Here is a 57671-nt window from a genome sequence, read left to right on the forward strand (position 1 = left end):
GAGGTGGACCCCGCCGACGGGGTGTCCACCGACGTCGCGCGGGCCGCCATGGAGTCGGTGCTCACCCGCTATCCGACGGTCAACCTGCTGGACCAGGCGGCCTACAAGAAGATGCTCACCGGCACGGTGGACCTGGTGCTCGGCTTCGTCACCGCGCTGCTCGGCCTGGCCGTGGTGATCGCGCTGGTCGGCGTGGCGAACACGCTCACCCTGTCGGTGGTGGAGCGGACCCGGGAGAACGCGGTGCTGCGCGCCGTGGGCCTGACCCGCGGCGGGATGCGGGCGGTGCTCGCCGTCGAGGCGGTGCTCACCGCGCTGGTCGGCACGCTGCTCGGCGTCGCCCTGGGCACCGGGGTGGCCGCCGGCGGGATGGCCGTGCTGGCCCGCATCGGCGGGGATTTCACCCTGGTGCTGCCGTGGGGGCGGCTCGGCCTGATCGTCGCGGTGGCGGTGGTCGCCGCGCTGGCCGCCTCGATCCTGCCGGCCCGGCGGGCGCTGTCCCGACCGGTGGTGGCGGCCCTCGGCGCGGAGTGAGCGCCGGGCGCCCGAGAGTCGGCCGAGCCGGTCCCGCGACAGCCGCGGGGCCGGCTCGGCCGACTCCGGGTGCCGCCGGGTCGGGCGTTACGGTCCTGGTGCCGTTGGGTCAGCGGCGCGACGCCGGCTGCGCCCCGCCGCCCTCGCCCCCGCCGTCGCCACCGTCCGGAGGGGCGGTCGTGGTCGACGTCGTCTCGGTCGGCGCCGTGGTTTCCACCGGCGGCGAGCTGGTGGTCGGGGCCGTGCTCGGCGCGGTCGGCAGGGTCGACGGGACGCCGGACGGGCTCGGCTGGGCCGATCCGCTCGCGGAGGGGCTCGGGCTCGCCGAGCCGGAGGTCGACGGCCGGCCGGTGGGGCCCACCGGGCGGTAGCTGTGGCCGCCCTCGTCCGTCGGCGGCCCGTCGGTGACCGCGACGTCCGCGACCGAGTTGCTCGGGGCGATCGCCGGCGCGGTCGTGTCGAGCCGGGTGGCCGGAGCATCGGCATTCTTCGCCGCGCCCAGGGCCGCGCCCAGCGCGGTCAGCGCCACCAGCACCGCGGCCGCCGCACCGACCAGCGTGCCGCGCCGGCGCGGCCGGCGGGCCGGGGCCACCAGGGCGCCCGGCGTGGCGGCCAGGTCGTCCCGGGTGTGGCTCGACCCGGTGGCGCCGCGCAGCGTCACCGGCACCATGGCGGTGGGCGACTCGGAGCCGGCCGCGCGGGCCGCCTCGGCCATCGCGGCGGCAGTGGGGAAGCGGTCCGCCGGGTCCTTGGCCAGGGCCCGGGCCACCAGGTCCCGCACCGGCTGCGGGATGTCCTCCGGCAGCTCCGGCGGCTCGTCGTCGAGGTGCCGGACGGCCACCTGCAGCGGGTTGTCCCCGGTGAACGGCGGGCTCCCGGTGAGGCAGCAGTAGGCCACCGCGCCAAGTGCGTAGACGTCGGTGGCGCCGGAGACCGGCCGCCCGGCGGCCTGCTCGGGAGCCATGTAGAGGGCGGTGCCGGGCACCGCGTTGGTGCTGGTGATGCTGGTCACGTTTGTCGACCGGGCGACCCCGAAGTCGACCAGGACCACGGTCCCGTCGTCCTGCACGAGCAGGTTGCTCGGCTTCACGTCGCGGTGAACGATGCCCCGGGCGTGCGCCCCGTGCAGGGCCTGGGCCACCTGCGCCACGATCGACATGGTCTCGCCGACCCCGAGCTGCCCGGCGGCCTCGATGCGCCGGGAGAGGGGCTCGCCCGCCACGAACTCCATGACCAGGTAGTCGGCCCGGCTCCCGTCGGGCAGCTCGTCCTCCCCGCAGTCGAAGACCTGGACCACGCCCGGGTGGCGCAGCGAGGCCATGATCCGTGCCTCGGAGCGGAAGCGGGCGATGAAGTCGGGATCGGAGACCAGCGCGGGCAGCAGGACCTTCACCGCGACCGGACGGCCGAGCACCAGGTCCGTGGCACGCCAGACGTCGCCCATGCCGCCGGTGGCGACACGGTCATCAAGGCGGTACCGACCGCTGAGTACGACGTCGGAAGTCAACACGTCAATACCGTACCCAGAGTGGCCGCGGAGTATTTCCCGCGATATCTCCCGTCACGACCGGCGGGCGGCCGGAGGCGTCTGGGCCGAACGGTCAGGCGGGCCCGCGCCGATCGGCTGACCGTGACGAATCGCGTACGATCGGGCAGGAAAATGTGCCCGGAGGTTCGGGTGTCCGGCTCCGACCTGGTGTTTCGTCCCGATTCACCGACCCCGCAGCGCGCGACGGCTGGCATTCGTTACGCCGACGCGCCGTCCCGAGCCGTAGACAAATATCACTCTTTCCCCTGCGGGTGGCACCTTGTCGAACCCGCCGGCCGCTCCTAGCGTTGGCCCGGCTCCCGGCCGCCCCACGCCGCCGGTACGGTATGTCCGCCGACGGCCGTCCTCACTCCCGGCGGTGTCCATACGCGCGCCCGCACCCGCCCGGTGCCGGCGCCGATCAGGCCAGCGGGGGGCTGATGGTGCGGGTGGAGGTCCGGTCGACCGATCGGGCGGGCGTCGGGCACGCCGGCACCGGTGGCCGCCGGCGCGGGCAGTCGGCACGGCGGGAACGGCGGATTCATGACCGGTGAGCTGAGCGAGGCGGTCGCCGGCGCGCAGGCGGGCGACGAGGAGGCGTTCCGCTTCCTCTACCGCAGCCTGCAGCCCGGCCTGCTGCGCTACCTCACCGCCCTGGTCGGCGCCGACGCCGAGGACGTGGCCTCGGAGACGTGGCTGCAGATCTCCCGCGACCTGCCCCGCTTCACCGGCGGCGAGTTCCGCGCCTGGACCGTCACGATCGCCCGCAACCGGGCCATGGACCACCTGCGCCGGCAGCGCCGGCGGCCCGCCCTGCCGGTGCCCGTTCAGGCACTCAGCGAGCTGGCCGGGGACGCGGACACCGCCGAGCGGGCCGGCGAGACCATCGGCACCGAGAGTGCCCTCGCGCTGATCGCCAGCCTGCCGCCCCGTGAGGCGGAAGCGGTGCTGCTGCGGGCCGTGATCGGGCTTGACGCGGAGACCGCCGGCCGGGTGCTCGGGCGGCGGGCCGGCGCGGTGCGCACCGCCGCGCACCGGGGGCTGCGGCGCCTGGCCGGGCTGCTGGAGCGCGCCGACCAGGATCAACCGGCGGACCGGGCCGGGGAAGCGACGCCGCCCCGCGCCCGTGACGGCCGGGGGCGGCAGGCGCCGCAGGCGCCCAAGGCCGAGCCGGCGGACGGTTGACGTGGAGGGAAACGGGATGAGTTCTGGCCGGTCCGACTGGCCCGCCGACCGGGCGGAGTCGGAGCGCCTCCTCGACGCGGCCCGTGCCGCGGCGCCTCCGGCGGCGCCGGCCGACCGGCTGGCGCACCTGCTCGCCGCGGCTGCCGCCCCGGGCACCGCGGCCGAACTGGCCGGCGAGGAGCAGGCGCTCGCCGCGTTCCGTGCCGCCCGGGCCAACCCGGCCCCGGCCGCGGCGCCGCCGCGCCACCGCTTCCGGGTCGGCGCCGTCCTGGCCGGGCTCGCCGCCACCGCGACCGCCGGGGTCGCCTTCGCCGCGGTGACCATCGACCGGGCCCGGGAGCCGGCGCCGCCGCCCGCCCCGACCACGCCGGGCGGGAGCACCGGCGGCGCGAGCGACCCGGGTTCCGCGACGCCCTCCGGGGGCGCCACCCCGACCGGCGGGGCCTCCGGCGGCGTCCCGTCCACCGCCCCGACGCCCGGCGGGTCCGGCAAGCCGGCGAGCGCCGGGCAATTCGCCGGGCAGTGCCGGGCCTACCTGGCCAAGTCCGACCAGCAGCGGGCCACGGCGCTGGAGAGCCCCGGCTTCGCCGATCTGGTGACCGCGGCCGGCGGCGCCGACCGGGTGGAGAGCTACTGCCTGGCGCTGGTGCCGGAGAAGTCCCCGGAGCCGAAGTCGACGCCGACGTCGGAGCCGAGGCCGAAGTCGACGCCAAAATCGGAGCCGAAGTCGACGCCAAAGTCGGAGCCGACGCCGAAGTCGACGCCGAAGCGGACGACCGGGCCGAGATCCGAGCGCGGGTCGACGGCGAGGCCGTAGTCCCCGACCGGCGCGCGGGACGCGGTGCCGGCCGTGCCCGCCGCGTCGCCCCGCCGTCCGGACGGCCCGGCGCCGCCCACGCCGCAACCGGATTCCGGACAAAAATTCATCTCCCCGGGCGCGCGGATTCCGTCTGCTAGACAGAAGATGGTGGGACCCGCCGACGCTCGGCCGCCACGGCACGGGCGCCGGCCGACAGCGTCGTCGCCCACCCCGGGGAGAGGAGCCGTCTCTTGGTGATGTCGCCGGAGCTGGACCGGACCACCGTGCTGGGGGACGAGGCGGCGGCCCGCGGGCACCTCGCCAGGATCTGCTTCAAGACCGGGCCACCCAGCCTGACCGGCGTCGAGCTGGAATGGACGGTGCACGACGCTGCGGACCCGACCCGCCCGGTCGACCGCGAGCGACTGCGCCGGGCGTTGGGACGGCACAGCCCCGTCACCCTCGACCCCACCAGCCCGGCCGCCGGGCTCCGGCGCGGTGGCACCGTGACCGTGGAGCCGGGCGGGCAGGTGGAGATCTCCTCCGCGCCGCGACCGTCGGTCGCCGCGCTCATCCTGGCCACCGAGGCCGACCTCGCCGAGTTGCGGGCCCTCCTGGACGCCGCCGGCCTCGTCCTGGGCCGCACCGGCATGGACCCCTGGCGCCCCCCGAGCCCCGTCGTGGACACGCCGCGCTACCGGGCCATGCGCGCCGTCTTCGACCGGCACGGGTCGGCCGGCCGGGCGATGATGTACAGCACCGCCGGGCTCCAGGTCTGCCTGGACGCGGGCGACCCGGACCGGCTGGCCGAGCGGTGGGCCGCCGCGCACGCCGTCGGGCCGCCGCTGCTGGCCGCCTTCGCCACCGCCGACCGGCACGCCGGACGCTCCACCGGCTGGGCCTCCACCCGGATGGCCGCCTGGCTGGCCATCGACCCGGCGCGCACCCGACCGGTCTGGTCACCGGCCCGCGCCCACCTCGACCCGCTCGCCGCCTGGACCGAGTACGCGCTCGCCGCGCCGCTGCTCTGCGTGCGCGACGACGGTCCGGATTGGACGCCGCCGCCGGGCGTCACCTTCGCCGACTGGCTGGCCGGGGCGCTGCCGCGCCCGCCGACCGCCGACGACCTGGAATACCACCTCAGCACGCTCTTCCCGCCGGTCCGCCCGCGCGGCTACCTGGAGGTCCGCTACCTGGACGCCCAGCCCGGTCGGGAGTGGACCGTGCCGCTGGCGGTGCTGGCGGCGCTCTTCGCCGACCCCGCCACCACCCGCGACGCCCTCGCCGTCGCCGCCCCGGTCGCCGGCGAATGGGTCGCGGCGGCCCGGCGCGGGCTGGCCGAGCGACCGCTGGCGACCGCCGCGGCGGCCCTGTTCGACCTGGCCCTGGCGGCCCTGCCCCGGCTGGAGCTGCCGGCCGGGATCCACGACGAGACGAGCCGAGCGATCCGGCGGCGCCGCGCCGCCGCGGAGAGGGGACACCGGTGACCACGACCGAGCGGCCGGCGATCGAGGGCGAGCGGCTGCGCGCCCGGATCGCGGCCGAGCTGGAGCGCACCCGCGCCCGCACCGCCCTGCTCACCGACGCGGTGGACGACGACGACCTGGTGCGGCAGCACTCCACGCTGATGTCCCCGCTGGTCTGGGACCTGGCGCACGTCGGCAACCAGGAGGAGCTGTGGCTGGTCCGCGACGTCGGCGGGCGCGACCCGGTGCGCCGCGACATCGACGACCTGTACGACGCGTTCAAGCAGCCCCGCAAGGACCGGCCCGCACTGCCGCTGCTGCCGCCGGCCGAGGCGCGGGCGTACGTGCGCACCGTCCGGGAGAAGGTCCACGACCTGCTGGACGGGATCCGATTTACCGACCGGAAGCTGGTCGAGGACGGTTTCGCGTTCGGCATGATCGTCCAGCACGAGCAGCAGCACGACGAGACGATGCTCGCCACCCACCAGCTGCGCGCCGGCGGCCCGGTGCTGGACGCCCCGCCGCCGCCCGAGCCGCGGGTCCGGGTGGGCGGCGAGGTGCTGGTGCCGGCCGGGCCGTTCACCATGGGCACCTCCACCGACCCGTGGGCGCTGGACAACGAGCGCCCCGCGCACACCGTCGAGCTGCCGGCGTACGCCATCGACGCGGCGCCGGTCACCAACGGGCAGTACCGCGCGTTCATCGCCGACGGGGGCTACGACGAGCCGCGCTGGTGGAGCGTGGCCGGCTGGCGGCACCGGGTCGAGGCCGGGCTGAGCGCGCCGATGCACTGGCGGCGCGACGGCGACGGCTGGGCGTACCGCCGGTTCGGGCGCTGGTCGCCGGTGCGCGACGACGAGCCGGTGGTGCACGTCTGCTTCCACGAGGCGGAGGCGTACGCGGCCTGGGCCGGCCGGCGGCTGCCCACCGAGGCGGAGTGGGAGAAGGCGGCCCGCTGGGATCCGGCGACCGGCCGGTCACGCCGCTACCCGTGGGGCGACGCGGACCCGACGAGCGCGCACGCCAACCTGGGGCAGCGGCACCTGTGGCCGGCCCCGGTGGGCGCGTACCCGGACGGGGCCTCGCCGCTCGGCGTGCACCAGCTCATCGGGGACGTCTGGGAGTGGACCTCGTCCGCCTTCCGCGGCCACCCGGGCTTCGCGGCGTTCCCCTACCGCGAATACTCGGAGGTCTTCTTCGGCGACGACCACCGGGTGCTGCGCGGCGGCTCGTTCGGCACCGACCGGTCGGCCTGCCGGGGCACCTTCCGCAACTGGGATTACCCGATCCGGCGGCAGATCTTCAGCGGTTTCCGCTGCGCCCGCGACGCCCGCCCCGAGGAGTCGCACGCGTGATCGGCGGCCTCGCCTGATGTGCCGTCACCTGGCGTACCTCGGTCCGCCGGTCAGCCTGCGGAGCCTGCTCTTCGACCCGCCGTACGGGCTGCTGCGGCAGTCCTGGGCGCCCCGCGACATGCGCGGCGGCGGCACGATCAACGCCGACGGCTTCGGCGTCGGCTGGTATCCGGACGGCGGGGAACCGGTCCGCTACCGGCGGGCACAGCCGATGTGGAGCGACACCACCCTGCCGGAGCTGGCCGCGGTGACCACCGCGGGCGGGGTGCTGGCCGCCGTCCGATCTGCCACGGTCGGCATGCCGCTGCACGAGACGGCGGCCGCGCCGTTCGCCGAGGGGCGTTGGTTGTTCAGCCACAACGGGGTGGTGCGTGGCTGGCCGGACAGCCTGGTCCCGCTGGCCGGCGGGCTGCCCCTCCGCGATCTGCTGACCCTGGAGGTGCCGACCGACTCGGCGCTGCTCTGGGCGCTGGTCCGGCACCGGCTGCGGGCCGGCGCCACGCCCGGCGACGCGGTGGCCGGGACCGTCGCGGCGGTCGCCGCCGCCGCCCCCGGATCACGGCTGAACCTCCTGCTCACCGACGGCGTCACGGTGGCCGCCAGCGTGGCCGGGCACGCGCTGTCGGTACGCCGTACCCCGGAATCGGTGCTGCTCGCCTCCGAACCCTCCGACGACGACCCCGGCTGGCGGCCGGTGCCGGACGGCCGGCTGGTGGTGGCGACCGCCGCCGGGCTGGACGTCCGGGAGCTGACGGTCGCCTGACATCCCGTTTCCCACACCCGTAGGAACAGGAAGGACAGCTGATGAGCGCGGAGCCACTGGAGATCCACCTGGAGGAGCAGGACCTCGACCGCGGCCTGCGGGAGGACGTCCGGGTCGGTCTGACCGCGACGCCGAAGTGGCTGCCACCGAAGTGGTTCTACGACGCCCGCGGCAGCGAGCTGTTCGAGGAGATCACCCGGCTGCCGGAGTACTACCCGACCCGGGCCGAGCGGGCGGTGCTGGCCGCGCACGCCGGCGACATCGCCGCGCTGACCGGTGCGAAGACCCTGATCGAGCTGGGCTCCGGCTCGTCGGAGAAGACCCGGCTGCTGCTGGACGCCTTCACCCGCCACGGCGACCTGGGCAGCTTCGTGCCGCTGGACGTCTCGGTCAGCGCGCTGCGCAGGTCCACCGAGCAGATCGCGGCCGCGTACCCCGGGCTGCGGGTGCGCGGCATCGTCGGCGACTTCACCCGGCACCTGGACCGGCTGCCCACCGGCGGCCGGCGGTTGGTGCTGTTCCTCGGCGGGACCATCGGCAACCTGCTGCCCGCGGAGCGGGCCGAGTTCCTCACCGCGACGCGCGCGGCGCTGGAGGCCGGCGACTGGCTGCTGGTCGGCACCGACCTGGTGAAGGACCCGTCGGTGCTCGTCCCCGCCTACGACGACGCGGCCGGGGTGACCGCCGAGTTCAACCGCAACGTGCTGCGGGTGATCAACCGGGAGCTGGGGGCCACCTTCGACCCGGCGGCGTTCCGGCACGTGGCGATCTGGGATCCGCGGCACGAGTGGATCGAGATGCGGCTGCGGGCCGAGCGCCCGGTCCGGGTGCGCGTGCTCGACCTGGACGTCGAGTTCGCCGCCGGGGAGGAGCTGCGGACGGAGGTCTCGGCCAAGTTCCGGCCGGAGGGGATCGCCCGGGAGCTGGTCGCGGCCGGGTTCGACCGGCAGGCGTTCTGGACCGACCCGGAGGGGCTGTTCGGCGTCAGCCTGGCCCGGGCCGACTGAGCCCTCCGTGAGCCTGTTCACCCGGCGCGGCCCGCCCGCTGGTGATCGGCTAGGCTGAGCGGCGCGAAGGGGAGTAGCCCCCAATGTCGTGGTCGACATACTGATGCGTTCCGCATCCGGCCACGCAGCCCCGGTTCCCGGGGCGGGCGAGACCTTCGACTCAGGCTGTCGCAGCCGGGTCGAGGGCGCCCCGTACCTCCTCCCGGCTTGATCGGGAAGGTTCACATGGACGGTTTCCTCGTGGCGCTGGTGATCAGCTTCGGCGTCATCTTCGTCGCCGAGCTGGGCGACAAGTCCCAGCTCATGGCCCTGACGTTCGCCACCCGCTTCCGGCCGCTGCCGGTGCTCATCGGCATCACCGTCGCCACCGCGGTCGTGCACCTGGCGTCGGTCGCCATCGGCTACGGCCTCAACGCGGCGCTGCCCACCGACTGGATCTCGCTCGTCGCCGGTCTGGCGTTCCTGGGCTTCGGGGCCTGGACCCTGCGCGGCGACAAGCTGACCGAGGAGGAGAAGCGCAAGGCGGAGAAGAGCAGCCGCAACGCGATCGTCGCCGTCGGTGTGGCGTTCTTCCTGGCCGAGCTGGGCGACAAGACGATGCTCGCCACCATCACCCTGGCCACCAAGTACGGCTGGTTCGGCACCTGGCTCGGCTCGACCCTGGGCATGGTCGCCGCGGACGCCCTGGCGATCCTGGTGGGCCGCCTGCTCGGCCGGCACCTGCCGGAGAAGGCCATCCGGTACGGCGCGGCCGTGCTTTTCGCCATCTCCGGCCTCTGGCTGATCCTGGAGGCGGTCGCCGAGCTGACCTGAGGCGGCGGCCGGTTCCGCCGGGCACGTCGACGGCGGAACCGGCCGCGGATGATCGAGGGCCGGGTCACCTGGGTATGAACATCCGGGCGACGCTGCGGCGGGTGACGACCACCGCCTAGCGTGAGCCACGAGAGGAAACCCGACGACCGGGAGGTCCCGCGCATGAGCAGGCACGACGAGCCCAACGAGTACGGCTTCGCCGGGGGCGCCACCGCTCCGGAGCCGCCGCCCGGCGGGCGCTCCGACGAGCAGGACCGGGTCGAGGCGATCGCGGTCCCGGGCGACGACCTCACCGAGCCGGTCGCGGACGCGCTGGAGGAGGAGACCGAGGAGCGCGGCGAGGAGCACCCGGCCGACCGCCGCCGCTGAACCGACGCGCGCCGGCCGCCACGGCGGCCGGCGCGCGCGTCCGCACCTACGCGGGCCGCTCCTGGTAGACGTCCGGGATGCCGTCGCCGTCGGAATCCCGGCTCTCCCGCTCGCTGATCCGCCGGTAGACCCGGTTGCGCCGGATCAGCACCGCCGAGGCCAGGCCGGCGGAGACCAGCGAGCCGAGCAGCACGGCCGCCTTCACCCGCTCGTCCTCGGGGCTGCCCGGCCCGAACGCCAGCTCGCCGATGAGCAGCGACACGGTGAAGCCGATGCCGGCCAGCAGCGCCAGCCCCGCCAGGTCCGCCCAGGTGATCTCCTCGTCGAGTTCGGCCCGGGTGAACCGGGCCAGCAGGAACGTCGAGCCGAACACCCCGACCGCCTTGCCCAGCACGAGCCCGGCCGCCACGCCGAGGACCACCGGGTCGGCGAGGACCGCGGACAGGTCGACGTCGACCAGGGACACCCCGGCGGCGAAGAACGCGAAGACCGGCACCGCGAGGCCCGCGGAGACCGGCCGCCACCGGTGCTCCAGCCGCTCGGCCAGCCCCGGCCCGCCACCCGCGCCGGGGCCTACGGGGACGGTGAAGCCGAGCAGCACCCCGGCCACCGTGGCGTGCACACCGGAGGCGTGCACCAGCGCCCAGGCGGTCACCGCGAGCGGGAGCAGCGCCCACCACCAGGTGTGCCGGCGCCGCACCAGCAGGGCGAAGGCGGCGACCGGCAGCACCGCGCCGAGCAGGGGCAGCGGGTGGAAGTCGGCGGTGTAGAAGACCGCGATGATGACGATCGCGAAGAGGTCGTCGACCACCGCGAGGGTGAGCAGGAAGGCCCGCAGCCCCTGCGGCAGGTGTGAGCTGACCACCGCGAGCACGGCGAGCGCGAAGGCGATGTCGGTGGCCGTGGGGATGGCCCAGCCGCGCAGTCCTTCGCCGCCGGCCGCGAGCGTCACCGTGAGGTAGACCAGTGCCGGCACGACCATCCCGCCCAGCGCGGCCACCACCGGCAGTGCCGCGCGGCGCGGGTCGCGCAGGTCGCCGGCCACGAACTCCCGCTTGAGCTCCAGCCCGGCCACGAAGAAGAAGATCGCCAGCAGGCCGTCGGCGGCCCAGGCGGCGAGGCTGAGGTCCAGGTGCAGCCCGGCGCCATCCGGCCAGGGCACCCACTCGCCGAGGCCGGCGTACGCGGCCCGCCAGGGGGAGTTGGCCCAGACCAGGGCGACCAGCGCGCCGAGCAGGAGCAGTCCGCCGCCGACCGTCTCGGTGCGCAGCACGTCGGCCAGGAAGCGGGCCTCCGGCCAGGAGCGGCGGGACAGCAGGCGGGGGGACGGTGGGCGGCGTTCGGTCATGCGGCGTCCGTTCGGAAGAAGGGTCGGCGGAGTCGTCGCCGACCAGACTTCCCGGCACACCGGTTCCGACCCTATCCGGCCGGCCGGCCGACCGGCCGCACCACGTGGCCGGGTCCGGCGTTAACAGGAGGAGGGCCGCCACACCGGCGGCCTGACGATCCATGGGTTGCCCGGATATGTGCTCCGAAATGGAAGGATCCGAACCGTCTGTGCGGTTCTGATCGTTTACATTCGCTGAGTCGCTTACCGTCGTGTATAGGCGTTTTTGATCCTGGCACGCGTACTGGGGTTTCTAGGGGGGCTTTCGTGCAGTTTCATCGGCAGACCGGCGTGTGGCGAGGGGGAGCGTGATGGACGTTCTCGGTTATCTGCGTCTGGTCCGACGCCACTGGTGGATCGTGCTGGTCACGGTGATGGTCGCCCTGGGCACCGCCGCTCTGGTGACGGTCCGGACGGCACCGCGTTACGAGGCCACGGTGACCTTCTTCGTCACCACGCCGAGCCAGGGCGTCACCGACGCCTACCAGGGCGGCCTCTTCCTCCAGCAGCGGGTGAAGTCCTACGGTGACCTGCTCACCAGTGACCGGCTGGCGCAGAGCGTCGTCGCCGAGGCCCCGCTCGGGCTCACCGCCGACCAGGTGCAGCGCCGGATCACCACCTCCACGGAGGCCGGCACCGTGCTGCTGAAGGCCACCGTCACCGACACCGACCAGACCCGGGCCCTGAAGACCACCGAGACGCTCTCGGCCAAGTTCATCGAGCTGGTGCAGAAGGTGGAGACCCCGCCGGACGGCAAGGCGCCGCCGATCAAGCTCGAGGTGGTCAGCGGTCCCCGGGTGACCTCGAACCCGGTCTCGCCGCAGCCGGTGCGGAACCTGGTCCTCGGCGGCCTGCTGGGCCTGCTGCTCGGGGCGGGGCTGGCCGTGCTGCGGGGGCTGGCCGACGTCCGGATGCGGGACGCGGCCGCGCTCCAGCGGGTCACCGGCAGCCCGCTGCTCGGCGAGATACCGTTCGAGTCCGGGGCCAAGTCGGCTCCGCTGATCGTCGGCGAGGCGGCCAACTCGCGGCGCGCCGAAGCGGTCCGGAAGCTGCGGACCAACCTGCGCTTCGTCGACGTGCACGAGCCCGCCCGGGTCATCGCGGTCACCAGCGCGCTGCAGGGCGAGGGCAAGACCACGATGGCCTGCAACACCGCCATCGCCCTGGCCGAGGCCGGTTGGCGGGTGCTGCTCATCGACGCCGACCTGCGCCGTCCTAAGGTCGCCGACTACCTCGGCGTGGACGGCGGGGTGGGCCTCACCGACGTGCTGGTCGGAGACGTGCAGGTCGGCGACGTGGTGCAGCGGTGGGGCGACAAGTCGCTGCTCGTGCTGCCCAGCGGCGCGACCCCGCCCAATCCCAGCGAGCTGCTCGGCTCCAAGGCGATGGCGGACCTGCTGGTGGCGCTGCGCGAGTCGGCGGACATCGTGGTCATCGACACCGCGCCGCTGCTCGCGGTCACCGACGGCGTGGTGGTGGCCGTGCAGGCCGACGGCGCGCTGCTGGTCACCCAGCAGGGGCGGACCTCGCGCAGCCAGGTCGCCGCCGCGGCCCACGCCCTGCACTCGGTCTCGGTGCGCCTGCTCGGCTGCGTGCTGAACATGGCCAAGGTGGCCAAGGCGGACGCCTACCAGTACGAGGCGTACAAGGTGGCCGTGCCGGCCGCCGGGCCGTCCGTACCCGCCGACCGGGCCGGCGTGGCCCGGCGCGGGGAGCAGGTCCCCGCGGGCGATCACACCCAGGAACTCACCCGGCTGTCCCGATGAGCGCGAGCACCGGTCGAATCGACCGCTCGATCTCCTCGGCGCAGCGCCGGAAGTCGGCGGGGGAGCCGCCGATCGGGTCGCGCAGGTCGTCCGCGTCGAGGGTGGCGGGTTGCAACCGCCCCCGGGCGCGGGCGGCCGCCGCCACGGCGGTCCGCAACGGCGAGTCCTCGCCCGGGGCGGCCGGCGCGATCGGCTCGGCCGGCTCGGTCACCTCGGTCGCCTCGACCGAGGCGGCCGCGGCCAGCCGGGCGAACTGGCGGAGCGTGAAGGTCCGGTGCAGCGCGGCCGGGGCCAGCGCGGTGCAGACCGAGCGTTGCCGCCGGGTCGCCGTCAGCACCAGGGCGGCCCGGGTCAGGTGCTCCGGTCGGAGCCGGCGGGTGCGGAACGCCGCCGGGTCGGCGCCGGTCCGGGCGGCGACCTCGACCGCGTACGGGTGCATGGCCGCCCCGTCGAGCGCGTCGGTGCCCGCGCTGGTCACCACGACCGGCAGGTCCCGCAGCAGCCGGCGGGCGATGAACTCCGCCATCGGTGACCGGCACATGTTGGCGTGGCAGACGAAGAGCACCCCGTCGACCATCTGCACCCCTCTCGTCGGCACGGTCGCGGGACGCGGCGCCGCGACGGCGGTGTTCCGGCGATCGCGGCCGGTCGCAGAGGGGATGCCGGCATCCTACGGGGTGCCGGGGCCTGCGCGTCGGGAAGCCGCGCCGGGAGCGCGGCCATGAAGATCGGCATCCTGTCGTACCACTTCCCGCCCGAGCCCGCGTTCATCCCGGGGAGCCTGGCCGAGGAGTTGGCCGCCCGCGGCCACGAGGTACGCGTGCTCACCGGCTTCCCGGACTATCCCGGCGGCCACGTGTATCCGGGCTGGCGGCAGCGCTGGCGGCACCAGACGCACAGCGACCGGCTGACCGTTCGCCGGGTGCCCCGGTACGGGGCCGGCGAGGGCTCGGCGCGGATGGCGAGCTGGCTCTCCTTCGCCGGGAGCGTGGCGCTGACCGGCCGGCGCTACCTCGGCGACGTCGACGCCCTGTACGTCTTCCAGCTCCCGGCGGTCACCTTCGCCGCGGCCGGCCTGCTGCGGATGCTCGGCCGGGTGCCGACCGTGCTGCACGTGCAGGACGTCTGGCCGGAGGAGGAGCCGTCCCGGGCGGGGGAGACCCGCCGGTGGTCGGGCCGGCTTGACGCCACCCTGCGCCGGATCTACCAGGAGGCGGGGGCCGTCGCAGTCACCGCACCCTCCATGCGGGACGTGGTCGTCGCCGGGGGCGCCGACCCGGACCGGGTGCGGGTGGTGCTGAACTGGACCGACGAGCGGATCTTCCGCCCGACCGAGCCCAGCCGGGCGGCCCGGAACCTGATCCGCCGGGACGACCGTTCCGTGGTGATGCACGCCGGCACGATCGGCGTACGGCAGGGGCTGGAGACCGCGGTGCGCGCGGCGGCCGCGCTGGGCGACCGGATGGACCTGGTCCTGGTCGGCTCGGGGGCCGAGGAGCGGCGGGTGCGGGGGCTCGCCGCCCAGCTGCGGGCCGACAACGTGCGGTTCGTCGACCGGCGGTCCCCACTGGACATGCCGGAGCTGTACGCGGCGGCCGACTACCAGCTGGTCATGCTGCGGGACCTGCCGGAGCTGCGGGGCATGGTGCCCGGCAAGCTCCAGGCCGCGCTGTCCTGCGGCGCGCCCGTGGTGGCGTCGGCGGGTGGCGACACGGTGGCGCTGGTGGAACGGGCGCGGGCCGGGCTGTCCTGCCCGCCGGAGGACTGGGCGGCGCTGGCGGACCGGTTCTGGCTCGCCTCGGCGATCCCACCGCCGGCCCGGGCGGACATGGGTCGCCGGGGGCGGGAGGCCTACCTGCGGGAGATGTCCCTGCGGGCCGGCGTCGACCGGATCGAGGGGCTGCTGCGCGAGGTCTCGTCGCGAGCCGGGGGCGTTCGCCGCTGATCGGAGCGGTTCTCACAAAAAGCACACAACGGCTAAGTGCACGATAACGCCCTGAACCGGTGGAAATTCGTGCTAGAAAGCGATCAATCGTCAACGGTGTCCGGTTTCTAGCAGGGAGAGTGGAGTGACGGAAAGCGGTGGGCTGCCCCGCCGGCGGCGGCGCTCCCGGCGCCGCAGCCGGGCCCGCGTACGCCGGGTCCTGCTCGTCGGACTGGTCGTGGTCTCGGTGCTGCTCGCCGCCGGCGGGTGGGTCGGGTTCCGCGGCTGGCAGGCCCGGGCGCACCTGCTCAACGCTGCCGGCCTGGCCCAGGAGCTGAGCACCCAGGTGGTCGGCGGCGACGTGGCCCGGGCCCAGCGCACGCTGGCCGCGCTCCAGGAGCAGGCCGCCTCGGCCCGGACCGCCACCGGCGACCCGGCCTGGTGGCTCGGCCAGCAGGCTCCCTACGCGGGCGACGATCTGGCCGCGGTGCGTCAGATCGCGGTCGCCGTGGACGACCTGGCCCGGCTCGCCTTCCCCACCCTGCTCCGGGTCGACCTCGCGTCGCTGGTGCCGAAGGAGGGAAAGCTCGACCTGGGCCGGCTGCGTGCCGTCTCGGCCGAGGTCTCCGCCGCCGACCGGGCGGTGCGGCAGACCGAGGAGCGGTTGCGGGCGGTGTCCACCGACGACCTGGTCGGGCAGGTGCGGGACGCGGTCTCCGGGTTGCGGGCCGAGCTGGAGCGGCTGGGCGAACTCACCTCCGCCGCGGACCAGGGCGCCAAGCTGCTGCCGTCGCTGCTCGGCGCCGATGGTCCCCGCAGCTACCTGCTCGTCTCGCAGAATCCGGCCGAGCTGCGCGCCACCGGGGGCATGTTCGGCGCGTACGCCGTGCTGCAGGCCGAGGGTGGCCGGATCCGGATGTCCGGCCAGAAGAGCGCGAGCAGCCTCGCGTCGTTCACGCCGCCGCTGCCGGTGAGCCGGGAGCTGCGCAATCTCTGGAAGGACCTCCCCGGGACGTACCCGGCGGACGTCAACCTCAGCCCGGACTTCCCGACGGCGGCGGCCCTGTACCGGGAGATGGTCCGCCGGCGCACCGGCACCGAGGTGGACGGCGTGCTCGCGGTGGATCCGCTGGTGCTGTCGTATCTCCTCGGCGTGCTCGGACCGGTTACCGTGCCGGACCAGCCGAGCCTGGCCGGCAGCACCGTGGTCCGGACCCTGCTCAGCGACGCCTACCGGACGCTGGACACCAAGGCGCAGGACGCCTTCTTCGCGCGGGCGGCGTCCGCGGTGTTCGACGCCCTCTTCACGAAAGCCGTCAACCCTCGGTCCCTTTTGACCGTTTTCAACCGTTCTATTGCCGAACGTCGGATATTGTTCTGGAGTGCCCATCCCGCGGAGCAGCGCGTCCTCGGCGACAGCCGGTTGGCCGGGAAGCTTCGCGAGAAGGACATCGTGCCGACCGTCGGCGTGTTCCTCAACGACGGCAGCGGCGCGAAGCTCGGCTACTACCTGAGGTTCTCGGCAACCGTGACGGTCGGCGACTGCCAGCCGGAAGGGCGCCGCGAGTTGCGGCTACGGGTCACGGTCCACTCGACCGTCCCGCGGTCGGGCCTGTCCGAGTCGGTCACCGGCCTCGCCCTCTCCGGCGATCCGTACACCGCCCGAACCCTGGTGTCGGTGTACACCCCGACCGGAGGGGCGGTGCTCGCCGGCCGGCTGGACGGCAAGGACACCGCGATGGGCAGCGGGACCGCCGGTAGCCGCCAGGTGACCGTGGCGACCGTGGAGGTCAAGCCGGGCAAGACCCGGACCCTCGACGTCACCCTGCTCACCGGAAAGACGAGCGCCGGCACTGCCGAGCTGGTGCTCACACCCACCGTCACCCCATGGACCACCCAAGTTGTTTCCGCACCAAGCTGTGATCAGTAGGAGGGAATCCATCATGCGGCTATCCCGCATCATCATGGCGTTCACGGTCGGCCTGGCCGTGGCGGCCGTGCCGACCGCGGCCGGCGCGGCACAGCCGCAGCCACCCGTGTACCCGCCGACAGTGTCGCTGACCATCGAGCCGCCGGCCATCCGTCTCGGCGACGGAAGCTTCACGCTCCATGGCGAGGGCTTCGTGGCCGGCGCGGTCAGGATCGACGTGGAGATCAGCGGCAACCCCAACGCTGCACCCGCCCAGGGGACGGTTCGCCGCAGCGACGGCAGCGCCGTCGCGATGAGCGCGGTGGCCTACCAGCAGCCGCAGCCGGCGCCGACCACGTTCAGCGCGACGGCGGCCGGTGACGGCACGTTCACCATCACCTACAAGCCCAGCCGGACCGGGCGGCACCACTTCACCGCCACGCAGGGGAATCAGGCGGACGATGCCACGGGCATCGTCCTGCCGGCTCGACCGGGGCGGCCGGGCGGCGGCAACCTGCCGGTGACCGGTGACAGCCTCGGCACCCCGCTGAAGCTCGGCGGTGGCCTGGCCGGTGCGGGTGCGGTGCTGGTGCTGCTCTCGCTGGCCTGGCGTCGGCGCGGTCGCTTCGGGATCGGCTCCCGCTGATCCTGCCGCACCCCGGGCGACGCCCGGACCGTTCCCGAAGGTGCCCGCCGGACCACGTCCGGCGGGCACCTTCGCGTCTGCCGATCCCCGGTGCCGCACAATGACCGGATGGACCCGACGCAGCCGTGGACGGACCGTACCGGCCTGCTGGTGCTGCCCGGAGGCGCCACCGTACGCGGGCGGCGGATCGCCGCCCCCGCCGCGCCCGCCGACTTCGCCCTGCTGCTGGCGCCCGGTCCGGAGCCGGCCTGGCCGGCCCGCCGGATCCGCTGGCCCGACTTCTGGCTGCCGCGCGACCGCGCCGACGCGCTCGACACGCTGCGGGAGGCGTGGCGCCGCGCGTACGCGGGCGAGCGGGTCGAGGTCGCCTGCCACGGCGGCGTCGGACGAACCGGCACGGCCCTCGCCGCCCTGGCCGTCCTCGACGGGCTCGGCCCCGAGCAGGCGGTGACCTGGGTCCGGGCGGGCTACCACCGGCGCGCGGTGGAGACCCCGTGGCAGCGCCGATGGCTGCGCGGCGTCAGCTGAGCCGCTCGATAGGGTGCCTCTTCATGAGAGTCCGGGCCCTGGCCGCCACCACCGTCCTCGCCCTGCTCGTCACCGGGGCGCCGGCCCCGGCGCAGGCGGCGCCGCCGGCGACCGCCGCCCCCGCGGCGGCGGTGCCCTGCCCGCGGCTCCCGGCGCCGAAGGTGACCCGCCCGCCGCGCCCCACTCCGCCGCCGCCCGTGCCCGGGGACCAGACCGTCGGCGGCGAGGCGCTGGCCTCGGCGGGCCTGGTGACGGCGCCCGGCAGCCCGGCGCCCCCAGCGGTCACGGCCACCACCTGGCTGGTCGCCGACCTGGACACCGGCGCCGTCCTCGGCGCCTGCGGCCCGCACGAGCACGGCATCCCGGCGAGCACCCAGAAGCTGCTGCTCGCGGCCACCCTGCTCAACCGGCTCGACCCGAAGCAGACGGCCATCGCGACCAGGGCCGACCTGGACATCGAGCGGGGCAGCTCCGCCGTCGGCCTGCTCGTCGGCGGGCGCTACTCGGTGGAGACGCTCTGGCTGGGGCTGCTGCTCCAGTCCGGCAACGACGCGGCGAACATGCTGGCCCGGCTCGGCGCCGGCAGCGCCCGTGCCGGTGTCGCCGAGATGAACGCCGAGGCGCGCCGGCTGGGCGCCCGCCAGACCCACGCCGTGACCCCGTCCGGGTTGGACGGTCCCGGGCAGTTCACCAGCGCGTACGACCTGGCCCTGATCGCCCGGGCCTGCTTCGCCGACGCGGCGTTCCGCCGCTACGCGCTCACCGAGCGGACCCAGATCCCCGCCCAGCGGGCGCTGAAGGCGGGCGGCTTCCAGATCCAGAACGAGAACCAGCTGATCTACCGCTACCCGGGTGCCCTCGGCGGCAAGACCGGCTTCACCGAGCTGGCCCGGCACAGCTTCGTCGGCGCGGCCCAGCGCGGCGGCCGGCGGCTCGTGGTCACTTTGCTGGGCGCCGAGTCCCGCCCGGTACGCGGCTGGCAGCAGGGCGCCCAACTGCTCGACTGGGGCTTCTCGCTGCCCCGGGACGCCTCGGTCGGCCGGCTGGTCGACCCGGGCGAGCTGGACGCCGAGCGGGCCGCCCCGAGCGGTTCACCGGCGGCGGCCCGCCCGACCCCGCCGCCGGAGTGGCGCGGGCCGGCCGGGACCGCGCTGCGCCGGATGGCCGACGGTGACTGGCAGGTCATCGTGCCCGCCGCCGGCCTGCTCGCGCTCGTCGTCGGCGGGCTGGCGGCGGTGCTGGCCGCCCGCCGGGGCCGGTCCCGCGGGGCCGGCCGCCGCCGCGCCTGACCCGCGGCCGGGTCCGCCCGACGGGGCGGATCGCGGCGTTGCCGTCCGCCCCGGCCGGGGGCGACCATATGGTCGTCCCATGTGCGACACCGGGGCAGCCGTCAGGACGATTGACCCGGCCGCGCGCCCGGCCGCCGGTCGCCCGCCCGCCATTCGCTGACGCCGGCGATGCCCCGGACCCACCGTCCGTCACCGGCGCTGGTCCTCGGCCTGGTCCTGTCCGGGGGACTCTTCGCGCTGGTCAGCGCCTGGGCGCGGCACCGGCCCCCCGGCCGCTGGGAGCGGGACCTGTTCACGCTGGTCAACCAGATCCCCGGCCCGGTCGGCCCGGTGCTGGTGCCGATCATGCAGCTCGGCGCGTACCCGGCGATCCTGGTCGCGGCGGCGGTCGCGGCGGCGGCCCGGCAGTGGCGGCTCGCCCGCGACCTTCTGCTCGCCGGAAACCTGGCCTACTGGGGGGCCGTACTGGCCAAGCTCGTGGTGGGCCGGGTCCGGCCGGCCGCCTTCCTGGCCGACATCCGGCTGCACGAGACCGTCACCGGGCGCTACGGCTACCCGTCCGGGCACCTGGCGGTGGCGACGGCACTCGTGGCGGTCCTCGCCCCGGTGCTGCCCCGGCGGGTCCGCCCGCTCGCCTGGCTCGCGGTGGCCGCCGTCGGGACGGCCCGGGTCTACGTGGGTGCCCACCTGCCGGTCGACGTGCTGGGCGGGTTCCTGGTCGGCTGGTTCATGGCGAGCCTCACCCGGATGATCGTCGGTGACGTGGGGCCGGGCGGCACGGTGGGGCGGCTGCGGCAGGTGCTCCTCGGTCGCGGCATCGAGGCGGTCGAGCTGACCCCGGTCCGGGGCGACGCCCGGGGCTCCCGACCGTTGCGGGTCACCACCGCGGACGGCCGGCGCCTCTTCGTCAAGGTCACCGGGGGCAGCCAGCGGGACGCCGACTGGCTCTACAAGCTCTACCGCCGGCTGCGCTACCGCGGCATCGTCGACGAACCGCCGTACGTGACCGCGAAGCAGAAGAGCGAGCACGAGGCGTACCTCCTGCTGCGCGCGGAGCGGGCCGGGGTACGTACGCCGCGCCTGGTCGCCACCGCCACCGACCCGGCCGGGGACGCGCTGCTGGTGCAGGAGTTCGTTCCGGGCCGGCCGCTCGACGCGCTGGAGCCGGCCGAACTCGGCCCGGACCTGCTCGACGACGTCTGCCGGCAGGTGGCCCGCCTGCACCGGGCCGGCCTGGCCCACCGGGACCTGCGGGCGGCCAACGTGCTGGTCGCGGACTCCACCGCCTGGCTGGTCGACCTCGGCTCCGGCACCGACGAGGCATCCGCCGACCAGCAGGCCCGCGACCTGGTGGAACTCCTGGTCACGCTGGCGGCGCTGGCCGGCGTGCGCCCGGCGGTGGCGGCCGCCGTCGGGCAGCTCGGCGCCGGTGCGGTCGCGGACAGCCTGCCGTGGCTCCAGCCGGCGCTGCTGTCCCGCGCCGGCCGGGCGCTCGCCGACCGCCGGCCCGGGCTGCTCGACGACCTGCACGACGAGATCGCCCGCCGCTGCCCCGGGCGCCCCGACCACCTCGCCCGGGTCGTCCGGATCACCCGCCGGGACGTGTTCCTGCTCGTCATGCTCGGCCTGCTGGTGCACTTCCTGCTGCCGCAGATCGGCCAGGTCCGCGCCGCCCTGCACGCGGTGGTCCACGCCGCCCCCCTGGCGGTGATCGGGGTTCTGCTCGCCTCGGCCGCCACCTACCTGCTGAGCGCGATGGCGCTGCGGCTCGCCACCGCCGGGCGGGTGCCGCTCGGCCGGACGATCGCGGTCCAGGTGGCCGCCTCGTTCGTCAACCGGCTCGCGCCGGGCGCGCTCGGCGGCGCCGCGCTGAGCATCCGCTACCTGCGCCAGCAGGGCCTGCCCGTACCGGCGGCGGCGACCGCGGTCGCCGTGGACCGGGTCGCCGGCGTGCTCGGCGTCCTGCTCCTGCTGCCGGTCCTGCTGCCGTTCGCCCGGGGCACCCGTCGGCACCTGATGAACGCCGCCACCGGGCGGGGCCTGACGGTGCTGCTGATCGTGCTCGGCGTGCTGCTGGTCGTCGCCGTGGCCTTCGCCGTACCACGGTGGCGGGCCTGGCTGCGGACGGCCCGGCGGCAGGCCGCGGACGCCCTGCGCGCGCTGGTCCGCGGTGGCCGGATCCTGCCGCTGCTGAGCGTCAGCGTGGCGCTCACCATCGCCTACGGGGCCGCGCTGTACCTGGCGCTGCTCGCCGTCGGCCTGCCGACCGACCCGGTGCTGATCGCGCCGGTGGTGCTGGTGTGCGTGGTGGGGGAGGGGGTGTCGTCGGCCGCGCCGACCCCGGGCGGGTTGGGCGCCACCGAGGCGGCCCTGGTTTCCGGCCTGCTGCTCTACGGCGTCGCGGTGGACACCGCCGTCGCCGGGGTGCTGGTCTACCGGCTCGCCACGTTCTGGCTGCCGGTGCTGCCCGGGTACGCGGCGTTGCGCCTGCTCGTCCGCCGCGGCGCGGTGTGATCGCGGCGTGGACGGCGTGGCCGTGGGTATGCGCCGCGACATGGAGGGGCCCGGACGGATCGTGGTGGTCTCCGCGGACATCGGCGCCGGGCACGACGCGGCCGCCGCCGAGCTGGTCCGGCGGCTGCGCGGCCGGGCCTCGTGGTGGACCGGCTGAACGGCCTGACCTGCCGGGAGGGGCTGGCGTGTGCGGTGCCGGTGGTGACGTACCGGCCGATCCCGGGCACAGGCGGGCGAACGCCACGATCCTGGCGAGGACCGGCCTCACCCGGTGGGTGCCCGGGCCGGACCAGCTCGGACCGGTGCTGGCCGCGCTGTTAAGCGAGGCGGACGGTGGAGCCTCGGACCGCGACGGCGACCCGGGCGCCGCCCCGAACCGGCGGCGGCCGGCCGCACGCCGGGCCCCGATCTCGCAGGCCCGACCGCCGACCCGGCGGGCGTGGTCGCCGAGGCGGCCGGCCGGGCCGGCAGCGCGGGCGTCGAGGAGCGCGGTCGCCGGACCCTCGGCGACTCGCTCGGTGACGCGGTGGCGGCACCGGGACCTGTCCCGCTGACCTCCACGGTGCCGGCCGGCGCCTGCCCGTCCCGACCGGGACGGCCGATGGTCAGGCGACCGGCTGTCCGGCGGACTCCGGGAGGACCGGTTCGCCGCGGGCCGGGCCCGGTTCGGGCACCCGCAGCCCGACCCGGGCGCCTCCGTCCGGCCCGGCGCCGATGGTGAGCCGGCCGCCGAGCGCACCGACCACCGCCCGCACGCTGGCCAGGCCGAGCCCGGTGCCGGTGGCGGTCGGGCACCCCGGCCGCCCGACGAGCAGGTCGGCGATCGCCTCCGGCCGGATGCCCGTCCCCGAGTCGACCACCTCCACCGTCCACCCGGTGGCGTCCCGGTGGCCCAGCAGCGCGATCCGGTCCCCGGGGCCGGTGAACTTCACCGCGTTCTCGATCAGGCAGTCCAGCGCGGTCTCCAGCCGCTCCGGGCTGACCCGGGTCAGCCCGATCGCGGACCGGCAGGACCAGTCCCGGTCCGCCGCGGGCTCCCAGCGTCGCGCGATCCGGGTCAGCTCGGCGTCCAGGTCGACCGGACGGACCGGGTGCTGCTCCTCCAGCTGCATCAGGGTGACCAGCCGGTGCGCGATCCGGGTCGCCTTGTCCAGCTCGTCCAGGACCACCGCGGTGTCCTCCACGATGGTCGGGTCGTCATGGGTGCTGCGCAGCAGCTCGGTGTAGCCGCGGGCGATGGTCAGCGGCGTCCGCAACTCGTGCGAGGCGAGCCGCACCAGCAGTTCCTGCCGGTGCGCCCGGTCCCGCTCGGCGGCACCGATGCGGCGCATCTCCTGCAGCAGCACGTGCCGACGGTGCACGTGCCAGGCCATCACGATGAAGATCAACGCCATCAGCGGCTCCTCCGCGGTCTCCTCCCAGCGGATCTCGCCGGCCGCCGCGTGGTGGGCCAGGATCACGCCCGTGGTGGTGGTCACCGCGAGCAGCGCGGCCACCATCCAGGACAACCGCCAGGTGGTGAAGCCGTAGACCAGGGCCAGGCTGATCCAGACCAGGTGGAACGGCACCGTCTCCTGCCCGGGCAGGAACCACATCAACGCCACGTTGACCGTGGCGAAGAGAATCCAGACCAGGGCCAGCAGCCGCTCACTCGACGGTGTACGCATAGCCCACGCCGCGTACGGTCTCGATCCGGTCGGGCTGGCCCAGCCGGCCGCGCAGCCGGCGGACGGACACGTCGACCACGTTGCTGCCCGGGTCGAAGTGCAGGCCCCACACGTCGGCCAGCAGCTCCTCCCGGCTGCACGGCCGGCCCGCCCGGCTCATCAGGTGCTGCAACAGCAGGAACTCCCGCAGCGGCAGGTCCACGTGCACCCCGCGCACGGTGGTCCGTCGCCGGTGCAGGTCCAGTTGCACCGGACCGACCCGCAGCCACCGCGCGGCGTCGCCGCCCGGCGCCCCGCGCATCCGGGCGCGTACCCGGGCCACCAGTTCGGCGACCGCGAACGGCTTGCCCAGGAAGTCCGCCGCGCCCGCCTCCAGCACCGCGACCCGGGTGCTGATCTCGGGCACCGCGGACAGCACCAGCACCCGCTGGTCGGGCCGCTGCTCCAGCAGCCGGTCCAGCACCTGGCGACCGTCCAGGCCGGGCAGCATGAGATCCAGCACGACCAGGTCGAAGTCCCGGCGCAGCGCGGCGTCCAGGCCGGCCGACCCGGACGCGGCGCGTTCGGTCAGCAGGCCACCGCCCTCGAGCGCGCGGGTGACCAGCCGGCCGATCCGTTCATCGTCCTCGATCACCAGTACTCGTCCCACCGTGCCCCCACAGACCTCGGCGACTTTCTGGTGCCTTTATGAAGCCCGTTCCTCCTGATTCACGCCACAGCCGAACGGGGTGCATTGCTGTCGCCGTTCCGACACGGCGGGTGGCCGCCCGGATGACGGTCGGATGACGGCGTCGTCATAAACGGTCGTCAGCGGCCCGGCGCCACCCATGCTCGGCACACCAGCCCGGCTGCGTACCGCACGCGGCCGTTCTCCGCTGACCGAGGGGGTGAGGGCATGCCGCGTCGTTCCGTCTGGCCGCGCTGGTTCGTGTCCGCCAGTTGCCTGCTGCTCGTCGGGTTCGTGGTGCCACCGGGCCCGGCCGCCGCCGACCCGACCACGGGCGCCGTCACCCTGGCGGTGGTCAGCGCCCGCACCGTCGGTCCGGCGCCGCAGATACAGCAGGGCGACCCGGTGACCGACTACCGCTGGATGATCACCGCGGACGACACCGGCGACCCGCACGACGGGCTCGAACACTGCCTGCCCGCCCGGGCCGGGGTGGCCAGCGCGCCCGACTTCGCCGACCACTGCCGCTGGCCGTCCATCCGCAACACCCCGGGCGCGGTCCCGGTGGTCGCCCAGGGCGACCAGGACACCCTCTCCCCGGGTACGGCCCTGGACGGCCTGCCCGCCGGCCGCTACCTGATCTCGGTGACCGCCGACGGCTACAAGATCGACGGCGAGCACTTCACGGTCACCGCGGACCGGACCAGCGCGGTGACCGTCGGCATGCAGCCGTACCCGCTGCCGCTCGGCACGGTCCGGCTCCGGATCTTCGAGGACAGCGTGCCGGTCGACGGCACCTACGAGGTGGGCGCCGAACGCGGGCTCGCCGGCTTCACCGCCCACCTGGCCGACGTGATGGGCGAGGTGACCGTCGACTACTACGGCAACCCGCTCTGCACCGAGTACCGGCACACCGCGCCGGACGCCACCCACCCGGCCGGTCAGGTCGTCTTCGCCGACGGCCGGCCGGTCGTCGCCCGGGAGTCCACCGGCTGCCGCAGCGACGCGGCGGGCGACATCGTCATCCCCAATCTCGGCCCCGACCGGTACGCGGCCTCGGTGGTCGCACCCAGCGGACAGACCTGGGTGCAGACCACCACCCTGGAAGGCGGCCACGACTGGGACGTCTGGGTGCAGGAGGCCGACACCGGCTACGACACCGAGCAGAGCCTGGGCGGCGAGCCGGTGCCGTACGTCGACTTTGGTTTCGTCGCCCCGAAGCCGATCACCGGCACCGCCGCCGGCGCGGTCACCGGCACGGTCGTGCAGGCGTACACCTACGTGGGCGGCCAGGGCGGCGTGACGCTGCCGGCCGACGGCGTGGCCGGCGCGAAGATCGCCGGCCCGGTCGCCCGGCCCTGGGTGGCCCTCTCCGACCTGGGCGACGGCGACCGGATGATCTACCTGGACCGGGGCGCCGCCGACGGCTCGTTCCGGATCCCGCACGTCCCCGACGGCGACTACCAGCTGACCCTCTGGGACGGCCCGCAGGAGATGCTGCTCGACTCGTTCAACGTCACGGTCAGCGGCGGGAAGACCGTCGACATCGGCGCGAAGCCGCTGGTCGGCTGGTTCACCGAGATCACCGGCACGGTCTTCGTCGACACCAACGGCAACGGCCGGCAGGACCCGGGGGAGAGCGGCGTGCCGCGTTTCCCGGTGGTGCTCAAGGAACGTGACAACTCCCTGATGGACCAGGGCACCAACAGCGTGGTCACCGACAGCGCCGGCCACTACGCCATCAAGGAGGCGTACCCGCTGACCAAGTGGCTGGTGCTGGAGGCGTTCAACACCCGCTACAAGACGACCGGCATCACCTACCAGGCGCCGAACGAGCCCGAGCCCACCACCCTGCTCGGCGCGGCCGTCGACGTGGACGTGCTGCCCATCATCGGGCTCTCCGGCCGGGTGGACTGGGGGGTGCAGTCCTATCAGGGCGCGGAGAACGGCGGCATCGCGGGCACCGTCACCTACGACACCACCCGCAACGAGCTGGACCCCGCGAACGCGGCTACCGAGCCGTACCAGCCGGGCATCCCCGGCATCAAGGTCCACCTGTACGCGGTGGTCCGGGACGCCGGCGGCGATCCGGTACGCGAGGCGGACGGCTCGCTGAAGAAGGGCCCAGAACTCAACGACGCGTACACCTCGGAGACCTGGCAGCCGGGGCGGGGCTGCACCGCCCGGATGTTCGACGGGCGCCCGCTCACCGATCAGCTCGCCCTGCCGGACTTCGGCACGGAGGCGGACCAGACGTGCGTCGAGGCCCCGATGATGGGCTTCCAGGCCGCGCCGACCGACAACGACCCGACCAACTTCGGGCAGACCGTCAACGGCAACTACGCGTTCGCCGACTCCAAGCGCAACCTGATCCCGCCAGGTGACCCGGCGAACCCCGGCGCGGACCACGACCTGCCGCTGTACGCCCCGCTGCCGGACGATCAGCCCCAGCCGTTGGTGCCGGACGACTACCTGGTCAGCGTGGAGAGCCCGACCAACCCGGTCGGCGGCGGCCCGATCTACCAGCCCACCCGCGAGGAGGACGTCAACGTCTTCGACGGCGACGGCTTCCTGCCCCAGGAGAACTTCCCGCCCGCGCCCGACCAGGCCGCGGACCAGCCGGCGCCGCCCGATCCGCAGCCCGAGCCGGGTGAGCCGCCGTCGCAGGGCAACGGCATCACCTCGGCCTGCGCCGGGGCCCTGCACACGGTGCAGGTCACCGACCCCGGCTTCCTCGACGGCGGCGGCAGCCCGTTCGAGGGCCAGCGGCGTCCGCTCTGCGACACCAAGGTGGTCGAGGTCCGCGGCGGGCAGGCCAGCGCCCCCAACTTCAACCTGTTCACCCCGGTGCCGCTGCCCACCCACTTCTGGGGCCTGGTGATCAACGACCTCGGGCTGACCCACGACAAGCGCAGCGCCAACTACGGCGAGGCCGAGGGCATCCCGAACCTCCCCGTCGGCCTGTACGACTGGGCCGGCCGCCTGGTGGACACCGTGGACACCGACTTCAACGGCATGTACGAGGCGATCGAGCCGTCCACCAGCACCTACAACTGCCCGCTGCCGGCCGGTCCGTGCCCGAACATGTACCGCTTCGTCGGCAACGACCCCGGCCAGCCGGGCCACCTCAACGGCAACTACAACCCCCGCTACCGGACCATCGCCACCAACTTCCAGGCCTGGCCCGGCCTCTACACGGTCACCGACACCGCGCCCACCACGGTCGCGGCCGTCGGCATCTCGCCCGGCTCCGGCCAGCTCGGCGCGGTGCAGTGCGACCCGGCCGGGGACGTCCCCCAGCTCTTCGCGGTCTCCCGGCCGTTCCTGCGCAGCACCGACACCGACCGCCGGGTCACCATCACCGGCACCGGGTTCGGCACCCGCGGCCCGGGCAGCAGGGTCGTCCTCGACTCCGCCGGCACCGACCCAACGGTGACCATCGCCTCCTGGTCCGACCGGAAGATCGAGGTCACCCTGACCGGCGGCTCGGTCGGGCCGGCCGAGCTGCGGGTGACCACCGCCACCGGCCGGACGACCACCAACGGACTCACCTTCCAGCTCCTCGGCGCCACCACCGGCACCGGCGTCGGCGGCGCGGCCAACCCGCGGCTGTTCCAGGTCAAGCCGCCCGGGTGGGCGGTGCGTACCGGGGAGACCACCTACGGCACGGTGCAGTCGGCGCTGGAGGCGGCGGCTACCGCGGGCGGCATTGCCGTGGTCGCGGTGTGGCCGAACACCCCCGGGCCGGACAACCCCGCCGGCGCCTACTACGAGAACGTCGTCGTGCACTCCTCGGTCCGCCTCCAGGGCGTCGGCCCGGGCGGCCGGTACGCCGACAACACCGCGGTCGCCGGATCGGTCCTCGACGGCCGGGCGTTCGGCATCGACAACCCGACCGGTACGGCCTGGCTGAACCTGGTCGGTTCCCTGCCGCATCTCGGCCCGGCGTCGGTGCCCGACGGCGCGGTGGTGACCGTGCTGGCCCGGTCGGGCCAGTTCGGCGCCGGCAACCCCGTCATGATCGACGGCTTCCGGATCACCGGCGGCAACCAGTCGGACTTCGCCGGCAACGTCAACGACGTCACCGGTGGGGTGACGACGCCGTACGGGGCGCCCGGCGCGGTGGTCACCCAGGGCGGCGGCGTCTACCTGCACGGCGGCGCCGACTACACCCGCATCACCGACAACGTCATCGTCGCCAACAGCGGCTCCTACGGCGGCGCGATCCGGGTCGGCACCCCGTACCTGAACACCAGCAACGACCACGTGAGCATCTCCCGCAACCAGATCCGCGACAACGGCGGCACCAACCTGGCCGGCGGGATCGGCATCTTCGCCGGCAGCAACGCGTACTCGGTGGACCACAACGCCATCTGCGGCAACTTCTCCGCCGAGTACGGCGGCGGGATCAGCCACTACGGCCTGTCCTACAACGGCCGGATCGCCGCCAACCGGATCTGGCTCAACCAGTCGTACGACGAGGCCGGCGGCGTCATGGTGGCCGGGGAACTGCCGTCGGATCCGACGAAGCTGTCGCCCGGCTCCGGGGCCGTCGAGATCGACGCCAACGTGGTGGAGGCGAACCTCGCCAACGACGACGGCGGCGGCATCCGGGTGCTCCAGGCCGGCAACGTGCCGATCTCGCTGACGAACAACATGGTGGTGGACAACATCTCCACCCACGAGGGCGCGGGCGTCGCGCTCGACGACGCGCCGGACGTCCGGATGGTCGACAACACGGTGGCCGGCAACATCACCACCGCGACCGCCGCCACCAGCGATGGCCGGGCCGCTCCCGCGGGCCTCTCCACCACCGCCAACAGCGACCAGCTCCAGGCCACCCTCCCGGACGGCTCGCCCACCTTCAGCAAGCCGAAGCTGTTCGACAACATCTTCTGGGACAACCGGGCCGGGGAGTGGAACGGCGTCCGGGTCACCGGCATCGGCGCCGCCGATGCACCCGCAGGGGAACCGGTGCGGCACTGGGACATGGGCTCCGCCGACGGGGTGGGCCCGCTGACCCCGACCAACTCGGTGCTCCAGGACACCACCGGCACCACGCTCAGCAGCACCAACCGGGTGGGTCTCGACCCGGCGTTCCGCAGCCCGTTCCCGGTGTCGGTGCAGATCCTGACCTCGCGGACCTTCCCGTCGTTCCGCCAGGCGGTGATCGTCCTCCAGCAGGTCCCGCTCACGCAGATGGGTGACTGGCACCTGGCCGGGGCCGGCTCGTCGGCCAGTGGCCTCGGGGTGGTCTCCCGCACCTACGGCACGTTCACCGTCACCGCCCCGAAGGTCGACATCGACGGCCAGTCGCGCAGCACCACGCGGCCGGACGTCGGCGCCGACGAACTGCCCTGACCGTCGGCGGGCGGCCGGCCCACGCCGGACGCCCGCGGATTCCGCCCGTCCCCACCGATGGAGGAGGAGATCGTGACCGATCCCGTACGGCAGCCGAGCATCAGCCGGCGTGCCCTGCTGGCCGGCGTCACCGGTCTGGGCACCTGGGCGGTCCTGCCGGAGCGCGGCTCCGACGCCCAGCTCCGCCGACCGGCCGCGGTGCTGCCCCGCGCGGTCCCGAACCCGACCGCGAGCCTGCACCTGGCCGCCACCGACGGCTGGGTCTCCATGCCGCAGGGCGCCCCGCCGATCAGCCCGTTCTGGCCCGATCCGCTCGCCCCGGCCGGCGCCGACCTCTACGTCTTCGGCTTCCGCGATGTCACCGGCCTGTCCGCCACCGAGGTCACCGCCCAGCGCGGCAAAGCGCAGATCAGCGCCCCGCTGCTCGGATTCGACCAGGAGACCGACATCAGGATCACGCTGACCAACCTCGGCCTGTCGGTCCGCCCCGACCTCACCGACGGGCACACCGTGCACTGGCACGGCTTCCGCAACGCCATCCCGCTCTTCGACGGCGTGCCGGAGCTGTCCATCTCGGTGCCGATCGGCCGCGACTTCACCTACTTCTACCGCCCGCACGACGCCGGCACCTACATGTACCACTGCCATTTCGAGGACGTCGAGCACGTGCAGATGGGCATGACCGGGATCGTCTACGTCCGCCCGGCGCAGAACGCCGGCACCGCCGACGTACCGCCCGGGAAGTACGTCTACAACGACGGCGACGGCACCACCCGGTACGACCGGGAGTTCGCCCTGATGCTCACCGAGGTGTGGGCCGAGGCGCACTACCGGGACGCGCACATCCAGACCACCGACTGGACCGACTACAAGCCGTCGTTTTTCGCCTTCAACGGCCGCTGCCACCCGGACACCCTGGCCCCGAACGGCGACCCGATGAGCGCCGCCGCCGGCCGGCTGCGCTACCAGCCGATCTCCTCGCTGATCACCGCGAACGCCGGGGAACGGGTGCTGCTGCGGCTGGCCAACCTCGGCTACCAGAACCACACCGTCACGGCGGACGGCGTTGACCTCCTGGTGGTCGGCAAGGACGCGGCGCTCCTGCGCGGCCGCGACGGCAGCGCCGAGTACCAGGTGACCAACACCGTCCAGATCGGGCCGGGGGAGAGCCGGGACGTCATCTTCACCGCGCCCGACCCCGGCACGTACCTGCTCTACGACCGCGACCTGATGTCGCTGGCCAACGCCGGCGGCGGACGGGGCGGGCAGCTGACCGAGATCCGGGTCTCGCCGCCGGGCACGCTCCCGGCACAGACCCGGGCGAACGCCTGAGATGGGGGTTCCGATGCTTCGTCTCGACCGCGGCCGGTGGAAGCGGCTGAGCGCGGTGCCGCTCGTCGCGGCCATCGTCGCCGTGCTCGTCGTCCCCGGACCGAGCCAGTCGACCGCCAGCCCGCCCGCCGGCCTGGAGTGCCTCACCGCCGGCGACAACGCCTTCGAGCTGACGGCCACCGGCGGGTACGCGGCCATGCCCGACGGCAACACCATCTACATGTGGAGCTACGCCGCCGGCGGCGGCGCCTTCCAGCTCCCCGGCCCGACGCTCTGCGTCACCTCCGGGGTGAAGGTCACCGTGGTGCTGCACAACAGCCTGCCTGAGCCCACCTCGATCACCTTCCCCGGCCAGGTCCAGGTGCTCGCCGACGGCCAGCCGGCGCAGCCGGAGACCGACGCCGCCGGCACCCTCACCTCGCTGACCACCACGGCCGCCGCCAACACCGGCTCGGTCACCTACACCTTCACGGCCGGCCCGCCGGGCACCTACCTCTACCAGTCCGGCACCGACGCCCAGAAGCAGGTGCAGATGGGCCTCTACGGGGCACTCGTGGTCCGACCGGCCGGCCACCCCGAGCGGGAGAACGACCGGGCCGACTCGGCGTTCGACCGCGACCGCGAGTACCTCTACCTGCTCGGCGAGATCGACCCGGACCTGCACCTCGCCGTCGAGCGGAAGCGGGCCTACGACTTCACCCGCTACAAGGCCCGCTACTTCACCATCAACGGGCGCAGCATGCCGGACACCATCGCGCCCAACCACGCGGACTGGCTACCCGCCCAGCCGTACGGGGCGCTGATCCACATCCGCCCGTACGACCCGGTGGGCAACCCGAAGCCGGCGCTGATCCGCTACCTGAACGCCGGCTCGGTGAGCTACCCGTTCCACCCGCACGGCAGCGACGAGCAACTCATCGCCCGGGACGGCCGGCCCGCGCAGGGCCCCGGCGGGCAGGACCTGTCGTACTCCAACTTCCTCATCGACGTGGCGCCCGGGCAGACCGTCGACACACTGATGATCTGGAAGGACGCCGAGCACTGGGACCCGCAGGGCAACCCGATCCCGGTGCCGCTGCCCTCGTTGCAGGACCAGATCGTCGGCCCCGGCCCGGAAACCTGGTTCGCGGAGAACCCGTACCTCGGCGGCGAGCCGGGCGAGCTGCCGCCCGGCGTGGTGCAGAACAACCAGTGCGGCGAGTACTACCACGTCGCGCACAGCCACGCGCTGGAACAGGCCACCAACTACGGGGCGAGCTTCGGCGGAATGATGACGCTGATCCGCATCGACCCGCCCGCCGGATGCCCGGCGTGATCAGGCAGGGGAGGGCGACGATGACACTGACCCGTACGCCTCGGCTGGTCGCCGGGATCGCGGCCGCGCTGCTGGCCCTCGGCCCGGCCCCGGCGAACGCCGCGGCCCCGCACACGGCTCCCGCCGGGCGGGCGCCGGCCAGTCTCGCCGGGGAGCCGGCCCCGCCGCAGGGTCCCCTGCCGCAGACCGGCTGCCAGCTCACCGGCGGCACGGCCAGCTGCGAACTGTGGGCCAAGCCGGGCTCGGTGGTGCTGCCCGGCGCCGCCACGCCGGTGCCGATCTGGGGTTTCGCCTCGACCGACGCCGCCCCGGCCACCCTGCCCGGGCCGGTGCTCGTGGTCGACCAGGGCGACCGGGTGACGATCAGCGTGCACAACGGACTCGCCGACGACCTGGCACTGGCCCTGCCAGCGGTCACCGGGCTCGCCCCGGACCGCACCGGCGCCGCACCCGGCGGCACCCGCAGCTACACCTTCACCGCGTCCCGCCCCGGTACCTACCTCTATGAGGCCGGGCACACCGCGATCGGCCCTCGGCAGGTCGCCATGGGCCTGGTCGGCGCGCTGGTGGTCCGCGCTCCCGCCGTCGGCGGGCGGCCCAGCGCGTACGGGGACGCCGCCTCGGTCTACGACGACGAGGCCGTGCTGGTGCTCACCGAGGTCGACCCGGCCTTCAACGCGGCCCCACGCACCTACGACATGCGCGCCTACGCACCGACGTACCGGCTGATCAACGGCAAGGCGTTCCCGGAGACCGACGTGGTCGCCACCGACGTCGGCCGGCGGGTGCTGCTGCGCTACGTCGCCGCCGGGCTCCAGCCACACCCGATGACCCTGCTCGGGCTGGACCAGTCGGTGGTCGGCCAGGACGCCCGTCCGGCCGCGTACCCGGAGGCGGCGGTGACCGTGCCGCTGCAACCCGGGCAGGCGGTCGACGCGGTGGTCGCCGTGCCGGGCGGCCCGGACGGGCGGCGCTTCGCGCTGCTGGAGTCCGGCGGTCGGCTCAACAACGCCGGCCAGCGCTACGGCGCCACGGTCACCGGGGTCAGCCCCCAGCAGGCGTTCGGCGGCATGCTCACCTTCCTGGACACCAACCCGCCGCCGGTCAGCGGCGACCACGCCGGCCCGACCGCGGCCAACGTCCGGGCCGCCCCGAACCCGGCCAGCGTGCGCGACGCCGTGACCGTCACCGCCGACTTCACCGACGCCCGCAACGGCAACTCGGTGGTGGACCGGGCCGAGGCGGTCGTCGACGACCTGCGGGTCGCCGAGGGCACCGGCATCCCGTTCACCGCCGCAGGCTTCGGCGCCGGTCCCACCGTCACCGGGGCCACCGCCGCGCTTCCCGCCGACCTGCTCACCACCCTGGCCCAGGGCCGGCACACCATCTGGGTACGCGGCCACGACGCGGCCGGCAACTGGGGCGTGGTGGGCAGCACGACGCTGAACCTCGCGGTCACCGGGGCGGTCACCACCGGGGTCACCCTCAGCCCCAGCCCGACCGCCGGCACCGGCGACATCGCGGTCTCCGCCACCGGCGACGACCGCGGCCTCGGCGGCACGGTCACCGGGGCCGAGTACTTCCTGGACACCACCGGGGCCAACGGCACCGGCACCCCGCTCACGCTGGGCAGCCCGGGCGCGGCGGTCAGCGCCGAGTCCGGCGGGGTGCCCGCCGTGGTGGCTGCGGCACTCGCCGAGGGCCGGCACACCGTGTGGGTGCACACCCGGGACTCGTTCGGGCTCTGGGGCCCGTACGCCACCGCCGACCTGGTGGTGGACCGCACAGTGCCGACGCTGCTGTCCGCGGCGGTCGACCCGGCCGCCACCGACGGCCGCACCGGATCGGCGTCCGACCCGACCGACCTGCGGATCAACGCCGCCTTCACCGACCCGGCCGGCGGCGGAACACACTCCGTCATCGCCGGTGCGGAGGGCTTCCTCGACGCCGGCGGCGCGGACGGCAGCGGCTTCACCTTCGTCGCCCTCGACGGGTCGTTCAACGGCGGCACCGAGAACACGTACGGGCTGCTGCCGCTCAGTGAGCTGACCGGGCTCGCCGACGGCGCCCACCAGGTGCTGGTGCACGCCCGGGACTCGGCCGGCAACTGGGGACCGCTCGCCGCGGTCGGCTTCGTGCTGGACCGCACCGGGCCGGTGATCACCGCGGTCACCGCCGCACCGAACCCGACCGCCCGGGCGGCGACGCTCACCCTGAGCGCCACCGCCACCGACGCGGCCTCCGCCGTCGCCGCCGCCGAGTGGTACGAGGGCGCCGACCCCGGCGCCGGCCACGGCCACCCGATGACGGTCAGCGGCACCGGCGTCTCCGCCACGGTCGCCCTCAACGGGTTCAGCCGGGGCGCTCACACCCTGCGGGTGCGGGCCCGGGACGCGCTGGGCAACTGGGGCACGGCCGGCAGCGTGACAGTCACCGTGGACCCGCCGAACGTGATCTTCGCCGACGCCTTCACCGGCGGCACGAGCGCCTGGTCGCAGGTGAGCGGCACGGTGTCGGTCAGCGGTGGGCAACTGGTCGCCGGCACCGTCGGGTACGTCGTGGACAACACTCCGGCCGCCGAGCGGACCGTCCACGCCAAGGCCGACGTCATCCTCGGCACCGTCAACCCGCAGACCGCCGTGGTCACCGTCTACCAGCTCCGCAACGCCTCCGGCGGGGCCCTGGCGATGGCGCAGTACCGGCGCAGCAACGGCGTCAACCAGTTCCGGCTGGGGCTGCTGCGGCCGGCGGGCTGGGCGTACACCGGCTGGGCCGCCGCGAGCGGCGGCACCGTACGGCTCGACTGGGCGTCGGCCACCGCGGGCTCGGCCACGCTCAAGGTCGGCGCCGTCACGGTCGGCACGCTGACCGGCGACACCAGCGGCTACACGGTGGAGTCGGCGGCGCTGGGCCTGGTCGCCCGTACCGCCACCACCAGCGGGTCGCTGCGCTTCGACAACTACGCCGCCACCCGCTACACCGCACCCTGACGACCGGGGGCCGGGCACCCGCCCGGCCCCCATCCTCCCCGAGGAGTCCTGACCATGGTCGCGATCCCGTTCCGCATCCCGCGCCCCCGCCTCGGCCGGCTGGTCCTCGCGCTGCTCGTGCTGGCGCTCGTCGCGGTGTCGATCGTCCGCTTCGGCGGGTACGCCGACGCCCGCCAGGGCTACGCCGTCCCGCACGACGGGCAGCTGGAGGCCACCCTCGGCATCCGCTTCACCCAGGCCGCCGTCGTCGGCGACGGCGGCCTGGTGGAGCTGCGCTACGTGGTGCTGGACACCCAGAAGGCGTCGGCCTTCCAGAACGACACCAAACATCCGCCGCGGCTGCGCAACGAGCGCTCCGGCAAGCTGGCCTGGCGGGCGGCGCTGATGAAGCAGGGCCACGAGCTGCGCCCCGGGCAGAGCTACTACCTGCTCTACCTGAACAACGGCAGCGCGATCAAGCGCGGCGACAAGATCGAGATCACGTCGGGGCAGCGCCGGCTGGCCCACGTACCGGTGCGGTGAACGTCGTGCGCCGCCGGCTCGGCCGCCTCCTGGCCGCCCTCGCCCTGGCGGGCCTGACCGTGCTGGCCGGGCCCGCGCCGGCTCGGGCGCACGCATACCTGGCGAGCAGCGCGCCCGCCGACGGCGCCGTGCTCGACCGGGCGCCCGAGACGCTGACCCTGGCCTTCACCGAGCACGTCGAGCTGTCCGCCGCCCGGGTCGCCCTGGTCGACGGGGACGGCCGGCACTGGGCCGTGACCGGGCTGGCGCTGCGCGGCGCGGACGGGGAGCCCGCCGCCGAGGACGCCGACACCGAGGAGCCGGTCAGCCTGGTCGCCGGCCTGCCCGCCCTCCCGCCGAACACCTACCACGTCTCCTGGCGCACCCTGTCCAGCGACGACCTGCACACCACGACCGGGACCCTGGTCTTCGGTGTCGGCCGGCAGGTCACCGCCGCCGGCGCCGCCGGCCCGGTCGGCCCCGGCCCCCGGGAAACCGCCGCCCGCGCTGCCGGCCTGCTCGGCCTCACCGTCCTGCTCGGCGGCGCCGCCCTCGCCCTGCTCGCCGGCCGCCGCCGGTCGCCGGGACCGACCATGGACCGCGCGCTCCGGCGCCGGTTGCTCGTGGTCTCCGGGTACGGGGGAGCGGTCGCGTTGCTCGCCGCGCCGCTGCAACTGGCCATCCAGCTCGCCGGTGCGGCCGGCGGGTGGCGGCTGCTGGCCGACCAGCTCACCGGCGGTCGCTGGCTGCTCCGCGAGGCCGGCACCGCGACCCTGCTCGTGGTCGTGCTCGGCGCCGCGCACCGGCTCCGCACGGCGCCCGACGCGCGGATCGCTCCCGCGGGCGTCGCCGTCGGTCTGGCCGGGGCGCTCGGCGCGGCGGCCGGCACCGCGCTGCTCGGCCACCCGGCGGGAGGTCCGGTCCGCACCGCGCTGGTCGGCGGCGGGCACGTCCTGGCAGCCGGGGGCTGGGCCGGCGCCGTGCTGGCCGCCGTGGCCGCCCTGCTTCCCGTGGCCCGGCGCACGGCGGAGCGCGCCGCCCAGCTCCGTGCCCTGCTGCGGGCCTTCGCCGCCCTCGCGGTCGGCTGCGTCACCCTGCTCGTGCTGACCGGGCTCCTGCTTGCCGGCCCTCAGGTGGCCACGGTGGACGCGCTGCTCGGCTCCCCGTACGGGTTGCTGCTGCTGGCCAAGGTCGGGGTGGCCGGGCTGGCCGGGCTGCTGGGGCTGCGGACCGCCCGCCGGCTGCGCCGGGCCGACCTGCCCCGCCGGGGCCTGCTCGCCGAGGCCGGGGCGCTCGCGGTCGTCCTCGGCCTGGCCGGGGCGCTGGCCGCCGCCGGGCCGGCCCGGGGCCCCGCCTTCCCGGTGGCCGACGCCACCACCCGGACGGAACCGCAGGTGAGCGGCCAGGTGGCTGATCTCGTCGACACCGTGGCCGTCCGCCCCAACCGCCCCGGACGCAACATCGTCAGCATCGGGGTCGGGGACACCCGGCGTCCGGCGCCCGCCCCGGTGACCGGGGTGTCGCTCCTGCTCACCGGCCCGAACGGGGAGCGGGCCGTGCACCCGGTGACCCGGACCGCCGACGGCTGGGTGGTGGCGGTGGACGACATCCGTACCCCGGGCGCCTGGCGGGTGGGGGTGACCGTGCTGCGCGACGGCCTGCCCCCGGTCACCGACACCCACCCCTGGTTGGTGCCGGCCGGGGAGAGCGCCGCCGCCCCGGTACGCGTCTCGGCGGCCCCGCTGCGACCGGCGCTGGACCGGTCGGCGCTGGCCCTCGGCGGGGCGGCGCTGGCCGGGCTGCTGCTCGTCGCGGCCCGGCGGTGGCGACGCCGGCGGCCGGGAGGGCCGGACCGCGAGCAGCCGCTGCCGGCCGACTCCCGGGCACCGGCGGGAGCGCCCGGCGAAGCGGTCGGGGCCGGTACGGGGGTGGTCAGGTCCGGCTGACGATCGCGCGGGGTCGGGCAGTTTACTCCGCGCAGTCGTCGGGGTGCGGCGAATCCCCGAGTCGGTGACCCCTTCGGGTCGGCGTGGCTAGCCTCCGGCCATGAGGACCTGGGGACCGTCCGCGGTGCTGGCCGCCGCCCTGCTCGTACCGGCGTCGATGCTGTCCACGCCCGCGACGGCGGGCACCCGGGCGCCCGCCCGGCGGCTGCCGGCGGGGGCGCCGCCCTGCCCGAACGTGCCCGCCCCGGCGACCCGGCCGCCGCAGCCGCCGCCCGCGGCCGGCCCCGTCGCGCGGGCGGTCGGCGGCGCCGCCCTGGCCACGGCCGGCCTGGCCCTGCCGCCGGCCGCGCCCGCGCCGCCGGCGGTGACCGCGACCTCCTGGGTGGTTGCCGACCTGGACAGCGGCGCGGTGCTCGGCGGCTGCGGACCGCACGAGTACGGCGTACCGGCCAGCGTGCAGAAGCTGCTGCTGGCGGCCACCATGCTGCCGAGGCTCGACGCGGACCGCGAGGTGACCGTGACCGCCGAGGACCTGGCCATCGAGCCGGGTAGTTCGGCGGTGGGCCTGGCCGAGGGCGGGCGGTACCGGATCGAGACGATCTGGCTGGGGCTGCTGCTGAAGTCCGGCAACGAGGCGGCCAACGCCCTGGCCCGGCTGGGCGGCGGCCCGGACGGGACGGCCGGGGGCATCCGTGCCATGAACGAGGAGGCCCGGCGGCTGGGCGCGTTGCAGACGCACGCCGTCACGCCGTCCGGGCTGGACGGACCCGGGCAGTTCACCAGCGCGTACGACCTGGCGTTGATCGCCCGCGCCTGCTTCGCCGACCCGGCGTTCCGCCGGTACACCGCCACCCGCACCGCCCGGATTCCCGCCCAGCCGGCGCTGCGCGAGAAGGCGTTCGAGATTCAGAACGACAACATGCTGCTCGACCACTACCCGGGCGCGCTGGGCGGCAAGACGGGCTTCACCGACCTGGCCCGGCACACGTACGTGGGCGCGGCCGAACGGGGCGGGCGGCGCCTCGTGGTGACCGTGCTCGGCGCGGAGACCCCCACGCAGCGCGGCTGGCAGCAGGGGGCCGCCCTGCTCGACTGGGGCTTCGGCCTCCCGCGGGACGCGGCGGTCGGCCGGCTGGTCGAGCCGGGCGAGCTGGACCGCGCCGCGGCGACGCCCACCGGGGCGGCGTCGGCCCTCGCCGGGGGCGCGGGGCTGGCCGGCACCGGTTCCGCGGCCACCGCCGCCTGGCCGGGCGCCGGCCCCTCGATCGCGGTCGGCGTGGTGCTGGTGCTCGGGGGAGCGGTGCTGCTGGCCCGGCGGCGGCACGCCGCGCTCGCCGCGATGCCGCCCGCCACGCCCCTCGGCGGCGCGAGAATCCCCGACGACGACTGAACGGGCCTACCGGCCGGCCGGGCGGGCGGTGCTGTCCCGCACCACCAGTTCGGTGGCCAGCTCCACCCGCGGCGACTCGAGTTCCTCGCCCTGCGCCAGGCGCAGCACCGTGCGGGCGGCGAGCCGGCCCATCTCCACCAGCGGCTGGCGCACCGTGGTCAGCGGCGGGGAGGCCCACCGGGTCTCCGGCAGGTCGTCGAAGCCGACGATGCTCACGTCGTCGGCCACCCGCAGCCCGCGCCGGCGGACCGCCTCGTAGACCCCGAAGGCCATCTGGTCGCTGGCCGCGAAGATCGCGGTCGGCGGGTCGTCGAGGTCGAGCAGGGTGCTGCCGGCGGTGAAGCCGGAGGCGTGGTAGAAGTCGCCGGGCTCCACGAGCCGGTCGTCCGGCGGCACGCCGGCCGCCTCCAGCGCGGCCCGGTAGCCGTCCAGCCGGGCGCGGCTGCACAGCAGGTGGGTGGGGCCGGCCACGAAGCCGATCCGGCGGTGGCCCAGCCCCAGCAGGTGTTCGGTGGCGGCCAGGCCGCCGGCCCAGTTGGTCGCCCCGATCGCCGGCACGTCCCGGTCGGGCACGCCGGCGGCCGGGTCGACGACCACCACCGGCACGTTGAGCCGGCGCAGCTGGGCGTGCACCGGCGGGGTCAGGTGGGAGGTCACCACGATGACCCCGTCCGAGGCGCGGGCCCGCAGGTTCTGCAACCACTTCCGGGTCGAGGTCGACTCGCTGTGGATCGCCGACACGACGGTGCCCACCCCGACGGCGTGCCCGACGTCCTCCACGCCCCGGATGATCTCCACGGCCCACGGGCTGTCGAGGTCGTTGAAGACCAGGTCGACCAGGTCGGCCCGGCGCACCGTGCGGCTGCCGCGGCGCTGGTAGCCGTGGTGGCGCAGCAGTTCCTCGACCCGTTCCCGGGTGTCCGGTGCGACGTCCGAGCGCCCGTTGAGCACCCGGGACACGGTGGGCACGGAGACACCCGCCTCCCGCGCGATCGCGGTGATGGTCACCCTGGGCTCGTCGTCCGCGTTCACCCGTGTCTCCTTCACCCCGGCCGGAGGTTCCGGCCGCCGACGCCCGGGACGGCGGCCGCGTCCCACCGGCCATCTTGCCGTACGGGTTCGAGCCATGGACATCACGACCAGCGGCGACGGGAACCCCCGGTCCGGCACGATGCCGGCCCGGGGGCCCGGCGGTGGTGGTAGACACGGCAGGGTGGGGACCGGGAAACGGGTGGCGGCGGCCCTGGCCGTGCTGGCCACGGCGCTCGCGGCCGGCTGCCAGCAGCCCACGCCGCGCCCGGCCCCGCCCGCGCCGTCGGCGCCGTCCACCCCGTCCGCCGCACCCGCGTCGTCGGCCCGCCCGAGCGGCCCCCGCGCCCCGGCCGACATCGTCGACCTGGCCGCCGTCGACCCGGGCATCCGCGCCGACATCCGGTACGCCACCGCGCACAACTTCGTCGGCCGGCCGATCACCGGCTACGCCGAGCCGCTCTGCCTGCTCACCCGCCCGGCCGCGGAGGCGCTGCGCCGGGTGCAGGCCGCCGCCCTGGCACAGGGCCGCCGCCTCAAGGTGTACGACTGCTACCGCCCACAGCGGGCGGTGGACGAGTTCGTCGCCTGGGCGAAGCTCCCCGGCGAGCAGCAGATGAAGGGGGAGTTCTATCCGGACGAGCCGAAGAGCCGGCTCTTCGCCGACGGCTACATCGGCGCGCCGACCGCACACAGCCGGGGAAGCACCCTCGACCTGACGCTGGTCCCGGCGTCCACCCCCGACCAACCGGCGTACGTGCCGGGCCAGCCGCTGACCGCCTGCACCGCGCCGGCCGAGCGGCGCTTCCCGGACAACTCCGTCGACATGGGCACCGGGTTCGACTGCTTCGACCCCCGCGCGCACACCGCGGACGCGCGCGTCACCGGCGCGGCCCGGGACAACCGGGAGCTGCTGAAGCGGCTCATGACCGCGCAGGGCTTCGAGAACTACCCGCGCGAGTGGTGGCACTACCGGTACGTCGACGAGCCGTACCCGGACACCTACTTCGACTTCCCGGTGGCCCGGTCCTCGCTGCGGTGAGCGCCGCCCCGGCGGGGAACGGCGCCCACCGCCGCGGTCAGAGGATGCCGCGGGCGACGAAGGCCGCCCGGGTCGCGGTCGCGGCCTGGGTGCCGTAGAGGCGCTGCGCGGCGGCAACGGTGGCCAGCGCCGCGTCCCGGAAGGTGACGTCCGTGGTGAAGGCGAACTGCGCCTCCACGATCAGCGTGCTGGCCCTGCGGTCGCCGAGCGCGGTGCGGATGTCCCACAGCGCGCGGGACCAGATCTCGCCGTCGGCGTGCACCTCGCCCACCAGGTCGGCGGGGTAGACCTTGGTGCCGTCGAGGCGGCGCAGGCAGTGCGGGGCGGCGCGGGTGTAGGAGACCGAGTCCCAGTCGGCCACGCAGGCCTCCGGGGTCTTCGTCGGCACGCCGGTGGCCCAGCTGGTCACCGCGACCGCCAGGTAGTCGCCGAACGCCTCGCCGATCGCGCCGGACTCCGGCGTGGTGCCGAAGCCGGGCACCTGGCCGTCCTGCACCGAGTGGCCGTACTCGTGGACGATGACCTCGGCGTCCTCGCCGTCGTCCACGCCGCCCTTGCCGAGGGTGATGTTGGCCTTGTCCTCGCGGAAGAACGAGTTGTCGCCACCGTACTGGTCGATGCGCAGCTCGATCTGCCGCTGGTTGACCGGCCGCAGCGTGCTGCCGAAGCCGAGCGACTGGAGGTACGCCTGGGCGGTGTTCACCCAGTGGTAGCCCATCACCTGCTCGAACTGGTCGGCGTCCCGGTGCCAGGCCGGGTAGGTGCCGTCGACCACGCGGGCCGGGGTGCCGGTCTTGCTCTTGACCACCACGTACTTCCCGGTGAGGGTGCCGGAGCCGTCCAGGTTGGTCAGCGGCACCGACCGGTACGCCCCGGCCAGCGCCGGGTAGTCGGCGTCCTTCTGGTCGGTCAGCGACTGGTCGCCGAGCTGCTGGACGGGGTTCGGCGCGAAGACCGTCGCGGTGGCGGTGTGGTCGTAGGGGTAGCCGGCGGCCTGGACGGGGGTGCCGCCGGCCACCAGCGCCGCGGTGACCGCCGAGGCGACCAGCGCGGAACGTCGGATGTGGGGGTGCATCATGATCCCTTCGGAGGCGGATCGATCCGCTGAGACTAGGCTCCCCCGGGAGCACTGCCAAGCAACCACGAGCGGGCCGTCCGGCCTGCCGGGAGGGACCCTCGTGGAGACCGAACGGATCGGCCCGCCGCTGCTGGCCGGGGAGCGGGAGACGCTGCGCGCGTTCCTCGACTTCCACCGCGCCACCCTGGCCCTGAAGTGCGAGGGGCTGACCGACGAGGAGCTGCGGCGGCAGTCGTCGCCGCCGTCCACGCTGTCCCTGCTCGGTCTCGTGCGGCACATGGCCGAGGTCGAGCGCACCTGGTTCCGCCGGGTGATCAACGCCGAGGACGTCCAGCTCATCTGGTCGGCGAGCGGGGACTTCCAGGAGGCGTACGACGCGAGCGCGTCGAGCCGGTCGGAGGCGTTCGAGGCGTGGCAGCGGGAGGTCGAGCACGCCCGCCGCATCGAGCGCGAGGCTGAGTCGCTCGACGTCACCGGCCACCAGGCCCGCTGGGGCGAGGACGTCTCGCTGCGCCTGGTGATGCTGCACATGATGCACGAGTACGCCCGGCACAACGGCCACGCCGACTTCCTCCGCGAGGCCGTCGACGGGACCGTCGGCGTGTGACGCGCCCGCGGCCGGGACCTCGGTCCCGACCACCGGGTCCTCCGGCGCTGGCCGGAGGCGCGGCGCGCCGGCTCAGTCGTTGCGGGGCAGCGGCAGCCAGGCCAGCACGTCCTGGATCCGCGCGTCCCAGTACGCCCAGTCGTGGTCACCGGGGCCGAAGTCCACGGTGACCGGCAGCCCTCGGCGGCGTGCCGTGTCGACGAAGCGGGTGTTGTCCTCGTAGAGGAAGTCCTCGGTGCCGCACGCCACGTAGAGGGCGGGCAGGTCGTCGCCGGCCCGTTCCAGCAGCGCCACGGTGTCGTCCTCCGGGCCCGCCACGTCCCGGTCGCCCCAGACGGTGTGCCAGACGGCGGGGTCCAGGGGGCTCGTCGGGTGGTGGCGGCGTCGGGCGACGTCCAGCGCGCCGGAGAGGCTGGCCGCGGCGGCGAACCGGTCCGGTTGGCGCAGCGCCCACTTCAGCGCCCCGTAGCCGCCCATGGACAGGCCGGCCACGAACGTGTCCGCCCGCCGGTCGGAGAGGCGGAAGTACGACCGGCACACCTCCGGCAGCTCCTCGCTGAGGAAGGTCCAGTACCGGTTGCCGTGCACCTCGTCGCAGTAGAAGCTGCGCTGCACCTGTGGCATCACCACGGCCAGCCCGAGCGGCGCGACGTACCGCTCGATCGCGGTGCGCCGGGTCCAGATGGTGTCGTCGTCGGTCAGGCCGTGCAGCAGGTAGAGCACCGGAGGGTCCCCGGGGCCGGCTGCGCCGGCCATGCCGATCCCGGCCGAGCGGTCGGGCAGCAGCACCGTCATCGACGTGCCCATGCCGAGCGCCGAGGAGAAGAAGTCACACCGGATCCGGGCCATGGAGCGGGAGCGTACCCGGCCCCGGGCGGCGGCACGAAGGTGGTCGAATCGACCGTTCCTATTGCCGTGGGGCGTCCAGGGGGGACAGGATGACCAGGCGCGCCGGAAACACACCCGTAACCTGCGTGCTGCTGGTCTCTGTCACGAGGAAGTGGGAGTCAGTCATGAGCGACGTGTCCACGGCACTGGGTGTGCGTCTCTACCCGGATCTGGTCGAGCCGGGCGGCCTGGCTCCCGCACTCGTGCAGACCGCGGCCCGGCACCAGCTCGACATCGGCCGGGTCACCGCCCCCGAGCAGGGGCGCAGCCGGTTCACCTGCGCGGAGGCGACCTCCGACCGGGGTGTGGTCTGCGTCAGCCTCGGCGCCCAGGCCCGCTACTTCATGATCGACCTTCGGATCGACGGCGAGGTCCAGGCCCGCGGCGACGCCACCGACCTGCTCCAGGTCGCCCAGGTGGCCGCCGCCTGGCGGGCCGGATGCACGCTCGCCGATCTGACCGCGCGCTACCCCTTCATGGAGGAGATGAAGCGCCACCCCGTGGCGCACGCCCAGTAGCGCAGCGACGATAAACCGGTTGCCGGCGCCCGCGCCGGCTGCTGCAATCGACCACGACAGCCAGGGAAGGAGGAGCTCGAGATGCGAGCCGCGTGCATGTCCCCGCAGAAGCGAATCACCGCCGACCACAAGGACATGACGCTGCGTGAAAACCCTCAATCTCGGCATCCTCGCCCATGTCGACGCCGGTAAGACGAGCCTGACCGAACGGCTGCTGCACAGCGCCGGGGTCATCGACGAGCCCGGCAGTGTCGACGCCGGCAGCACCCGCACCGACACGCTGGCGCTGGAGCGGCAGCGGGGCATCACCATCCGCTCCGCCGTGGTCTCCTTCGCCGTCTCCGGTACCACCGTCAACCTCATCGACACCCCGGGCCACCCCGACTTCATCGCCGAGGTGGAACGCGTGCTCGGCGTGCTCGACGGCGCGGTGCTCGTGGTCTCCGCCGTCGAGGGCGTCCAGGCCCAGACCCGGGTGCTGGCCCGCACCCTGCGCCGCCTCGGCATCCCCACCCTCTTCTTCGTGAACAAGGTGGACCGGGCCGGCGCCGACCCGGACCGGGTGCTGCGCCAGCTCGCCGACCGGCTCACCCCCGACGTCGTCGCCCTCGGCCGGGTCGACGCCCCCGGCACGCCGGGCGCCCGCTGGGTGCCGCACCCGCCGGGCGACCCCGGCCACCAGGCCCGCCTGGTCGACCTGCTCTCCGCACACGACGACGCCCTGCTGGCCGCGTACGTGGCCGACGAGCGGACGATCACCTCGGACCGGCTGCGCACGGCGCTCGCCGCGCAGACCGCCCGCGCCCGGGTGCACCCCGTGCTCGCCGGCTCCGCCATCACCGGCGCCGGGGTGGCCGACCTGATCGACGCGGTCACCGCGCTGCTCCCCACCACCGAGGGTGACGACCACGCCCCGCTCTCCGGCGCCGTCTTCAAGGTCGAGCGCGGCCCGGCCGGCGAGAAGGTCGCGTACGCGCGGATCTTCGCCGGGACCGTGCGGGTCCGCGACCGGATCCGCCACGGCGACGGCCAGGAGGCCCGGGTCACCGCCCTCGGCGTGTTCGACGGCGGCGACGCGACGCCCGACGACGCTGCCGGTCCCGGCCGGATCGTCCGGCTGCACGGCCTCGCCGGCGTCCGCGTCGGCGACGTGCTCGGCGTCCCGCCCGACCGCCCCGCCGCGCGGCGCCACTTCGCCCCGCCAACGCTGGAGACCGTCGTCGAGCCGGTACGCCCGGCCGACCGTCCGGCCCTGCACGCCGCCCTGACCCAGCTCGCCGAGCAGGACCCGCTGATCAACCTGCGGCAGGACGACCGGCGCCAGGAGATCGCCGTGTCCCTCTACGGCGAGGTGCAGAAGGAGGTCATCGAGGCCACCCTCGCCGACGACTACGGCGTCCCGGTCACCTTCCGGGAGACCACCACGGTCTGCGTGGAGCGGGTGGTCGGCGTGGGCTCCGCCGTCGAGTGGATCGGCCGGGAACCCAACCCGTTCCTCGGCACCGTCGGCCTGCGCGTCGAGCCCGGGCCGGTCGGTGGCGGCGTCGAGTTCCGGCTCGGCATCGAACTCGGCTCGATGCCGCTGGCCTTCCTCAAGGCCATCGAGGAGACCGTCCGCGAGACCCTGCGCCAGGGCCTGCACGGCTGGGATGTCGTCGACTGCGTGGTCACCCTGACGCACGGCGGCTACTGGGCCCGGCAGAGCCACGCCCACGGCGTGTTCGACAAGAGCATGTCCAGCACGGCCGGGGACTTCCGAAACCTCACCCCGCTGGTGCTCATGGCCGCGCTCACCCGCGCCGGCACCCGGGTCCACGAGCCGATGCACCGGTTCCGGCTCGACCTCCCCGCCGACCTGGTGGGGGCGGTGCTGCCCGTGCTCGCCGGGCTGGGCGCCGCGACCCGCGCCAGCACCCTGCGCGGCGCGTCCTACCTCATCGAGGGGGAGGTGCCGGCCGGGCGGGTGCACGCGCTGGAGCAGCGGCTGCCCGGGCTCACCCGCGGGGAGGGCACCCTGGAGGCCGAGTTCGACCACCACCGACCGGTACGCGGGCCGGCCCCGAGCCGGCCGCGCTGGGACCACGACCCGCTGCACCGCAAGGAGTACCTGCTCGCGGTGGCCCGCCGGGTCACCGGCCGGCCGGCGCGCTGACCCGCCGCGGATACCGGGCGCGCACCCCGTCCACGCAGGTGTCCCGGAGGGTCGGGCCGCCGAACCGGAGCCGGTCGTAGCCGGTGAACGCCGGCTCCAGCGCGTCCAGCTCGTCGACCAGCGCGTGCAGCCGGTCGAGCCACGCCGCCGACCCGGCGTCCGGCTCGGCCGGCGCCGCCCGGATCGCCCCGACCAGCTCCTCCTTGCGCCGGATCGACTCCGTGGACACCGAGCGCAGGCAGACGTACTGGCCGCTGAGGTAGGCGTCCCACTCCTCCACGCCGCGCGCCGGGTCCGCCCAGTGCCCGACGAACCACCCGGGCAGGGCGTCCACCCCGCCGGCCCGCTCCGCCAGCGCGAACATGGCCACAGGCTAGGGCCGGTACCGTTCGGCGCCGGCTGAAACGTCCTCGCGAATATCCGTTGCCACGGTCCCGGCCCCGTCCGTACCGTGAACGGGCCAACATCACCCGGTTCCACCACCCAGGGAGCACACCGTGTCGCAGCAGAACCGCACCCGAGCCGAGCGGCCCGCGCCGCGCGGCGGTGCCCTGCTGCCCGAGTCGGGCCTGGGTCGCTGCCGACGGCAGCAGTGGCAACCGGGGTGGTGGCGCGACTAGCGCCGGCGCGACACACACGCGCAGCCGCCCACCCCGAGCCAGGGGACCGGGCGGCTTTTCGTCACCCACCCCGGGTTCGCGTACCTCCCCGCGGACGGCACCCGCCGTCCCGCACGGGCCGTTGGAGCAATGGCAGCTCACCCGGTTCTCAGCCGGAAGGTTACGGGTTCGAGTCCCGTACGGCCTACGCCTGGTCCCGATCCCGGGACCACCCCGCGGTTGTAGCGCAGTCAGGCAGCGCGTCACCTCGCCATGGTGAAGATCGCCGGTTCGAATCCGGCCAGCCGCTCGGACAGCACCCCCGAACCGAGGAGACGACGATGGGTTTCACCCCGCTGGCCGGTACCCGGGCGCCGGTCCGGGTCTGGACCGACCCGTACACGATCGAGGCGCAGGCGGCCCGGCAGCTGCGCAACATCGGCGCGCTGCCCTGGGTGCAGGGCGTCGCCGTGATGCCGGACGTGCACTTCGGCAAGGGCGCCACCGTCGGGTCGGTCATCGCCATGCGGCAGGCCGTCTCGCCCGCCGCGGTCGGCGTCGACATCGGCTGCGGGATGTCCGCGGTGCGCACCTCGCTCACCGCGGCCGACCTGCCCGACGACCTGGGCCCTCTGCGCAGCGCCATCGAGGCGGCCATCCCGGTCGGCTTCGCCATGCGCGCCGACGCGGTCGACCCGCGCCGCGTCCGCGGCCTGGAGCAGGGCGGCTGGGACGACTTCTGGCGCCGCTTCGCCACCCTCGACCGGAAGGTGGCGCAGCTGGAGACCCGGGCCCAGCGCCAGCTGGGCACCCTCGGTGGCGGGAACCACTTCATCGAGGTCTGCCTCGAGCAGGGCGGCCCGGACGACGGCCGGGTCTGGCTGATGCTGCACTCCGGCTCCCGCAACATCGGCAAGGAACTCGCCGAGCGGCACATGGCGGTGGCCCGCGGGCTGCCGCACAACGTCGACCTGCCCGACCGGGACCTCGCGGTGTTCCTCGCCGGCACCCCGGAAATGGACGCCTACCGCCGGGACCTCTTCTGGGCCCAGGAGTACGCGCGCCGCAACCGGGCCGTCATGCTCGCCCTGCTCTGCGCGGTGGTCCGGGATGAGTTCCCGCAGGTCAGCTACGACGAGCCGGTCTCCTGCCACCACAACTACGTGGCGGAGGAGAGCTACGACGGGGTCGAGGTGCTGGTGACCCGCAAGGGCGCGATCCGGGCCGGCCGGGGCGACCTGGGCATCATCCCGGGGTCGATGGGCACCGGGTCGTACATCGTGCGCGGCAAGGGCAACGTCGACGCGTACTGCTCGGCCTCGCACGGGGCCGGGCGGCGGATGTCGCGGGGGCAGGCGAAGCGGACGTACAGCACCGCCGACCTGGCCGCGCAGACGGCGGGCGTCGAGTGCCGCAAGGACGCCGGGGTGGTCGACGAGATCCCCGGCGCGTACAAGGACATCACCCAGGTGATGGCCCAGCAGGAGGACCTGGTCGAGGTGGTCGCCCACCTCAAGCAGGTCGTCTGCGTGAAGGGTTGAACCGACCGGCGCCCCCCGAGGGGGAGGGGCGCCGGTCGTCCGCCCCGGTGGCGCAGCGGAGAGCGCGCCGGTCTACGAAACCGGAGAGCCCAGGTTCGAATCCTGGTCGGGGCACCCCTTACCGGCTGCGTCGGACGATCCGCACACCGATCGCGATCGCGCCGATGACGAGCAGGCCGGCCAGGAGCTGGAGGCCGGGCGAGTCGTCGGCCTCCCCGTAGACGATGCCGGCGACACCGAGCGCGACGGCGAGGACGGCGACGAGGCCGAGTGCGTACTTCATCGGTTTCTCCTACTCCTCGACCCACTCGAGCAGGTCACCGGGCTGGCAGTTCAGCACCCGGCACATGGCCTCCAGGGTGCTGAAGCGGACCGCCTTGGCCCGGCCGTTCTTCAGCACCGCGACATTCGCCGGGGTGAGCCCGACCCGCTCGGCGAACTCGCCGACGCTCATCTTGCGCTTGGCCAGCTCGACGTCGATGCGGACGACGATGGGCATCAGATCACCGCTTCCATGTCGGTCCGGAGCGTGGTGGCCTGCCGCAGCAGCTCCCGCATCACCACCATCAGCAGCCCCAGCACGGTCACCCCGGTCACCAGCAGGAACAACAGGATCGGCAGACCCGGGTCGTCGGCGTGGAAGCCGACGTAGAGGAAGACGGCCACGAGCACCAGCCACGCGGCGGCGATGGCCCACACGATCGCGTCCACCCACGCCAGCGACGCCTCGCTGAAGATGCGGTCGTTCTTGACCAGGGTGAGCAGCTTCCAGGTGCACACGATCACCACCTGCACGCAGAGCACCCAGAACACCGTCACCGCGGTCGCCGGCCAGCGGAGGTAGGCCATGTCCGGGTTCTCCCGGGCCATGTGCGCGAACTGCCCGGGCAGCGACATGACCTGGAAGAGGACCAGGATCCCGAACAGCAGCACGAGGAAGGCCTTGAGCGGAGCGACTGCTCGTTGAGCTGTGAACATGCATCGATTATCACTCGCTACCTATCGAATGTCAATAGGTTTCGCGTGATTGCCCATGCCCCCGCGGCGCAGCGGAGAGCGCGTCGGGCGAACCATCACCGTCCGGCGGCCAGGTCGACCGGGATACGCACCACGTTGATCCGGGAGCCGTCGCGCGCCGACACCTCGTACACCTCGACCGTGCCCGGTCCGGCCGCCGCCCGCCCGTATCGGACGTTCAGCCGGTAGGCGCCGCGGCAGCCCGAGCCGCAGGACGCCGTCGTGAACGCGGTGCCGATCTCCCGGCCCGCCCCGTCCAGCACCCGGACGCTCACCGTCGCCTCGTACACGTCGGCGGTCCCGGTGACGGTGACCGGGCTGGTGACCCGCTCGCCGACCGCCGGGGCGGTCACCACGATCGGCGGCAGCAGGTCGGCGTAGTCGTCCCGTCCGGTCGCGGCGTCGGCCGGCGCGAAGGCGACCCGCCGCACGGTGGGGAACTGGGTGAGCGTCCAGACCACCTGGGCCCGGCGCAGCCGCGCGGTGGCCGCCCCGCCGGTGTCGAAACCGGCCGGCGGGACCAGCGTCGCCACCTCGCCGGCGATCCGGGTCACCCGGGTGCCGGCCGGGACCAGGGTGCTCAGGCCGGTGGCGGTCTCAACGGGGGACGGGCCGGCGGCCAGTGCGGTCAGCGCCAGCTGGGACGTGGCCACGGTGGCCGGCAGCGTCCGCCGGGTGGGCACGAGTTTCCCGGCCCGGGCGAACCAGAGCTGCACGGTCAGCGTCCCCTCCGGCCCGGTCGGGGCGGCGCCGGGCGGCGTACCCGTCGTGGCGGGCGTGGTCGGGGTGCGCGGCGCGTGTGGGGTCGCCGACGGGGTGCCGGTCGGTCCGGTGGCGGTGGTGGTGGCGGGCGACGGGCCGGCCGGGGCGGGCCCGAGGGTGCCGGTGCGCGGCGGGGCGCAACCGGCGGTGAGCAGCAGCAGCGCGGCGAGCGGTGGGATCAGGCGTCGCATGAGGTGTCCCCGGTGTCGAGCGGGAGGGTGAGGCGGAAGCGGGTGCCGTGGCCGACCTCGCTGGTGACGTCGAGCCGGCCGCCGAGCAGCCGGGCGTTCTCCCGGGCGATGGCCAGGCCGAGCCCGCTGCCGGGGCCGGTGCGGGCGGGGTCCGCCTTGTAGAACCGGTCGAAGATGTGCGCCAGGTGCTCGGCGGGGATGCCGGGCCCGCGGTCGGCGACCTCGACGACGAGGCCGGCGGCGCTGTGCCGGATCTCGGCGCGCAGGTCGCCGCCGCCGTGGTCGACCCCGTTGGCCACCAGGTTGGTCAGGATCCGTTCGAGCCGGCGCGGGTCGGTCACCACCGGCGGCGCGTCGCCGTCCACGCTGGTCCGGGCGGCGCCCGGGTGGGCGGCCACGATCCCGCGCAGCAGCGCGCCGACGTCGACCGGGCGGGTGGCGAGCACCTCGCGCCCGGCGTCCAGGCGGGAGATCTCCATCAGCTCCTCGACGAGCCGGCGCAGCCGGACCACGTCGGCGACGAGCAGTTCGGCGGCGCGGCGGGCGTCGGCCGGGAGGGCGTCGAGCTGGTCGGCGAGCAGCGAGGCCGCCGCCACCAGAGCGGTGACCGGGGTACGCAGCTCGTGCGCCACGTCGCCGGTGAACCGCCGCTCCCGGGCCTGGGCCTCGGACAGCGCTTCGATCTTGGTTTCCAGCGCCTCGGCCATCTCGTTGAAGGAGCTGGCCCATGCGCTGAACTCGTCCCGGCCGCGCACCGGTAGCCGGGTGTGCAGCAGCCCTTCGGCGACGGCCCGCGCGGCCCGGCTGGCCCGGCCGACGGGTTCCAGGGTGCGGCGGGCGAGAACGTTGCCCACCCCGGCGGCGAGCAGCACCACCACCGCCCAGCCGACCACCGAGGCGGTGCGGAGCTGGTCGAGGGCGTCGACGAGGTCGTCCTCGACGGTCACCACGTACAGCTCGGCGGCGGAGCCGGGGATCCGGCCGCCGACCACCAGCAGGTGCGGCCGGCCGGGGGTGCGCTGGAAGCCGAGCTGGCCGGCGGCGACGGTCGCGCGGAGGTCCGGGTCGGGCGTGGGCGCGTACCGGGGATTGGACGCCTGGGTGTCGCCGGCGACCAGCAGCACGTGGCGGCCGGACTCCTCGAAGCTGGCCAGCAGGTCGGTGCGGCGGGCGTCGGTCAGCGGCAGGAACTGCGCGGCGACCACGAGCTGGTAGCGGGCGTCGGCGGCCGCGCGTTGCAGCGAGCCGTCGAAGCGGGCCTGCCGCAGCATGAGGTAGGAGCCGGTGGCCAGCCCGCCGGCGGACATGCCGGCGACGAGGATGAACGCGACGACGAGCCGGCGTCGCAGCCGTCTGGGTACGACTCTGCCGGCCACCATGGCGCGCTCACCCCGTCGAGAGCTTGTAGCCGGCCCCGCGGACCGTCCGGATGAGGGTCGGCGCGCCGGGGTCGTCCTCCACCTTGGCGCGCAGGCGCTGCACGGCGACGTCGACCAGCCGGGAGTCGCCGAGATAGCTGTGCCCCCACACCCGGTCGAGCAGCAGTTCGCGGGTGAACACCTGGCCGGGGCGCCGGGCCAGCTCCAGGAGCAGCCGGAACTCGGTGGCGGTGAGGGCCAGCTCGCGGCCGTCGCGGCGGGCCACGAAACGGGCCGGGTCGATCTCCAGCGGCCCGGCGGTCACGGTGGTCTCGGGGGCCGGGGCGACGGTCCGGCGGAGCACGGCACGGACCCGGGCGACCAGCTCCGGCAGGTCGAACGGCTTGCGGAGGTAGTCGTCGGCCCCGCACTCCAGGCCGACCACCACGTCGATGGTGTCGGTGCGGGCGGTGAGCATGAGGATCGGCACCTGACTGGTGCGCCGGATCTCCCGGCACACCTCGAATCCGTCCAGGCGGGGCAGCATCACGTCGAGCACGATGAGGTCGACCGGGCCGGCCCGCCACGCGGCGAGGGCGGCGGGCCCGTCGGCGGCGGTGGCCACCCGGAACCCGGCCCGGCGCAGGCCGAGGGCCGACACCTCCCGGATGGAGGCGTCGTCCTCGACGACCAGCACGCGGCCCTCCATGGCTACCCAGGGTAGTCCGGCGCGACGCTTCGGGGCGTGGGCGCAACGGACGGTGATGAGGGGCCGGTCGGCCCCTCACCTGGGAAGGGTCACGCCTGCCACTGGTGGGCCACGTCGACCACGATGCGGCTGTGCGTGCCGGGGCCGCTGAGCACGAAGACCCGGAACGGCAGCTGGGCGCGAACCCCCACCGCGAAGGTGGTGTAGCCCTCGAAGCTGCCACCGAAGACGACGTCCCGCAGCGTGCGGTAGCCCAGCACGGTCGCGGCGTGCTCACCGGCGCGGTAGGGCAGCGTGGCGACCCGTTCGTCGTCGTACGCGGGCGCCCGCAGCGACACCGACAGCAGCGCGCCCCCGGCGGTGTACGGGCTCAGGGGAAGGCCCTGCCCCTCGGTGTACGTCTCGCCGTAGGCGACGGAGTAGCCGTTCGCCGGTCCGGCGAACTCGAAGACCACCCGGTCCCAGCAGTCGTGCCGCCCGGTGCGGACCTCGATCAGCGGGTCGCTGCTGAGGGCGCCGGCCGTCTTGGCCGTGCTGCCCCAGGTGATCCCGCAGTACGGCGCCGCCGCGGTCGCGCCGCCGGCGCCGGCGACCAGACCGCCGAGCACGACGACCAGCGCCAGCAGTGTTCTCCTCAGTTTCATGGTGGCCTCCCTGACGGTGTGCCGGGACGCCGTCCGGTGTCCCTGCCCAGACAGTCGGCCCGCCGTGCCACAGCGCCTTCGCAGCCGGGTAACCGCCGGGTAACAGTCGGGCGGGTCAGCCGTGCACCGGATGCTCGGCCTGGAAGGCGAGCCGGCGGTCCGCGTCGGCGGCCAGCCCGGCGAGCACGTCGTCGAGGTCCAGGAAGGACTGCCAGCGCGGCTGCCCGGTGATGTCGGCCAGCCGGTCGACCACCAGTTCCTCCAGGTCGGTGACGCGCTTGCCCTTCCATACCTTGTCGGCGAGGCTGACCAGCAGGTCCTCCAGCTGCACGCCGGGCGCGTGCCAGGCCGCGTGGGTGACGGCGAAGCGGGCCCGCTCCTCGGGCACGCCGAAGCGCAGCAGCAGCTGGTAGCCCGCCTCCTCGTGCGCCGAGCCGGGACCGGACAGCTCCTCAGGGTGCTCGATCTTGCCGAGATCGTGGATGGCCGCCCCGAACAGCACCGCCTGCCGGTCGAACGGCACCAGCGGGAACTGTTCCGCGAACGCCGCGGTGAGCTGGCGGGCGACGTCGTGCACGAGCCGCAGGTGCGCGGCCAGGCGGGGCGGCGCGTCGAGGGCGTCGAGCAGCTCGACGGCCACCCCGGGCAGGGGTGGCAGCGGCGGGTCGCCGGGATCGGTGAGGGCGCGGCGCAGCGCGTCGGAGGTCACCGGGGCGAGGGTACCGGCCTCCGGGGCGGTCACCGTACGGGATGACCGTGTGGCCGACGGTGGACCGGCCACTCGTCCGATGCGTGGTGATCGTCCGTTCAGGAGGGTGAGGCGACGTCCACCACGGGGGGTTCCATGAACGAGATGAATCGACGCGCCCTGCTGCGTACCGCCGCGCTGGCCGGCGTGGCCGTGGCGACCGGGCTCACCGCCGGGGCGCCCGCCGCCGCGGCGGCGACCACCGAGGTGGTCAACGGGCCGTGGCTGGTCAGCGTCGGCTGGGGCGTGCTCCAGGTCAACCCGGGGCACACCACGCCCCAGCAGCTGCTCACCGACGGCGACCAGGCCACCACGTCGCCCGACGGGCGGTACGTGGCCTGGATCAACAACGCCCGGTCGGGCGATGGCAGCCTCATGCCCTACGTGTCGCTGTTCGACCGGGTCACCGGCGAGGTCCGCACATTGCTCGCCGACCCCTTCGGCACCCGCTACGGCGCACCGACCTGGTCCCCGGACGGCACCCGAATCGCTCTCGTCATCGGCGACGACACCCTGGTCGCGGTGGACGTGGCCACCGGCGGCAAGCAGGTGCTCGTCCAGGGGCACCACATGTCGTACCCGAACTGGTCCCGGGACGGCTCGATGATCGTCATGCGCTGGCTCAGCCGCTCCGAGGGGCCGCAGTTGCGCACGCTGGAGCTGGCCACCGGAAAGGTACGGCCGATCTACACCCCGGAGGCGGCCGGGGAGCTGTTCCACGGGCCGGTCTTCATGCCCAACTCGGAGCGGGTGGTGTTCTGCACCAACCGCTGGACCCGGGACACCGAGGTGCTCGGCGGGGCGGCGCTCGGCTCGGTGCGCATCGACGGCACCGGGCTCAGGCGGCTCACCGACGAGACCCGCTACTACCTGTCCCCGGTGTTCTCGCCCGACGGGCGCTACTGCGCCGCGTTGTCCGTGCCGCCGACCAACGAGGCCCCCGACGGCGGCAACATCATCGTCTCGACCAGCGGCTTCGGCGAGCCCTGGTGGATCCCCGGCGACGAGTACGACGACAGCAGCCGGCTCGACTGGGCCCGCGCCATCTGACCCGACACGACCTGCGACGCGGCGACCGGACCACCGGTCGCCGCGTCGGCGTATCCGGGGTGGATTTCCGCGCCCCGGGCCGGGAGCGGTGCGAGGCTGGAGGGCGGGCGCCGCCGACGGGGGCGACGACCGCAGTGGAGGGTGCGATGGCCGAGCCGCCGACCGGGACCTCGTCGCGCAGCGCGCAGGCGCACGGCCGCCGCGCCAACCGGCGCAGCTACCACGACGGCGCGCAGGTCAACGGGTACGTCGACGACCCGTACCACCGGATCCGCCGCGCGGTCGCCGCCCGGCTGATGGTCGACGGGGTGCCCGGCGGCCGGCCGGTGCTGGAGCTGGGCTGCGGCCCGCGCGGCATGCTCGACCCGGCGGCGCTGCCCGGCCCGCTCGTGGTGGCCGACATGGCCGAGACCGCGCTGGGCGCGGCCCGCCGGGCCGCCGGCGGCGCGGCCCTGCCGGTCTGCCTGGACGCCACCCGCGGCCTGCCGTTCCGCGCCGGCAGCTTCGCCGGCCTGCTCACCGGCGAGCTGATCGAGCACGTCTACGACCCCCTGGCGCTGCTGCGGGAGTGCCACCGGGTGCTCGCCCCGGGCGGCCTGCTCGTGCTGACCACGCCCAACCTGGCGCCGGCGCAGGACCGGCTGGCGTTCCTCGCCGGCCGGGCGCCCCGCCAGGTCGACCCGCTGCACCCGTACCTCTGGCTGCACATCCGGCCGTTCACCGCCTCGCTGCTGCGGCGGGTGCTGTGCCGGGCCGGGTTCACGCCGCTGGCCATCCGGTCCAACGAGGTCGGTTGGCGGCTCCCCGGTGGACGGTGGGTCGCCTCCCGGCTGCTGGCCCGGGTCGCGCCGGGGCTCGGCGGGTCGCTGATCTGCGCCGCCCGGCGGACGGCGGAGGCGCCGTCACCCAGGGGTACGGAGCGCCCGAACAGCGCGTGATGCCGAGATTGACAACGGGCTATCATGAGGGTTCCGTCGTCGACCGGGGGATGTCATGGCGCGCCTGTTCACCTGGGTCGTCAACAATCTCGACGCGTTCATCGGCTTGGTCCTGGCCGTGACCGTGGCCGTTCTCGGCCTGACCAACACGGTCAGCCAGGACGTGGTCAACAGCGCCATCCTGCTGGTCCTCGCCGTGCTCGCCCAGGCCGTGCTGCGCGACCGGCTGCGCCGGGAGACCGCCCAGCAGGAGGTGCGGGAGGTCATGCGGGCCACCCGCGACCGGCTCACCGAGCTGGTCCCGCAGATGCACGAGATCACCGGCCCGGACGGGGCGCTCAACCGGGCCCGCGAGGCGATCGACAGCGTCTCCATGGTGCGGGTGCTGCACGGCAGCGAGGTCGGCCGGGCCCTCGCCGAGGCCCGCCAGCACACCGACTCGTGGGCGTTCAAGGGCGGCACCGGCACCTTCACCCGAGCGGTCACCCTGCCGCAGTGCCTGGAGCACGCCCGCCGGCGCAACGCCACCCTGAGCTTCGCCATCGAGATCATCGACCCGACCGACGAAGACGTCTGCGAGCGCTACGCGCGGTTCCGGCGCAGCCTCGACCCCGACGCGCCGGGGGAGCGCTGGACCGTCGACCGCACCCGCAAGGAGTCCTACGCGACCGTGCTCGCGGGCTGCTGGCACCTGCAACGGTCCGGGCTGCTCACCGTCGAGGTCCGGCTCTCCGCGCAGATGACCACCTTCCGCTACGACCTCTCGTCGTCGTGCGTCATCATCACCCAGGAGAACCCGCAGACACCCGCCCTGCGGATCGACCGCCGGGAGCTCTACTACAACCGGTTCAACATCGAGCTGGACTACAGCCGCAAGCAGAGCCGGCGGGTGCCCATCGAGGCGGCCGCGACGGTGAAACTGGACGACGAGCCCTCCGTCGAGCAGGTCCGCAAGCTGTTCGCCGCGCTCGGGCTGCCGCTACCCCGGTCCTTCGGCGACCGCGAGGTCGCCGACATCGTGAGCCGGGCCATCCAGGCGAGGAACCCGTACGCATGATGACCTACGCCGACCTCGAACGGGAGATCGACCGGGGCGCCCGCCCGGAACTGCTGCGCGGCTGGGTGCTCGACGTCCTCGACGACGTCGCCGAGGGACGGCGGCCGCTGCTGGCCGTCCGGCACCCGCTCGGCTTCACCTGCCTGCCGGTGGAACGCACCGGCTCCGACGGGATCTGCGTGCACGCCTGGCCGGCCGACCCGCCGCCGGTGCAGCCGACCACCTCGACCATGCACTCGCACAGCTGGGACCTGCTCAGCCACGTGCTGCACGGCACGGTCCGCAACGAGCTGATCGAGGTGACCGACGACCCCACCGACCCGTCGTGGCGCATCTACGAGGTGCACAGCCGGGGCGACGTGGACGAGATGGCGGCCACCGACCGGCTGGTCACCGCGGTGACCGCCACGGTGGAGACGCACTCCGCCGGCGACTCGTACGCGCTGCGCGCCGGCGGCTTCCACACCTCGGAGGTCGGCGCCGGCGAGCCGGCGGTGACCGTGGCGCTCGGCCGGACCACGCCCGGTGTGTGCGACCTGAGCCTCGGCGCGGTGGACGGGCGCAGCCACCGGATCCGCCGGGACCGCTGCGACGCGGCCGAGACGGCGCGCATGGCGCGGGACATCGCGCGACTGGTGGCACGGGGCTGACCGGCTGGAGGAGCCATGGACGTGGACCCGAACAGAGACGGGCCCGAGCTGCGCGACGCGCACCGGTTCGCGGTGGAGGTGGCCCAGGCGGCCGGGCGCCTGCTGCGCCGGGGCACCCGGGGCGAGCTGCACGCCCGCGCCA

General features: G+C 74.7%; 50 protein-coding genes, 3 tRNA genes and 1 pseudogene (2 of these 54 running past the window's edge). 37 read left to right on the top strand and 17 right to left on the bottom strand.

What is annotated here, in order from left to right; all coding sequences use genetic code 11:
* A protein-coding gene (locus tag RMN56_RS24815; RefSeq protein WP_313719954.1) for an ABC transporter permease crosses the window boundary here: on the top strand, positions 1-534 show its final stretch. 1947 nt of this gene lie to the left of the window's left edge; only the last 534 of its 2481 coding nucleotides appear in the window; the start codon falls outside the window, past its left edge; the stop codon is at positions 532-534.
* Positions 535-643: 109 nt separating this feature from the next.
* Here the strand turns inward: RMN56_RS24815 and RMN56_RS24820 are convergent, their stop codons facing one another.
* Positions 644-2044: a serine/threonine-protein kinase gene (locus RMN56_RS24820; protein ID WP_313719955.1), complete on the bottom strand. Its 1401-nt coding sequence runs from the start codon at positions 2042-2044 to the stop codon at positions 644-646.
* Between the two features lie 561 nt (positions 2045-2605).
* Between RMN56_RS24820 and RMN56_RS24825 the strand changes: the two genes are divergently transcribed.
* The 8 genes from RMN56_RS24825 (at position 2606) to RMN56_RS24860 (ending at position 9819) form a co-directional block, all read left to right on the top strand.
* Complete coding sequence (locus RMN56_RS24825) at positions 2606-3247, top strand: RNA polymerase sigma factor (protein ID WP_313719956.1); 642 nt, start codon at positions 2606-2608, stop codon at positions 3245-3247.
* Between the two features lie 16 nt (positions 3248-3263).
* On the top strand, positions 3264-4064 hold the full coding sequence (locus RMN56_RS24830) for a hypothetical protein (protein WP_313719957.1): 801 nt from the start codon (positions 3264-3266) through the stop codon (positions 4062-4064).
* 233 nt (positions 4065-4297) lie between these two features.
* The gene (egtA, locus tag RMN56_RS24835; RefSeq protein WP_313719958.1) at positions 4298-5533 is read left to right on the top strand and encodes an ergothioneine biosynthesis glutamate--cysteine ligase EgtA; all 1236 of its coding nucleotides are present in this window, start codon (positions 4298-4300) and stop codon (positions 5531-5533) included.
* On the top strand, positions 5530-6867 hold the full coding sequence (egtB, locus tag RMN56_RS24840; RefSeq protein ID WP_313719959.1) for an ergothioneine biosynthesis protein EgtB: 1338 nt from the start codon (positions 5530-5532) through the stop codon (positions 6865-6867). Before egtA ends, egtB begins: the two co-directional genes overlap by 4 nt.
* Before the next feature lie 16 nt (positions 6868-6883).
* A complete protein-coding gene (egtC, locus tag RMN56_RS24845) occupies positions 6884-7630 on the top strand; it encodes an ergothioneine biosynthesis protein EgtC (RefSeq protein WP_313719960.1) in 747 nt (248 codons plus the stop codon).
* A gap of 41 nt (positions 7631-7671) precedes the next feature.
* A complete protein-coding gene (gene egtD / locus RMN56_RS24850; protein ID WP_313719961.1) occupies positions 7672-8637 on the top strand; it encodes an L-histidine N(alpha)-methyltransferase in 966 nt (321 codons plus the stop codon).
* Between the two features lie 225 nt (positions 8638-8862).
* A complete protein-coding gene (locus RMN56_RS24855; RefSeq protein ID WP_313719963.1) occupies positions 8863-9450 on the top strand; it encodes a TMEM165/GDT1 family protein in 588 nt (195 codons plus the stop codon).
* A 162-nt stretch (positions 9451-9612) separates the two neighbouring features.
* Positions 9613-9819: a hypothetical protein gene (locus RMN56_RS24860; RefSeq protein WP_313719965.1), complete on the top strand. Its 207-nt coding sequence runs from the start codon at positions 9613-9615 to the stop codon at positions 9817-9819.
* 46 nt (positions 9820-9865) lie between these two features.
* Here the strand turns inward: RMN56_RS24860 and nhaA are convergent, their stop codons facing one another.
* Positions 9866-11167, bottom strand: coding sequence for a Na+/H+ antiporter NhaA (gene nhaA / locus RMN56_RS24865; protein ID WP_313719967.1), 1302 nt, complete (start codon positions 11165-11167; stop codon positions 9866-9868).
* Between the two features lie 350 nt (positions 11168-11517).
* Here nhaA and RMN56_RS24870 point away from each other — a divergent pair, with 350 nt between their 5' ends.
* Positions 11518-12972, top strand: a complete 1455-nt coding sequence (locus RMN56_RS24870) for a tyrosine-protein kinase domain-containing protein (protein WP_313719968.1) — start codon at positions 11518-11520, stop codon at positions 12970-12972.
* Here the strand turns inward: RMN56_RS24870 and RMN56_RS24875 are convergent.
* On the bottom strand, positions 12953-13549 hold the full coding sequence (locus RMN56_RS24875; RefSeq protein WP_313719969.1) for an arsenate reductase/protein-tyrosine-phosphatase family protein: 597 nt from the start codon (positions 13547-13549) through the stop codon (positions 12953-12955). The two genes, RMN56_RS24870 and RMN56_RS24875, sit on opposite strands and share 20 nt — an antisense overlap.
* Before the next feature lie 144 nt (positions 13550-13693).
* On the opposite strand from RMN56_RS24875, the gene RMN56_RS24880 reads away from it, so the two are divergent.
* The 7 genes and pseudogenes from RMN56_RS24880 to RMN56_RS24910 all read left to right on the top strand — a co-directional run.
* Positions 13694-14917: a glycosyltransferase family 4 protein gene (locus RMN56_RS24880; RefSeq protein WP_313719970.1), complete on the top strand. Its 1224-nt coding sequence runs from the start codon at positions 13694-13696 to the stop codon at positions 14915-14917.
* Positions 14918-15041: 124 nt separating this feature from the next.
* Entirely contained in the window at positions 15042-16826 is a 1785-nt protein-coding gene (locus RMN56_RS24885) for a DUF4012 domain-containing protein (RefSeq protein WP_313719971.1), read from the top strand.
* A gap of 13 nt (positions 16827-16839) precedes the next feature.
* Positions 16840-17451 carry a hypothetical protein gene (locus RMN56_RS24890; protein WP_313719973.1) on the top strand — a complete coding sequence of 204 codons (612 nt, stop codon included), beginning with the start codon at positions 16840-16842 and terminating at the stop codon, positions 17449-17451.
* A gap of 108 nt (positions 17452-17559) precedes the next feature.
* Entirely contained in the window at positions 17560-17979 is a 420-nt protein-coding gene (locus RMN56_RS24895; protein ID WP_313719974.1) for a protein-tyrosine phosphatase family protein, read from the top strand.
* Between the two features lie 23 nt (positions 17980-18002).
* Positions 18003-19268 (top strand): D-alanyl-D-alanine carboxypeptidase family protein, encoded by a 1266-nt coding sequence (locus tag RMN56_RS24900; protein WP_313719975.1) that lies wholly within the window; start codon positions 18003-18005, stop codon positions 19266-19268.
* 168 nt (positions 19269-19436) lie between these two features.
* Positions 19437-21782, top strand: a complete 2346-nt coding sequence (locus RMN56_RS24905) for a lysylphosphatidylglycerol synthase domain-containing protein (protein WP_313719976.1) — start codon at positions 19437-19439, stop codon at positions 21780-21782.
* Positions 21783-21810: 28 nt separating this feature from the next.
* Positions 21811-21950 (top strand): annotated as a pseudogene (locus RMN56_RS24910) (UDP-N-acetylglucosamine--LPS N-acetylglucosamine transferase); the annotation flags it as partial.
* Positions 21951-22387: 437 nt separating this feature from the next.
* Here RMN56_RS24910 and RMN56_RS24915 read toward each other — a convergent pair.
* Together RMN56_RS24915 and RMN56_RS24920 are read right to left on the bottom strand one after the other, a co-directional pair.
* Positions 22388-23449, bottom strand: coding sequence for a sensor histidine kinase (locus tag RMN56_RS24915; RefSeq protein WP_313719978.1), 1062 nt, complete (start codon positions 23447-23449; stop codon positions 22388-22390).
* Positions 23430-24083 (bottom strand): response regulator transcription factor, encoded by a 654-nt coding sequence (locus RMN56_RS24920; protein ID WP_313719979.1) that lies wholly within the window; start codon positions 24081-24083, stop codon positions 23430-23432. Before RMN56_RS24920 ends, RMN56_RS24915 begins: the two co-directional genes overlap by 20 nt.
* Before the next feature lie 261 nt (positions 24084-24344).
* On the opposite strand from RMN56_RS24920, the gene RMN56_RS24925 reads away from it, so the two are divergent.
* The 7 genes from RMN56_RS24925 (at position 24345) to RMN56_RS24955 (ending at position 38951) form a co-directional block, all read left to right on the top strand.
* A complete protein-coding gene (locus RMN56_RS24925) occupies positions 24345-29477 on the top strand; it encodes an IPT/TIG domain-containing protein (protein WP_313719980.1) in 5133 nt (1710 codons plus the stop codon).
* Positions 29478-29549: 72 nt separating this feature from the next.
* Positions 29550-30809, top strand: a complete 1260-nt coding sequence (locus RMN56_RS24930; protein WP_313719981.1) for a multicopper oxidase domain-containing protein — start codon at positions 29550-29552, stop codon at positions 30807-30809.
* 13 nt (positions 30810-30822) lie between these two features.
* Positions 30823-32124, top strand: a complete 1302-nt coding sequence (locus RMN56_RS24935; RefSeq protein ID WP_313719982.1) for a multicopper oxidase domain-containing protein — start codon at positions 30823-30825, stop codon at positions 32122-32124.
* 20 nt (positions 32125-32144) lie between these two features.
* A complete protein-coding gene (locus RMN56_RS24940) occupies positions 32145-35114 on the top strand; it encodes a multicopper oxidase domain-containing protein (protein WP_313719984.1) in 2970 nt (989 codons plus the stop codon).
* Positions 35115-35168: 54 nt separating this feature from the next.
* On the top strand, positions 35169-35636 hold the full coding sequence (locus tag RMN56_RS24945; RefSeq protein ID WP_212835459.1) for a hypothetical protein: 468 nt from the start codon (positions 35169-35171) through the stop codon (positions 35634-35636).
* A gap of 5 nt (positions 35637-35641) precedes the next feature.
* Positions 35642-37561 (top strand): copper resistance CopC family protein, encoded by a 1920-nt coding sequence (locus tag RMN56_RS24950; protein WP_313719988.1) that lies wholly within the window; start codon positions 35642-35644, stop codon positions 37559-37561.
* Between the two features lie 100 nt (positions 37562-37661).
* A complete protein-coding gene (locus RMN56_RS24955; protein WP_313719989.1) occupies positions 37662-38951 on the top strand; it encodes a D-alanyl-D-alanine carboxypeptidase family protein in 1290 nt (429 codons plus the stop codon).
* A gap of 6 nt (positions 38952-38957) precedes the next feature.
* Here RMN56_RS24955 and RMN56_RS24960 read toward each other — a convergent pair whose 3' ends face one another.
* Positions 38958-39983 (bottom strand): LacI family DNA-binding transcriptional regulator, encoded by a 1026-nt coding sequence (locus RMN56_RS24960; RefSeq protein ID WP_313719990.1) that lies wholly within the window; start codon positions 39981-39983, stop codon positions 38958-38960.
* 181 nt (positions 39984-40164) lie between these two features.
* On the opposite strand from RMN56_RS24960, the gene RMN56_RS24965 reads away from it, so the two are divergent.
* Positions 40165-41022: a M15 family metallopeptidase gene (locus tag RMN56_RS24965; RefSeq protein ID WP_313719991.1), complete on the top strand. Its 858-nt coding sequence runs from the start codon at positions 40165-40167 to the stop codon at positions 41020-41022.
* 37 nt (positions 41023-41059) lie between these two features.
* Here the strand turns inward: RMN56_RS24965 and RMN56_RS24970 are convergent, their stop codons facing one another.
* Positions 41060-42100 (bottom strand): M36 family metallopeptidase, encoded by a 1041-nt coding sequence (locus tag RMN56_RS24970; RefSeq protein WP_313719992.1) that lies wholly within the window; start codon positions 42098-42100, stop codon positions 41060-41062.
* 100 nt (positions 42101-42200) lie between these two features.
* Here RMN56_RS24970 and RMN56_RS24975 point away from each other — a divergent pair, with 100 nt between their 5' ends.
* Positions 42201-42707 (top strand): DinB family protein, encoded by a 507-nt coding sequence (locus tag RMN56_RS24975; RefSeq protein ID WP_313719993.1) that lies wholly within the window; start codon positions 42201-42203, stop codon positions 42705-42707.
* A 72-nt stretch (positions 42708-42779) separates the two neighbouring features.
* Here the strand turns inward: RMN56_RS24975 and RMN56_RS24980 are convergent, their stop codons facing one another.
* A complete protein-coding gene (locus tag RMN56_RS24980; protein ID WP_313719994.1) occupies positions 42780-43556 on the bottom strand; it encodes an alpha/beta hydrolase in 777 nt (258 codons plus the stop codon).
* Between the two features lie 164 nt (positions 43557-43720).
* Between RMN56_RS24980 and RMN56_RS24985 the strand changes: the two genes are divergently transcribed.
* A complete protein-coding gene (locus RMN56_RS24985; RefSeq protein ID WP_313719996.1) occupies positions 43721-44113 on the top strand; it encodes a hypothetical protein in 393 nt (130 codons plus the stop codon).
* Between the two features lie 145 nt (positions 44114-44258).
* Positions 44259-46265, top strand: a complete 2007-nt coding sequence (locus tag RMN56_RS24990; protein WP_313719997.1) for a GTP-binding protein — start codon at positions 44259-44261, stop codon at positions 46263-46265.
* Here RMN56_RS24990 and RMN56_RS24995 read toward each other — a convergent pair.
* A complete protein-coding gene (locus RMN56_RS24995; protein WP_313719998.1) occupies positions 46243-46629 on the bottom strand; it encodes a DUF6058 family natural product biosynthesis protein in 387 nt (128 codons plus the stop codon). The genes RMN56_RS24990 and RMN56_RS24995 overlap by 23 nt on opposite strands.
* A gap of 371 nt (positions 46630-47000) precedes the next feature.
* Here RMN56_RS24995 and RMN56_RS25000 point away from each other — a divergent pair.
* From RMN56_RS25000 to RMN56_RS25015, 4 genes are all read left to right on the top strand, one after another.
* Positions 47001-47072: transfer RNA gene (locus tag RMN56_RS25000), tRNA-Glu, on the top strand.
* Positions 47073-47100: 28 nt separating this feature from the next.
* Positions 47101-47174 (top strand) — tRNA-Gly (locus tag RMN56_RS25005).
* Between the two features lie 31 nt (positions 47175-47205).
* Positions 47206-48405, top strand: a complete 1200-nt coding sequence (locus RMN56_RS25010) for an RtcB family protein (RefSeq protein WP_313719999.1) — start codon at positions 47206-47208, stop codon at positions 48403-48405.
* Positions 48406-48446: 41 nt separating this feature from the next.
* A tRNA-Arg gene (locus RMN56_RS25015) sits at positions 48447-48519 on the top strand.
* A 4-nt stretch (positions 48520-48523) separates the two neighbouring features.
* Here the strand turns inward: RMN56_RS25015 and RMN56_RS25020 are convergent.
* The 8 genes from RMN56_RS25020 to RMN56_RS25055 form a co-directional block, all read right to left on the bottom strand.
* Entirely contained in the window at positions 48524-48688 is a 165-nt protein-coding gene (locus tag RMN56_RS25020) for a hypothetical protein (protein ID WP_313720000.1), read from the bottom strand.
* A 9-nt stretch (positions 48689-48697) separates the two neighbouring features.
* Positions 48698-48904: a helix-turn-helix domain-containing protein gene (locus RMN56_RS25025; protein WP_313720002.1), complete on the bottom strand. Its 207-nt coding sequence runs from the start codon at positions 48902-48904 to the stop codon at positions 48698-48700.
* Positions 48904-49383, bottom strand: a complete 480-nt coding sequence (locus tag RMN56_RS25030) for a DUF2975 domain-containing protein (RefSeq protein WP_262286444.1) — start codon at positions 49381-49383, stop codon at positions 48904-48906. The genes RMN56_RS25025 and RMN56_RS25030 overlap by 1 nt, the downstream gene beginning before the upstream one ends.
* A gap of 95 nt (positions 49384-49478) precedes the next feature.
* The gene (locus RMN56_RS25035; RefSeq protein ID WP_313720003.1) at positions 49479-50375 is read right to left on the bottom strand and encodes a Gmad2 immunoglobulin-like domain-containing protein; all 897 of its coding nucleotides are present in this window, start codon (positions 50373-50375) and stop codon (positions 49479-49481) included.
* Positions 50363-51754 (bottom strand): ATP-binding protein, encoded by a 1392-nt coding sequence (locus tag RMN56_RS25040; protein ID WP_313720004.1) that lies wholly within the window; start codon positions 51752-51754, stop codon positions 50363-50365. Before RMN56_RS25040 ends, RMN56_RS25035 begins: the two co-directional genes overlap by 13 nt.
* 7 nt (positions 51755-51761) lie before the next feature.
* Complete coding sequence (locus tag RMN56_RS25045; RefSeq protein WP_313720005.1) at positions 51762-52442, bottom strand: response regulator; 681 nt, start codon at positions 52440-52442, stop codon at positions 51762-51764.
* An 89-nt stretch (positions 52443-52531) separates the two neighbouring features.
* Positions 52532-53086 (bottom strand): AMIN-like domain-containing (lipo)protein, encoded by a 555-nt coding sequence (locus tag RMN56_RS25050; RefSeq protein ID WP_313720006.1) that lies wholly within the window; start codon positions 53084-53086, stop codon positions 52532-52534.
* A 115-nt stretch (positions 53087-53201) separates the two neighbouring features.
* A complete protein-coding gene (locus tag RMN56_RS25055; protein ID WP_313720007.1) occupies positions 53202-53795 on the bottom strand; it encodes an HD domain-containing protein in 594 nt (197 codons plus the stop codon).
* A 135-nt stretch (positions 53796-53930) separates the two neighbouring features.
* On the opposite strand from RMN56_RS25055, the gene RMN56_RS25060 reads away from it, so the two are divergent.
* The 5 genes from RMN56_RS25060 to RMN56_RS25080 form a co-directional block, all read left to right on the top strand.
* A complete protein-coding gene (locus RMN56_RS25060) occupies positions 53931-54884 on the top strand; it encodes a TolB family protein (protein WP_313720009.1) in 954 nt (317 codons plus the stop codon).
* A gap of 146 nt (positions 54885-55030) precedes the next feature.
* Positions 55031-55822, top strand: a complete 792-nt coding sequence (locus tag RMN56_RS25065; protein WP_313720010.1) for a class I SAM-dependent methyltransferase — start codon at positions 55031-55033, stop codon at positions 55820-55822.
* 55 nt (positions 55823-55877) lie between these two features.
* Positions 55878-56879 carry a hypothetical protein gene (locus RMN56_RS25070; protein WP_313720012.1) on the top strand — a complete coding sequence of 334 codons (1002 nt, stop codon included), beginning with the start codon at positions 55878-55880 and terminating at the stop codon, positions 56877-56879.
* Positions 56876-57529: a hypothetical protein gene (locus RMN56_RS25075; RefSeq protein WP_313720013.1), complete on the top strand. Its 654-nt coding sequence runs from the start codon at positions 56876-56878 to the stop codon at positions 57527-57529. Before RMN56_RS25070 ends, RMN56_RS25075 begins: the two co-directional genes overlap by 4 nt.
* 15 nt (positions 57530-57544) lie before the next feature.
* Positions 57545-57671: the 5' portion of an inositol monophosphatase family protein gene (locus RMN56_RS25080; RefSeq protein ID WP_313720015.1), read on the top strand. It continues 776 nt past the right edge of the window; 127 of the gene's 903 nt are visible here — the first part of the coding sequence; it begins with the start codon at positions 57545-57547; its stop codon lies beyond the right edge, outside the window.

It is taken from the genome of Micromonospora halotolerans, assembly GCF_032108445.1.
Classification (GTDB): domain Bacteria; phylum Actinomycetota; class Actinomycetes; order Mycobacteriales; family Micromonosporaceae; genus Micromonospora; species Micromonospora halotolerans.

Bases quoted from the DNA above. Each gene is read 5' to 3' on its own strand.
- RMN56_RS24955 (WP_313719989.1), top strand. From the start codon at position 37,662: ATGAGGACCTGGGGACCGTCCGCGGTGCTGGCCGCCGCCCTGCTCGTA.
- RMN56_RS25035 (WP_313720003.1), bottom strand. From the start codon at position 50,375: ATGCGACGCCTGATCCCACCGCTCGCCGCGCTGCTGCTGCTCACCGCC.
- RMN56_RS25030 (WP_262286444.1), bottom strand. From the start codon at position 49,383: ATGTTCACAGCTCAACGAGCAGTCGCTCCGCTCAAGGCCTTCCTCGTG.
- RMN56_RS25070 (WP_313720012.1), top strand. From the start codon at position 55,878: ATGGCGCGCCTGTTCACCTGGGTCGTCAACAATCTCGACGCGTTCATC.
- RMN56_RS25050 (WP_313720006.1), bottom strand. From the start codon at position 53,086: ATGAAACTGAGGAGAACACTGCTGGCGCTGGTCGTCGTGCTCGGCGGT.
- RMN56_RS25065 (WP_313720010.1), top strand. From the start codon at position 55,031: ATGGCCGAGCCGCCGACCGGGACCTCGTCGCGCAGCGCGCAGGCGCAC.
- RMN56_RS24895 (WP_313719974.1), top strand. From the start codon at position 17,560: ATGGACCCGACGCAGCCGTGGACGGACCGTACCGGCCTGCTGGTGCTG.
- RMN56_RS24925 (WP_313719980.1), top strand. From the start codon at position 24,345: ATGCCGCGTCGTTCCGTCTGGCCGCGCTGGTTCGTGTCCGCCAGTTGC.
- egtD (WP_313719961.1), top strand. From the start codon at position 7,672: ATGAGCGCGGAGCCACTGGAGATCCACCTGGAGGAGCAGGACCTCGAC.
- RMN56_RS24915 (WP_313719978.1), bottom strand. From the start codon at position 23,449: ATGCGTACACCGTCGAGTGAGCGGCTGCTGGCCCTGGTCTGGATTCTC.
- RMN56_RS24860 (WP_313719965.1), top strand. From the start codon at position 9,613: ATGAGCAGGCACGACGAGCCCAACGAGTACGGCTTCGCCGGGGGCGCC.
- RMN56_RS24905 (WP_313719976.1), top strand. From the start codon at position 19,437: ATGCCCCGGACCCACCGTCCGTCACCGGCGCTGGTCCTCGGCCTGGTC.
- RMN56_RS24970 (WP_313719992.1), bottom strand. From the start codon at position 42,100: ATGATGCACCCCCACATCCGACGTTCCGCGCTGGTCGCCTCGGCGGTC.
- RMN56_RS24935 (WP_313719982.1), top strand. From the start codon at position 30,823: ATGCTTCGTCTCGACCGCGGCCGGTGGAAGCGGCTGAGCGCGGTGCCG.
- RMN56_RS24855 (WP_313719963.1), top strand. From the start codon at position 8,863: ATGGACGGTTTCCTCGTGGCGCTGGTGATCAGCTTCGGCGTCATCTTC.
- RMN56_RS25025 (WP_313720002.1), bottom strand. From the start codon at position 48,904: ATGCCCATCGTCGTCCGCATCGACGTCGAGCTGGCCAAGCGCAAGATG.
- RMN56_RS25075 (WP_313720013.1), top strand. From the start codon at position 56,876: ATGATGACCTACGCCGACCTCGAACGGGAGATCGACCGGGGCGCCCGC.
- RMN56_RS25060 (WP_313720009.1), top strand. From the start codon at position 53,931: ATGAACGAGATGAATCGACGCGCCCTGCTGCGTACCGCCGCGCTGGCC.
- RMN56_RS24985 (WP_313719996.1), top strand. From the start codon at position 43,721: ATGAGCGACGTGTCCACGGCACTGGGTGTGCGTCTCTACCCGGATCTG.
- RMN56_RS24945 (WP_212835459.1), top strand. From the start codon at position 35,169: ATGGTCGCGATCCCGTTCCGCATCCCGCGCCCCCGCCTCGGCCGGCTG.
- RMN56_RS24880 (WP_313719970.1), top strand. From the start codon at position 13,694: ATGAAGATCGGCATCCTGTCGTACCACTTCCCGCCCGAGCCCGCGTTC.
- RMN56_RS24875 (WP_313719969.1), bottom strand. From the start codon at position 13,549: ATGGTCGACGGGGTGCTCTTCGTCTGCCACGCCAACATGTGCCGGTCA.
- RMN56_RS24980 (WP_313719994.1), bottom strand. From the start codon at position 43,556: ATGGCCCGGATCCGGTGTGACTTCTTCTCCTCGGCGCTCGGCATGGGC.
- RMN56_RS24825 (WP_313719956.1), top strand. From the start codon at position 2,606: ATGACCGGTGAGCTGAGCGAGGCGGTCGCCGGCGCGCAGGCGGGCGAC.
- RMN56_RS25045 (WP_313720005.1), bottom strand. From the start codon at position 52,442: ATGGAGGGCCGCGTGCTGGTCGTCGAGGACGACGCCTCCATCCGGGAG.
- RMN56_RS25040 (WP_313720004.1), bottom strand. From the start codon at position 51,754: ATGGTGGCCGGCAGAGTCGTACCCAGACGGCTGCGACGCCGGCTCGTC.
- RMN56_RS24830 (WP_313719957.1), top strand. From the start codon at position 3,264: ATGAGTTCTGGCCGGTCCGACTGGCCCGCCGACCGGGCGGAGTCGGAG.
- RMN56_RS24890 (WP_313719973.1), top strand. From the start codon at position 16,840: ATGCGGCTATCCCGCATCATCATGGCGTTCACGGTCGGCCTGGCCGTG.
- egtC (WP_313719960.1), top strand. From the start codon at position 6,884: ATGTGCCGTCACCTGGCGTACCTCGGTCCGCCGGTCAGCCTGCGGAGC.
- RMN56_RS24995 (WP_313719998.1), bottom strand. From the start codon at position 46,629: ATGTTCGCGCTGGCGGAGCGGGCCGGCGGGGTGGACGCCCTGCCCGGG.
- RMN56_RS25010 (WP_313719999.1), top strand. From the start codon at position 47,206: ATGGGTTTCACCCCGCTGGCCGGTACCCGGGCGCCGGTCCGGGTCTGG.
- RMN56_RS24900 (WP_313719975.1), top strand. From the start codon at position 18,003: ATGAGAGTCCGGGCCCTGGCCGCCACCACCGTCCTCGCCCTGCTCGTC.
- RMN56_RS24870 (WP_313719968.1), top strand. From the start codon at position 11,518: ATGGACGTTCTCGGTTATCTGCGTCTGGTCCGACGCCACTGGTGGATC.
- RMN56_RS25020 (WP_313720000.1), bottom strand. From the start codon at position 48,688: ATGAAGTACGCACTCGGCCTCGTCGCCGTCCTCGCCGTCGCGCTCGGT.
- nhaA (WP_313719967.1), bottom strand. From the start codon at position 11,167: ATGACCGAACGCCGCCCACCGTCCCCCCGCCTGCTGTCCCGCCGCTCC.
- RMN56_RS24940 (WP_313719984.1), top strand. From the start codon at position 32,145: ATGACACTGACCCGTACGCCTCGGCTGGTCGCCGGGATCGCGGCCGCG.